The organism is Eudoraea algarum, from assembly GCF_050589645.1.
Lineage (GTDB): Bacteria > Bacteroidota > Bacteroidia > Flavobacteriales > Flavobacteriaceae > JBNGOQ01.
Map to the genome: position 1 here is coordinate 461,372 of NZ_JBNGOQ010000004.1, position 57,671 is coordinate 519,042.

At 45.5% G+C, this 57,671-nt stretch carries 39 protein-coding genes (2 of these 39 running past the window's edge); 15 read left to right on the plus strand and 24 right to left on the minus strand.

Features of this window, described 5'->3' with window-relative positions:
• A protein-coding gene (locus tag ACRD67_RS17260; RefSeq protein ID WP_430968473.1) for a metallophosphoesterase crosses the window boundary here: on the minus strand, positions 1-839 show its 5' portion. Its footprint begins 58 nt before the window's first position; 839 of the gene's 897 nt are visible here — the first part of the coding sequence; it begins with the start codon at positions 837-839; its stop codon lies beyond the left edge, outside the window.
• Positions 840-955: 116 nt separating this feature from the next.
• Between ACRD67_RS17260 and ACRD67_RS17265 the strand changes: the two genes are divergently transcribed.
• Positions 956-3,328: a GAF domain-containing protein gene (locus ACRD67_RS17265; protein WP_430968474.1), complete on the plus strand. Its 2,373-nt coding sequence runs from the start codon at positions 956-958 to the stop codon at positions 3,326-3,328.
• A 19-nt stretch (positions 3,329-3,347) separates the two neighbouring features.
• Here the strand turns inward: ACRD67_RS17265 and ACRD67_RS17270 are convergent, their stop codons facing one another.
• Positions 3,348-4,541 carry a Pycsar system effector family protein gene (locus ACRD67_RS17270; protein ID WP_430968475.1) on the minus strand — a complete coding sequence of 398 codons (1,194 nt, stop codon included), beginning with the start codon at positions 4,539-4,541 and terminating at the stop codon, positions 3,348-3,350.
• 57 nt (positions 4,542-4,598) lie between these two features.
• Between ACRD67_RS17270 and ACRD67_RS17275 the strand changes: the two genes are divergently transcribed.
• Entirely contained in the window at positions 4,599-8,288 is a 3,690-nt protein-coding gene (locus ACRD67_RS17275) for a metallophosphoesterase (RefSeq protein WP_430968476.1), read from the plus strand.
• On the opposite strand, the gene ACRD67_RS17280 is transcribed toward ACRD67_RS17275, so the two are convergent.
• The 5 genes from ACRD67_RS17280 to ACRD67_RS17300 are packed head-to-tail and all read right to left on the minus strand — an operon-like array spanning position 8,289 to position 18,029.
• Entirely contained in the window at positions 8,289-9,140 is an 852-nt protein-coding gene (locus ACRD67_RS17280; protein WP_430968477.1) for a hypothetical protein, read from the minus strand.
• Positions 9,133-10,056: a GyrI-like domain-containing protein gene (locus ACRD67_RS17285; protein ID WP_430968478.1), complete on the minus strand. Its 924-nt coding sequence runs from the start codon at positions 10,054-10,056 to the stop codon at positions 9,133-9,135. Before ACRD67_RS17285 ends, ACRD67_RS17280 begins: the two co-directional genes overlap by 8 nt.
• 4 nt (positions 10,057-10,060) lie before the next feature.
• Entirely contained in the window at positions 10,061-11,410 is a 1,350-nt protein-coding gene (locus tag ACRD67_RS17290; protein WP_430968479.1) for a vanadium-dependent haloperoxidase, read from the minus strand.
• Between the two features lie 18 nt (positions 11,411-11,428).
• Positions 11,429-14,710, minus strand: a complete 3,282-nt coding sequence (locus ACRD67_RS17295) for a VCBS repeat-containing protein (RefSeq protein ID WP_430968480.1) — start codon at positions 14,708-14,710, stop codon at positions 11,429-11,431.
• A gap of 7 nt (positions 14,711-14,717) precedes the next feature.
• Positions 14,718-18,029 carry a VCBS repeat-containing protein gene (locus tag ACRD67_RS17300; protein ID WP_430968481.1) on the minus strand — a complete coding sequence of 1,104 codons (3,312 nt, stop codon included), beginning with the start codon at positions 18,027-18,029 and terminating at the stop codon, positions 14,718-14,720.
• Between the two features lie 209 nt (positions 18,030-18,238).
• On the opposite strand from ACRD67_RS17300, the gene ACRD67_RS17305 reads away from it, so the two are divergent.
• The gene (locus ACRD67_RS17305) at positions 18,239-19,891 is read left to right on the plus strand and encodes a solute:sodium symporter family transporter (RefSeq protein WP_430968482.1); all 1,653 of its coding nucleotides are present in this window, start codon (positions 18,239-18,241) and stop codon (positions 19,889-19,891) included.
• 116 nt (positions 19,892-20,007) lie between these two features.
• On the opposite strand, the gene xylA is transcribed toward ACRD67_RS17305, so the two are convergent.
• The 7 genes from xylA to ACRD67_RS17340 form a co-directional block, all read right to left on the minus strand.
• Positions 20,008-21,333, minus strand: coding sequence for a xylose isomerase (xylA, locus tag ACRD67_RS17310; RefSeq protein WP_430968483.1), 1,326 nt, complete (start codon positions 21,331-21,333; stop codon positions 20,008-20,010).
• A 1-nt stretch (position 21,334) separates the two neighbouring features.
• The gene (locus tag ACRD67_RS17315) at positions 21,335-22,819 is read right to left on the minus strand and encodes a xylulokinase (protein WP_430968484.1); all 1,485 of its coding nucleotides are present in this window, start codon (positions 22,817-22,819) and stop codon (positions 21,335-21,337) included.
• 76 nt (positions 22,820-22,895) lie between these two features.
• The gene (locus ACRD67_RS17320) at positions 22,896-23,372 is read right to left on the minus strand and encodes a monoheme cytochrome C (protein WP_430968485.1); all 477 of its coding nucleotides are present in this window, start codon (positions 23,370-23,372) and stop codon (positions 22,896-22,898) included.
• Between the two features lies 1 nt (position 23,373).
• Positions 23,374-24,597, minus strand: a complete 1,224-nt coding sequence (locus ACRD67_RS17325) for a sulfite oxidase (protein WP_430968486.1) — start codon at positions 24,595-24,597, stop codon at positions 23,374-23,376.
• Between the two features lie 6 nt (positions 24,598-24,603).
• Positions 24,604-26,148: an SLC5 family protein gene (locus ACRD67_RS17330; protein ID WP_430968487.1), complete on the minus strand. Its 1,545-nt coding sequence runs from the start codon at positions 26,146-26,148 to the stop codon at positions 24,604-24,606.
• A gap of 159 nt (positions 26,149-26,307) precedes the next feature.
• Positions 26,308-27,465, minus strand: a complete 1,158-nt coding sequence (locus tag ACRD67_RS17335; protein ID WP_430968488.1) for an LLM class flavin-dependent oxidoreductase — start codon at positions 27,463-27,465, stop codon at positions 26,308-26,310.
• Positions 27,466-27,493: 28 nt separating this feature from the next.
• Positions 27,494-28,387: an aldo/keto reductase gene (locus tag ACRD67_RS17340; RefSeq protein ID WP_430968489.1), complete on the minus strand. Its 894-nt coding sequence runs from the start codon at positions 28,385-28,387 to the stop codon at positions 27,494-27,496.
• Positions 28,388-28,515: 128 nt separating this feature from the next.
• Between ACRD67_RS17340 and ACRD67_RS17345 the strand changes: the two genes are divergently transcribed.
• Positions 28,516-29,052, plus strand: a complete 537-nt coding sequence (locus tag ACRD67_RS17345; RefSeq protein WP_430968490.1) for an NADPH-dependent FMN reductase — start codon at positions 28,516-28,518, stop codon at positions 29,050-29,052.
• Positions 29,053-29,057: 5 nt separating this feature from the next.
• On the opposite strand, the gene ACRD67_RS17350 is transcribed toward ACRD67_RS17345, so the two are convergent.
• The 5 genes from ACRD67_RS17350 to ACRD67_RS17370 all read right to left on the minus strand — a co-directional run bounded on the left by ACRD67_RS17350 (position 29,058) and on the right by ACRD67_RS17370 (position 39,366).
• Complete coding sequence (locus ACRD67_RS17350; RefSeq protein WP_430968491.1) at positions 29,058-30,062, minus strand: LacI family DNA-binding transcriptional regulator; 1,005 nt, start codon at positions 30,060-30,062, stop codon at positions 29,058-29,060.
• A gap of 87 nt (positions 30,063-30,149) precedes the next feature.
• Positions 30,150-31,097 carry a YeiH family protein gene (locus tag ACRD67_RS17355; RefSeq protein ID WP_430968492.1) on the minus strand — a complete coding sequence of 316 codons (948 nt, stop codon included), beginning with the start codon at positions 31,095-31,097 and terminating at the stop codon, positions 30,150-30,152.
• An 89-nt stretch (positions 31,098-31,186) separates the two neighbouring features.
• Complete coding sequence (locus tag ACRD67_RS17360; protein ID WP_430968493.1) at positions 31,187-34,516, minus strand: VCBS repeat-containing protein; 3,330 nt, start codon at positions 34,514-34,516, stop codon at positions 31,187-31,189.
• A 294-nt stretch (positions 34,517-34,810) separates the two neighbouring features.
• Complete coding sequence (locus tag ACRD67_RS17365; protein ID WP_430968494.1) at positions 34,811-36,352, minus strand: RagB/SusD family nutrient uptake outer membrane protein; 1,542 nt, start codon at positions 36,350-36,352, stop codon at positions 34,811-34,813.
• Positions 36,353-36,369: 17 nt separating this feature from the next.
• Positions 36,370-39,366 carry a SusC/RagA family TonB-linked outer membrane protein gene (locus tag ACRD67_RS17370; RefSeq protein ID WP_430968495.1) on the minus strand — a complete coding sequence of 999 codons (2,997 nt, stop codon included), beginning with the start codon at positions 39,364-39,366 and terminating at the stop codon, positions 36,370-36,372.
• Positions 39,367-39,750: 384 nt separating this feature from the next.
• Here ACRD67_RS17370 and ACRD67_RS17375 point away from each other — a divergent pair, with 384 nt between their 5' ends.
• The 4 genes from ACRD67_RS17375 (at position 39,751) to ACRD67_RS17390 (ending at position 45,637) form a co-directional block, all read left to right on the plus strand.
• Complete coding sequence (locus ACRD67_RS17375) at positions 39,751-40,770, plus strand: LacI family DNA-binding transcriptional regulator (RefSeq protein WP_430968496.1); 1,020 nt, start codon at positions 39,751-39,753, stop codon at positions 40,768-40,770.
• A gap of 25 nt (positions 40,771-40,795) precedes the next feature.
• Positions 40,796-41,455, plus strand: coding sequence for a beta-phosphoglucomutase (gene pgmB / locus ACRD67_RS17380; protein ID WP_430968497.1), 660 nt, complete (start codon positions 40,796-40,798; stop codon positions 41,453-41,455).
• Positions 41,452-43,767 (plus strand): glycoside hydrolase family 65 protein, encoded by a 2,316-nt coding sequence (locus tag ACRD67_RS17385; protein WP_430968498.1) that lies wholly within the window; start codon positions 41,452-41,454, stop codon positions 43,765-43,767. The genes pgmB and ACRD67_RS17385 overlap by 4 nt, the downstream gene beginning before the upstream one ends.
• Positions 43,768-43,840: 73 nt before the next feature.
• A complete protein-coding gene (locus ACRD67_RS17390) occupies positions 43,841-45,637 on the plus strand; it encodes an alpha-amylase family protein (protein ID WP_430968499.1) in 1,797 nt (598 codons plus the stop codon).
• 80 nt (positions 45,638-45,717) lie between these two features.
• On the opposite strand, the gene ACRD67_RS17395 is transcribed toward ACRD67_RS17390, so the two are convergent.
• A complete protein-coding gene (locus ACRD67_RS17395; protein ID WP_430968500.1) occupies positions 45,718-46,146 on the minus strand; it encodes a hypothetical protein in 429 nt (142 codons plus the stop codon).
• A gap of 255 nt (positions 46,147-46,401) precedes the next feature.
• Here ACRD67_RS17395 and ACRD67_RS17400 point away from each other — a divergent pair, with 255 nt between their 5' ends.
• Complete coding sequence (locus ACRD67_RS17400) at positions 46,402-47,082, plus strand: glycerophosphodiester phosphodiesterase (protein ID WP_430968501.1); 681 nt, start codon at positions 46,402-46,404, stop codon at positions 47,080-47,082.
• A complete protein-coding gene (locus ACRD67_RS17405) occupies positions 47,082-48,368 on the plus strand; it encodes a BaiN/RdsA family NAD(P)/FAD-dependent oxidoreductase (protein ID WP_430968502.1) in 1,287 nt (428 codons plus the stop codon). Before ACRD67_RS17400 ends, ACRD67_RS17405 begins: the two co-directional genes overlap by 1 nt.
• Positions 48,369-48,393: 25 nt before the next feature.
• Here the strand turns inward: ACRD67_RS17405 and ACRD67_RS17410 are convergent, their stop codons facing one another.
• The 3 genes from ACRD67_RS17410 to ACRD67_RS17420 form a co-directional block, all read right to left on the minus strand.
• The gene (locus tag ACRD67_RS17410; protein ID WP_430968503.1) at positions 48,394-49,122 is read right to left on the minus strand and encodes an MIP/aquaporin family protein; all 729 of its coding nucleotides are present in this window, start codon (positions 49,120-49,122) and stop codon (positions 48,394-48,396) included.
• A gap of 6 nt (positions 49,123-49,128) precedes the next feature.
• A complete protein-coding gene (gene glpK / locus ACRD67_RS17415) occupies positions 49,129-50,628 on the minus strand; it encodes a glycerol kinase GlpK (protein ID WP_430968504.1) in 1,500 nt (499 codons plus the stop codon).
• A gap of 236 nt (positions 50,629-50,864) precedes the next feature.
• Positions 50,865-51,338 (minus strand): TspO/MBR family protein, encoded by a 474-nt coding sequence (locus tag ACRD67_RS17420; RefSeq protein WP_430968505.1) that lies wholly within the window; start codon positions 51,336-51,338, stop codon positions 50,865-50,867.
• 94 nt (positions 51,339-51,432) lie between these two features.
• On the opposite strand from ACRD67_RS17420, the gene ACRD67_RS17425 reads away from it, so the two are divergent.
• The 5 genes from ACRD67_RS17425 to ACRD67_RS17445 all read left to right on the plus strand — a co-directional run bounded on the left by ACRD67_RS17425 (position 51,433) and on the right by ACRD67_RS17445 (position 56,292).
• Entirely contained in the window at positions 51,433-52,515 is a 1,083-nt protein-coding gene (locus ACRD67_RS17425) for a diphosphomevalonate decarboxylase (RefSeq protein ID WP_430968681.1), read from the plus strand.
• Positions 52,516-52,587: 72 nt separating this feature from the next.
• Positions 52,588-53,526, plus strand: coding sequence for a mevalonate kinase family protein (locus ACRD67_RS17430; RefSeq protein WP_430968506.1), 939 nt, complete (start codon positions 52,588-52,590; stop codon positions 53,524-53,526).
• 10 nt (positions 53,527-53,536) lie between these two features.
• Positions 53,537-54,442 (plus strand): geranylgeranylglycerol-phosphate geranylgeranyltransferase, encoded by a 906-nt coding sequence (locus ACRD67_RS17435; protein ID WP_430968507.1) that lies wholly within the window; start codon positions 53,537-53,539, stop codon positions 54,440-54,442.
• Positions 54,442-55,392 carry a carbon-nitrogen hydrolase family protein gene (locus ACRD67_RS17440; RefSeq protein ID WP_430968508.1) on the plus strand — a complete coding sequence of 317 codons (951 nt, stop codon included), beginning with the start codon at positions 54,442-54,444 and terminating at the stop codon, positions 55,390-55,392. Before ACRD67_RS17435 ends, ACRD67_RS17440 begins: the two co-directional genes overlap by 1 nt.
• Positions 55,393-55,455: 63 nt before the next feature.
• Positions 55,456-56,292 (plus strand): pseudouridine synthase, encoded by an 837-nt coding sequence (locus ACRD67_RS17445; protein ID WP_430968509.1) that lies wholly within the window; start codon positions 55,456-55,458, stop codon positions 56,290-56,292.
• Positions 56,293-56,321: 29 nt separating this feature from the next.
• Here ACRD67_RS17445 and ACRD67_RS17450 read toward each other — a convergent pair whose 3' ends face one another.
• Positions 56,322-57,671: the 3' portion of a TonB-dependent receptor gene (locus tag ACRD67_RS17450; protein WP_430968510.1), read on the minus strand. Its footprint extends 1,272 nt past the window's final position; the window shows 1,350 of its 2,622 coding nt (coding positions 1,273-2,622); its start codon lies off the right edge, out of view; its stop codon occupies positions 56,322-56,324.

Below are 57,671 nucleotides of genomic sequence, written 5' to 3' on the forward strand. Positions count from 1 at the left end.
TGTAGGGTGCCGTCGTCCTTGGTGGCTATCTGCCATTTGATCAAGGATATTTCACCGTTCTCCATCTCAATTCCTGTAATACTTCTGGGATGTACACAGCTCCCATCATTGAAAAATGGGATGTCACCGGGTTCAGGAAAGCGGGGCCTATGGGTGTGCCCTATGACGGTTATCTTAAGTTTGTTCTGCAAAATCCATCGCTTCACCCTTTTTTCCACTTTGATCAATTCCTTATGGTTTTTGGCCGGACTTGTAGGGTCGGCAATACCCCATACCTGCAGGGGCTTCCAGAGGATCCTTACCAAAAACCGGTTAAAGCGCCAGCCGTGGTAGTTCATGAAATCGGCCTGATGCCCATGGGTCAAAAAAACTTCCTGCCGAGTTTCGCGATGTCTTAGCACCAAGGCCTCCTCATAGATCAGATCGGCCAACAAGTCCGTCTCACGTTCCTCTTTGGGATCAAAATAGGAATACAGGTGTTTTTTAACATAATCCGGCTTGCGATAGACCATGTCATGGTTTCCGTAGATCATATGCAAACGACCGGCCTTATGGTACTCTTTTAACAACATAAAGATATTTTTATGGGCCTCAAAGATGGGCTCAAAGGACAGGTTTTCCCAGAGTTCGTCCCCATCACCCAATTCGCAATAGGTAAAACCGGTCTTAAAATAGTGCTTTAGAGCGTGATAATAGATATTTCTATTGTTGGCAAAATCATCGGCAAAACTGTTGTCTCCCCTATGACAGTCGCTAAAAAAAATAAATTTAGAGCTATTGTCAAAAGGAATCACCTTGGCCTTTTGATACGCCTTTGTAAGCCTTGAACTGGAGGACATGGTAGAAATTTTCATACAATATCCAAAAAAAGAAGGGAATGCATAAGGTTTCCTTTAACAAAAATATCGGGTTTTCTTTTGTAAATTTGAACTTGGGAAACGGACTAATATAACGTATGGCCAAAGACTACCAAGGAGAATTGCCGCTAACAAGCCTCATAAGTTTCAATAAACTATTGGAGCATTACGATGCTATGGCCAAAAGCAAGGATGCGTTTTTGGCTTCAAAGGCAAAGCACATTTTGGAGGCCCAGGCCCCTTATCCGGAGCTCCGCGAGGGATTCTCCGATCTATCGCTGCTTGAAAAGCACAAGGACGTTATTAAGATTATACTTCAGGATACCTTTTCCGAGGTGTTGGGCGAAAATGAGATAAAGGTGGCTTCCCTACCCTATGAGAACATCATTTTCAATTCGTCCAAACGTTTCCAGAATATATTAAAAAATGCAGGAAAGGATTACAAACCCACCATCCGCAACCAGGAGGAGGGGGTAAATTATATTATGGCCAGTACGGTTATCCTGAGTTTCTATTACGGCTTCAAGCTAGATTTTAGACGACCTTATTTTTATGATATCCCTGATGCCAATGGCGTAATGCACTATTATCGCATTCTATACAATGCGGATTTCATGGAGCTTATTCCCACGGACAAAGCCAAGGAACTCACCCAAGCAGATGTGGACGAACTTTTGGAAAGTTCTGACAATTTGGATCTTTGGAAGGAAAAAATACCGCCCAACAGTTTTATATCCAAGGGATTTGTCATTTCCAATATGTTCGATGTCACCGCCGAACATTCCATATCGGAGATCAAATCGAGTTTGATAGAGAATAACAAAAGAGGCAGCGATAACTTTATGGACCATCTCCATGAAACCTTTAAGTCGCTCTTCAATCTGCCCAATATCCAGGTAGGCTTTGTTACCTATAACTCCAAGGAAAACCAATTTGAAAAGGTATACGGTAAGGGCGTGGAGAGTTTTATACTTCAGGGCAAGGATGTGGAAGGATGCAACGATGCCCTGTGCCAGGGTTCCTATAACGCGCTCCTCAAGGATAACAGTTATTTTGCCATATCCAATGTGGACAAATATTTTAAACTTTCGGAAGGTCAGGCACCCTATAGAAGTTTGAAGGAGCAGGGAATAAAAAGCGCCATCTTTGCCCCTATAGCGGATGATGGGGAGCTACTGGGCGTTTTGGAACTAGTGTCCACGACGACGAACGAACTGAACAGTGTCAACGCCACGAAATTGGAAGATGTAATGCCTTATATCGTTTCTGCCGTGTTGCGCTCCAAGGCGGAAGAGGAAAACCTTATTGACGCCATTATCCAAAACGAATGTACTTCGGTCCATTCTTCTGTATATTGGAAGTTTCAGGAGGAGGCCAAACGTTTTATCATTGACGATTTGGAAGGAAGACAGCCTTCCTTTAAGGAAATTGCGTTCAAGGATGTGCATCCGCTCTACGGACAGGTAGATATCAAGGATTCTTCGCAAGCACGGAATACAGCCATACAGCGCGATCTAATGATTCAGCTATCGGAAATCAACGATGTACTCACCGCTGCATGGAAAAAGGACAAATTACCTATCTATGAGGAGCTTATATTTAGGGTCAATAATCATATAGATGGTATAAAGGAAGTACTTTATACCAATAGCGAGCAGGCCATATTTGATTTTGTGCATGAAGAAATAAATCCAGTATTGGAGCACCTCAAAAAAGAGGATACCGAACTGGCTGTACTGGTCTCTGCTTATGAAGCAAATATAGATCCGGAAACGGAATCCTATTATGACCACCGCAGGAATTATGACGAAAGCGTTATGCAGATCAACCAGGAGTTGGTTTCGGTTATCGATTCCATGCAGGTGGAGGCGCAGGAGATGTTTCCCCACTTTTTTGAGCGTTTCAAGACCGATGGGGTGGAGCATAATATGTATATAGGGGATTCCATTTCCGGTGACCGGACCTATAATCCGTTGTACCTTAACAATCTTAGGTTATGGCAGTTGCAGGTAATGTGCGAAATGGAAAATACCTACTACAACCTGAAACCCAAATTGCCCGTACAATTGGATGTTGCTTCCCTAATGTTGGTATACAACACATCGCTGTCTATTCGATTTCGGATGGATGAAAAGCAGTTCGATGTGGACGGTACGTACAACGCCCGGTACGAAATCATTAAGAAACGTATTGACAAGTCTTTCATTAAAGGAACCAACGAACGGTTGACCCAAAAGGGAAAACTGGCCATTGTATACTCGCAAAAGAAAGATGAATTGGAATACCTTAGGTACATCACTTTCCTTAAGGCCAAGGGCTATTTTACCAACAATATTGAAATCGTGGAATTGGAAGGCTTGCAGGGCGTTACCGGATTAAAGGCGATCAGGGCCGAGATTCTGTACAAAAAAGGCAAGGAATCCGAGAAGACCTATACCTATCAGGACCTGATGGACGAACTAAAAGCCTAGGTTGATACCTCCAACGCATCTAGAAAGTCATACGCTCTGGCCCAAAGAACCTAAACGCAATCCCAAAGGCAATTACGGAAACGATCATTCCTATCATAAAGATGGTGTAGGTCCACCTTAAGATCTTATATTTTCGGTTTAGGACAAGCCCCAGAAAATAAAGGTCCTTGGTCAAGGACGAATACACGTACTCCTTATCCCGTATCAGCTCCTGTATGGCCCATTCGTAGTCGTTCAGGGTCATCTTATGGAAGTTCCCAAAAAATAATAAATTTACTTTCTTGTTGTTCACATCTTCCTTGGTGAACTTTCCACTGGTTACATTGGGACGGGTAGCCAAAACCGCGAGCACCATGGAAATCACACTAAAAATGATAAAGATGATGGTAGGATACAGCAAATATTTATTGGAAGGGTTGTCCAATTTAGGGATGAGGTTCGATAATGCCAGGGAAATAATGATTGCGTTCACCGATAACAGGATATTGGCCTTGGTATCTGCAATGTCACTGAGGGTAAGGTGATTTTTTAAGGTAACCCTAAACAGGGTCTGTATGCCCCTGTCCGGACTTTCGAATTTGTATTTCGCCTTTAAGGCCTCCTTTTTCGCGATTTCTTTTTCCGTTTTTTTATCCTTTATCAATTGTTTTAGGTTTTTGTCCTTTCCTTCTTGCCATTGTTCCTTGGCATAGTCGGTATAAAACTGATGCTCCTTCTTGAACATGGCAATATTGGCATTGCACCATTCTTCCGTGGTATAATCCGCTATCCCCAACAGGGAAAGTTCTTCCCTAAGAAAATCCGAGGTTTCCCAATAGCTTTTTTGGCCAAAGTGAGAGGCATCGGCATCCCTTATAATCTTTTCGGACAGTGTCTGGGGCTCGTAATAGCGTTTGGTGGCCATGATTAAGCCGCATACCTTCTCCTGTGAATCATGGGGATACTCCTGGGCGCCTAAAAATTCCTTGGCAATGGCACAGCTATTTTGTTCATGTTCCGTTGTACCCTTGGTATACCCTGTATCATGGAACCATGTCGCGAGAAGTAAGATCTCCTTTTCTTTATCCGCGAGTTCGTGCGAATTCAATAATTCTTTAGTACTTTTAACTACACGTTGGGTATGTTTTAAATTGTGGTACAGGTAATTGGAGTCTAGGGTATTGGTCAATAAATCCGTAACAAAGTGCTCCGCCTTTTCAATAATTTCCGACATCTCTTGCGTATTAGAAACACCCCAAAGTACGAAATTTTGAATTTTAAATCCCTTAGCATGAGGAAATATTACTCCCTATTCCTTTCACTCTTTCTTTTAACAGGTTGTGCCACCTATACCGCCAAGTATTCTGACCCTGCCACGTCCAACGATAGACCTACGGGCAAGGAAGTGGTGCACACATTTTATTTTATCGGCGATGCCGGGCTTTCGCCTTCTGGACAGCTGAATCCTGCACTTCGGATTTTTAAGGACAGGTTGGACAAGGCCGATAAAAATAGCACCGCGCTCTTTTTGGGCGATAATATTTACCCGGCGGGGATGCCAGACCCGAAAGATGATTTGGGATACAGTGTTGCCAAGAACCATTTGGACGCACAGATTAGTACGCTAGACAACTTTGCGGGAGGTACTGTTTTTATTCCCGGCAACCACGATTGGTATAACGATGGGCTCCAAGGCCTGGAGCGCCAACAAAAATATCTGGAGAAAGAACTCGATAGCAAGGATGTCTTTTTTCCCGAGGATGGATGCCCGCTCAAAAAAATCGATATCAGTGAGGACATAGTAGTCATAGCCATCGACACAGAGTGGTATATGACCAATTGGGACAGGCACCCTACCATGAACGATGAGTGCGAGATCAAGGACAGGGAGAAGTTCTTTCAGGAATTGGAAGGCTTGATCAAGAAAAATCTGGATAAGACTACGATCATTGCGATGCACCATCCAGTATTTACCTACGGTGTGCACGGGGGTCAGTTTGCCTTCAGGCAGTTGGGCATACCAGTGTTGGGTTCTGTGGTAAATCTGTTGCGTAAGACTACCGGTGCTTCTACCACAGATGTGTACAATAAACGGTATACCGAATTGAGAAAGCGGATCGTTACCCTGGCACAGTACTCCGAAAAGGTGGTGTTTGCTTCTGGACATGAACACACTTTACAGTATATCGTTGAGGAAAACACTCCACAGATCGTAAGCGGTTCGGGGGCTAAAAAAGGGGCAACCCGCCTGCTGAATGGGAGTCAGTTCTCTACGGGCAAAATGGGCTATGCCGCCATGGAGGTCTATACCGATGGTTCATCCCATGTTAGATATTATGGGGTCCAAGAAGACAGCAGGGAAGAATTTTTGTTTGGTACAGAGGTACTGCCTCCCGATCTGAAACAGGTGGCAAAACAGTATAGCAACACCTTTCCCTCCCAGGTAAAAGCTTCCATTTATACAAAGGAAGAGGTAGAGAAAACCAATTTTTTTAAATCGGTTTGGGGAGAGCGGTACCGAAGCGTTTATGCCACCGAAGTTTCTGCCCCAACCGTAGACTTGGATACCCTGTTTGGCGGCTTAAAGGTAGTAAGAAAAGGAGGGGGCCATCAATCAAGGTCCTTGCGTCTGGTAAACAAGGAGGGCAAGGAATACGTGATGCGGGCCCTGCGCAAAAGTGCAGAACTCTATTTACAGGCCATTGCCTTTAAAGATCAGTATATTAAAGGCGTTTTTGAAGGTTCCTCCGTCGAAAAATTGCTTTTGGATTTTTATACCGGCGCCCATCCCTACGCTCCTTTCACGGTAGTACCACTGTCCGACGCCGTTGGGGTGTACCATACCAATCCAAAGCTATATTACATTCCCAAGCAGGCCGCTTTGGTGGGTTTTGACGATGAATTTGGGGATGAACTCTATATGATCGAGGAACGAACGACGGACGGGCATGGTGACCTGGCCAGTTTTGGTTATGCCGACAAAATGGAAAGCACGGATGATCTGCTTAAAAACATTAGAAGGGATGAAAAATACACGGTAGACAAGACCGCTTATGTCAGGGCCCGACTGTTCGATATTATGATCGGGGACTGGGACCGGCACGTGGATCAATGGCGTTGGGCAGAATTTAAGGACAAGGAGACAGGAAAGATAACCTATAAACCAATACCACGGGATAGGGACCAGGTCTTTTCCATAATGGGAGACGGTTCGCTGATGAAATTGGCCACGAGGATTGTACCCTCGCTCGGGATATTCGAAGGGTTCAACGAGGAGATCAGAAGCGTTAAGGGCTTTACCGCCTCGCCCATGACCTTTGCCCTGGATATGGCGCTACTTCCGGAAACCGATTTTAAAATGTGGCAGGAACAAGTGACCTATATCCAAAAACAGATTACACCACAAGTAATAGACAGGGCCTTGGAAGAATTTCCTACGGAAGTACGAGATCCCGAGACCATGGCCCGGATCAAAAGGGTGTTGTTGGCCAGGAAGGGCAATTTGGCGGAGACGGCAAGCGCTTACTATGGGATTATCAATAAATTCTCGGTAGTGGCCGGTACGGATAAGGACGATCATTTTACGGTAAGCGGACTACCGGGCGGCAAGACCCGTGTGGTGGCGCATAGGATCAAGGACGGCAAGAAAGCCGACGTCTTCTTCGATAAGACCTATGATCGCGAGGTGACCAAGGAAATATGGATCTATGGCTTGGACGACGATGACTACTTTGAGGTTCGCAATGTAAAACAGGGCGTGAAACGGATAAGGATCGTAGGGGGGCAGAACAACGATATTTACGACGTAGCGGACAGCCGAGGGGTATACCTCTATGACAACCGTGCAAAGAAGAATACGTTCAAAAGCACCCAAGGCGCCAAAGTAAGGCTCACCAACGATTACGAGACTAATACGTACAGGCCTATCCTGATCAAGAACAGCAACAATATGGTTATCCCTACCGTTGGCTTCAACCCGGATGATGGTTTCAGAATAGGCCTTACGGATACCTACACCTTCAACGGCTTTAGACAAAATCCTTTTACCAGCCAGCATACCTTTAACGCTGCGTTCTATTTCGCCACCAGTGGTTTCGATTTTGGATATAAAGGAGAATTCGCCAATGTCTTTGGAAAGGCCAACCTGGAACTTTTGGGAAAATTTACGAGCCCAAACTTCAGTATCAACTTCTTTGGCTTTGGTAACGATACCCCAAATCTTGACGACGATTTGGAGCTCGATTTTAACCGGGTAAAGATCCAAACCATACGCGTGGCCCCATCATTGGTTTGGCGGGGCGATCTGGGGTCTAAGTTTAGGTTAGGTGTTTCCTTTGAGGATATCGAGGTAGAGGAGACCGAGGGTCGTTTTATAGAGACCTTTTTTACGTCCAGTAATCTGGACAACGAAAACAGTTTTGTAGGCGCCGATGCGGAGTACACCTATTCCAACGCGGACAACGATGCCTTTCCTACCGTAGGGATGGCCACCTCGCTCCATATGGGCTTCAAGAGCAGTACGGAAAACAGTGGGCAGAGTTACGGATTTATCATTCCTAGCCTCTCCTTTGATTATAAACTGATACCCAGCGGAAGATTGGTCCTTGCCACCAAGTGGAAGGCGCATTTTAACTTGGGGGACGACTTTGAGTTTTATCAAGCGGCCAGTATTGGTGGGTTCGATGGTCTTCGTGGTTTTAGGAATCAACGGTTTACCGGCAAGACGGCCTACTATCAGAATACGGACTTGAGATTGAGCTTGCGTAAACTACGGGCTGGGATACTTCCGCTGTCCATGGGTATTTATGGTGGGTTTGACTACGGTAGGGTCTGGTTTCCGAACGACAGTTCGGATGTCTGGCACACCTCGTATGGGGGCGGATTTTTCATGAATGTAGTTAATATAACTTCCGTAAATTTAGCCCTCTTCAGCAGCGATGATGGGCTGCGGTTTACCTTTGGGGTAGGTTTTGGATTCTAGTTATTTTAGGGAATAGGAGTAAAGATTCCGCCCGGTACCCGCCCTTTGCTCATCCGATAGGAGCAGGGTTTCATTGTTGAGAAAGCAAACGGATTCCAATTGGGTGGTGGCTTCCAAATCTATGGTTTTCATCTTACCCATATTAAAATCCTTTAGATCAAAACCGGTAAAGACCCATAGTTTGCCATAACCCAAAACGGCGATTTTTTTTCCGTCCGGTGAAATAGCCGCAGAAGTAACCTGGCAAATTTTCTGCTCGGCACAGGGAACAAACTTTCCAAGATAGGTGGCCTCATAATTTCCGGTACTGGCCGGAACCGAATAGATCAGGGCTTCCCCGGTAAAAGGCCTTGTCCTGTTTTTGGTGATGATGAACAAATGGTCCTTGTGGTAGAAAAAGGCTTCGGCATCAAAATACAGGCTGTCCTTTTTGGGCGGGAAACCGGTTTGCTCCGGATACCTAAATCTTATTTTCTCCCCGAGGATTTTCTTCCCCTTTTCAATTTCAGGATTCGGCACCTTATAAATGACAAGATCCGTACGCCGGTTGTCATTATTTCCAAAATCCCCAATATACACGTTTCCCTTATCGTCCTTGGCCAGATCTTCCCAATCCGTGTTTTTGGCGTTCTTGACCTCCAATTCCCTAAGAAGATTGCCCTCCAGATCTATCTGGTACATCTTGTCCGGATTGCCATTGTCCTCTATGACCCAAATCTTTGATTCTGTCAACATAACAATGCCTGAGTTTTCCTTTACTTTTTTCGGGAGCTTGGTCACGAAGGTAAGTTGTCCGTAGTTGGAACAACTCACAAGACAGCCAAATACGAACAAACACAACAATCTAGTCATCGGACTCCTTTAAGGGTAAATAGATTTCGGCTTTCCATTCCAATTCGTTCCCACCGGTCATGGGGTTATGATGGAACAGTTCCACCGGTGTTTCTTCAAGGGCAATATTATTTCGCTTGCCATATTCGTATAGTGCAAACCAGGCCCTGTCCGATATCATATAGTTCCCATTAAATATGGCCTTTATCCCTTTTTTACCGCCATACCTTTTAAACCTGATATCCTTATGTTGGGGCAGGGAATCCGTTTCGGCCACCGGAAACAGAAAGTTGAAAGCAATGGAATCGCGTTGTTTGTCCCAGTGGGTTACTTCCAAAGTGGGTTCGTCAAGGATTTTGATGTTATTTTCCGTGAGCCATCCAACGATTTCGGCATTCTTCGAAATCATAGTCCTGGCCTTTTCCGTCATGCTACTGCTGGCTTCCGCATATGCATAGAACCGTAGGGGAATACTATCCACCCCTACTATTTTAACCTTGTGCTTCCTCAAGTGGTCATCCAGGCCATTTTTAAAGTCCTTAATTTTAGAAAGGAACATGTTTTTTAGCGGTGGATCCGTATACAGATTTTTGATTCTTGTGGCCAAGCTGTTTTCCGTATCCGTAATTCGTACCCTAATGCTCGTAACAGAATCGTTGATCGCTTTAAAATCCCAATCCAGTTGTATTATGCTGTCAGCGACCTTTAGGTTTTGCCGAAAATGGGAAAACGGTTCCTTCTGAATACCCAGTATTTTGATTTTTCCATTTTTTTCCATGGTCAGTCCCCAATTGTTGACCTGATGGAACAGCGTGCCCGGGGCCGTTTTCTCATTAAAACGTATTTGGTAATCGTGGTCCTTGATAAAAAGGTACCAGACCAATGCTGCCAGACCCAGCAGTAAAAGGGAAAGGAAAATTTTCTTGATGCTGCCCATGGGATTAGTGGGTGACTTCGGGGGATTTGTTTTTCATCTGCAGTTTGCCAAGGACAAATTTCCCAAGATCTCGGCCCTGTTTTACCCCAATTTCTACCGCTGCCCGGTAGTGGATTCCGCCGTACATACGGCTAATGGCCGCTTCATCTGCCGCCTGGTTGAAGGAGGAAAAACTTCTAATTGGCAGGCCATAGGCCACTTCGGTATCGTCATCAAAGGCAAAATTGTCTCCAAAAATATCTGTCAAGGCCGTTGCCGCCGCACCGGAAACAACGCTATGGCCACTGGTGTACTCCGGGAAGGGAGGGGTCTGTAAAATGGGCTGCCAGTTTTCGTCCATATGCTGGTTGATGAGGGTTTCCGGACGAATCAAATTACTTCGGTATTTTTCATCCCAGCAACTGATAAAGGCATCGGCAATGGCAATGGACGTCTTGGTATAGGCAAATACCGTCCTGTCAAAATCACTTTTGGTTTTCCTGGCCGCTATTTTGGCTATGCCTATCCAGTGTGCTCCAGGGGTAATCTTCTTGGTGGCGAACATCAAGTGTCCCCGCGTGGTGGACACATATGGATTGCAATCCCAAAACTTTGCTATTTCTACCTCTTCGGAATCATCACCTTTTGAAGTGATTTCAACACTTATATCGTAAACCTCCTTTAATTCCTTATAAAAATCCGAGTCCTTTTCCATGGAAAATGGTGGTGGCGGTAAAGGTTTAAACTGTTCCGCCGAATCCAAGGTAAAGGAGCGAATTTTATTCCAGTGGGGCTCTATTCCGTCCATATAGGAAGGAGGGGTGGGTTGCCAACGGGATACGTCCTCGGTCAGTACCGTAAACTTGGGCATGGTCCGCGTCTGATTGTAATTGTCTTTCGAAAGCCATGCTTTGATATGATCGGCTACTTGGAGGCCATAGGACTTTGAGGCTTCAAATTGTGCCTCATTGACCTCTTTCCAACCTGCATATAGGCTGTCGCGCAGCGCAATCATCCAGTCTTCGGAAAAAATAAGTTCTTTGCTCACTTCCATATGTGCAATAAGCGCGGCCAATTGGGGGTGGATGTTTTTACCGCTTTCCATGGGCGGTATGGGTTCCAGTTCATGTACCTGTCCTGCTAGGGAAACATATGCGTCATTGGCCTGTGCTATAATTTCATAGGCCGCAATATTGGGATAGGCAAAAATTCTACTGGCTACGGGCGGGGAGAAAATATCGTGGATCATGATTTCCGTTACCTTGTCCACCGAACCATGAAAATCCTCTGCGCTTATCTCGATATCCTGTTCCTTGCCCGATTGGCAAGAAAAGACCAATGCGGCCACGATCAAAGGGATTATTGTCTTTTTCATCTCACTGCGGTTTATCGTTTATTGCGTTGTTAATTTATATATCTGTGCGGTGTCATTGTTGATGGTCACTACAAGATAGGGTTGCTTCTTCACGGTAATGAGGTCTAAGTGTCGTACCGATTTTTGAAAAAACTCCAGTCCTATCCGATGTCCCAAAATTACATCTTTTTCATTTTTAATCAAGGCCCCGGTAAAGCCATCAAATCTTCCGTGATAAGGTTTTACCCCAAAGTAATTGCCTCCGGCAAGCACCTCGGTCTTTCCATCTCCATCAAAATCGTAAGGCAGCAATGCAGTAATGGGAGCAATTTGTAGTGCATAGGAAAATGGAATAAATGTAAATTTTCCTCCCTCATTTTTTAAATACCCGGACTCCAGAAAATCCACCTCAAGGAGCTTGGCCTTGGATAGAAGATCTTTGTCGAATATCTCCGCAATGGTTTTTCCAGCAAAATCCTTATAGGTTGTAAATTTTTTGCGGAGACTCACCAATTGCCCAGCCAGTTCATCCAAGCCATCAATGGTATAGTACTTTCCTTTTTTCTCCTGTGCAATGATCGTTTCCGTAGTGCCGTTTTGGTCAAAATCCCCATAGTACATTTTCATAGGATGTTCTGGTGTGGCCTTAAATTTGGTATTGGAACCCCAATTTCCCAGGATATAGTCCATGTCCCCGTCCTGATCAATATCAAAGGGGGCCACACTTTGCCAGAGGCCGTTTAGGCGGTGGGGAAGCAGATTCATTTCGGTAAACGAACCGGCCTTGTTTTTGAAAAATTTGGGTGACATCCATTCGCCCACAACCAGGAGATCTTCAACGCCATCCCCATCAAAATCCGTCCAAAGGGCATCTGTGACCATGCCCGCTTTCCTAAGGGCATCATCTTCTGAAAGGCTAAAAAGGCCCTTGTCGTTTTTCAAGAGATAGGAGTTCGGGATGTTTCCAAAATCCGAGCTAACGGTATGCCCTCCCACAAAAAGATCCAAGTCCCCGTCTGCATCCACATCATGGGGTTCGACCACCGCACTATTCTCAAAATATTCCGGAAGTTGAGCGGCCTGTAGGCCCGTTTCTGCTTGAAGATAGTAACTGTCCAAAAGAGGTTTCGCCCTATGGCCAAAATTTCCTCCGGCAGAACCAGCAAAAAGATCATTGCGATTGTCCCCGTCAAAATCCTGGATGGTGGCACTTACGATTTCCTTGATCGAATCTTGGGCCAAGGACGGAAATTGGTGTTCCGTAAAAATGGAATCTTGTTGGAGGTATACCTTGGAAGGGTAGCGGGTGGATCCGCCAAAAAAGATATCTTCCTTGCCATCATGGTTTAAATCGCCCACCGCCATGGCAGGACCACGGTCCGAAATCCGGTAAGGGATGAGCTTTTGACGGTTAAAATCGAGATACCGATCCTCCTGGTGGGTGAAATCTACGCCCAAATTGTCCTTGGTCCTTTCGAATAAAATTTTATCTCCCGGCCTTTCGGACCCAAAATCGAAAGGTGCCGTATGCTCGGGTTTTACCGTGAGCGTCTGGTTGGCACTGATGTTCCTTAAGGTCTGGTAGCTTTGATCGGGCCATACAATCCGCAACGAATCTACTTGGGAGGTTTGTCCGTATCCAAAATGGATCACAGGTTCCGAGGAAGCCTGAAATCCCCTTACCGTATAGAGTTCCTTATACTGAAGTCTGCCCTTGTCATACGAAAATACCTTGGTCCCTATCCCAAAAGGGTTCCCTTTTTTGTAGTTGAATTTCAGCTTCAGATAATTGGATTTGTCATCGGTCCTGTTAACGTACAAACTGGCCGGACCGTTGATGTTATTGATCACCAGGTCCAAATCTCCATCATTGTCCAAATCTCCCCAGGCCGTTGCCCCGGATATGCTATTGTCCTCTCTTATCCAACTGGCCGATTTATCCAAGAACTGCAGCTTCCCGGCACCCTGGAAAATATAATTGTGAACTGCACCGGTAGGCATGAGCTCCAAGGCCTGCTGATCTACCAATTTGGTGTTGTTGATCTTTTTCTGAATTTGCTCATTCGAGACAAATTTGATAAAATCAAGATCGTTGGGCCGTCTTGGAATACCGTTGGAAACGAACAGATCCTGTTCCCCATCCTGATCATAATCCGCAAAAAGGGCACTCCAGCTCCAATCGGTTGCCGCGATACCACTAAGTAGGGCGGTTTCCATAAACTCGCCATTGGCACGGTTTACATGCAACATGTTACGGGTAAATTGGTAATGGTACCCGTACTGGTTTATCCTGAGGTTGAGCGTTTGCAAATTTTCGTCCCCTTCGGACGATTTCAGGGGAATTTCTTCCTCGGGCAACATATCCAAGGAAATGATATCCGAAAGACCATCATGGTTGATGTCTGCAACATCGTTCCCCATGGAAAAGCGTGTAGCATGACCAAAATATTGCTTTAAGCACTCCGTAAAGGTCCCGTCCCCATTATTGAGATAGTAGTAGTCATCCTCATGGAAGTCGTTGCCCACGTAGATATCGGCATGGCCATCTTGGTTGAAATCGGCTATGGAAATACCCAATCCGTATCCATTGATACCTCCATAAATGCCAGCTGCTTCGCTTACGTCGGTAAAGACCTTATCATCATTACGTAACAACTTATCGCCCGTTGGATAACTTCTTTTGTTCCTAAGATCTGCTTTCCCAAAAGATTCCTGGGTATGGACTGCGTGGTTCAAAAGGTAAAGATCCAGATCTCCATCATTGTCAAAGTCCAAAAAAGCGGCGGAACTGCTGTAGGTGTCAAAATCCAGTCCGTATTGGGCACTGCTTTCCGTGAAGGAAGCATCCCCATTGTTGATGTATAACTCGTTATGGCCATCAAAACCGTTCAGCCCTACTACGGCACAGACGTAGATGTCAAGAAGGCCATCCCCGTTTACGTCACCCATAATGGCCCCAGTGTTCCAGGTACTGTTTCCCTGGACCCCTGCAGATTCACTGATGTCCTCAAACTTAAGATTGCCTTTGTTAAGGTAGAGCTTGTTTTTCACTTGGTTTCCAGACAGAAAAATATCCGGAAGACCATCCCTGTCTATGTCTCCTATGGCTACCCCGCCCCCATTGTAAAAATAGAGGTAATCCAAGATATTGAGATCGTCAGACTCGGTAAGCAAATTGCTAAAATGTATCCCGGTTTCCTGTGGGCCCGGATTGGAGAACAGCTCTCCCTTCCGCTCCCCGCAGCTCCAAGCGAAGCCCGTGACGATGACGCAGAGGATGAGTTTTTTTGCCCGTAATGTGGATTTTGAATTTGATATCATTTCTGTGCTACTTCAAATCGAGTTGGGAAGTCGCCAAAAAAAGTGGGGTGGCATTGTTCCTTCCTATTATATAGTGTTCTTTGTCTTGAATGTTGATTTTTTGGATGCTTCTGACAGGCCCGGAAATATCCAATGATCGTTCATTGGCCCATTTAAATTCACCTTTTGGGGTAAAGCGTAAAAGTATGCCATGTGAGGCATCCATCCTACCCAACTGTGTGCTTATTTCATGGTTGTTCCCCAGGAGTAATATATCCTTATATCCGTCGCCATCAAAATCTTGTACGGCCATATCCTGAACCGTGGATGCCTGCGCCATTACAGGAAGGGGTTTTTTTAGGAAACTGCCGTCTCCCTGGTTTTCAAAGTAACAGCTTGCAAGTTCGTATACTTTCTTTTTGTAAGCCTCCTGCAGTTTTTTAGTGGAAAACAGATCTTCCAAACGTGCTGATGCAAAGCGCTTATAGGACAAAAATTCCTTGTTGAGAAAAGGCATTTGCTTTACCAGCTCATCCTTTGAGGCAAAGGGTGTTTCCCTGCCCTTGTAATAATAGGTGACTAGAGGTTCCGTGGAGCCATTGCCGTCAAAATCGAAACTGTAGAGCGTAATGGCCTCCTGGGCCGAAGCCCTAAATTTACTGTTAAGGCCCCAGTTTCCAGCCACAAGGTCCAGATCCCCGTCCTGGTCAAAATCTTCGGCAATCACCGAATTCCACCACCCGTGGGTTTCCTGTAGCCCAGCAGGGTCGCTGCGCTCCAGAGCGGAGCCATTGTTACTAAGAACCGTAATGGGCATCCAATACCCAACAGCGATAAGGTCTATAAAACCGTTTCCGTCCAGGTCTGTCCAAAGAAAGTCCTTAACGTTGCCCAAACTTTTGCAGTCCGGGCAAAATTGATCGGTAACCTCCTCGAAATTCCCCTTTCCATCATTTTTGAAGAGGTATTGCGCCGGGGATTTCCCAAATTGGTGCGGTACCTGATCGGAGGAGATGGCAATATCCATAGCACCGTCTTTGTCAAAGTCAATAGCTGCCACTTTTGAAGCATTGAGCCCTAGCGCTGTAAATTGGGTGGTATCTTTTTTAAAAACCCCATCAAAATTCAAATATAACCTGGGTCGAAGTCTTTCAGAGGTGCGGAATTCATTGCCGCCGCTTACCACCAATAAATCCATGCTGCCGTCCGAATTTGCGTCAAAGAACACCTGCGATACATCTTCGTTCATAGCATCTTGCTGAAATAGCGCTTCCTGGACTTTTTTAAAGGTTCCTGCACTTTCCTGGACAAAAAGGGCCGAAGCCTGCCCCTTGGGACCGCTGATGAAGAAATCGTCAAGGAGATCCCCGTTTACGTCGGCTACCGCAATTGATGGCCCTTCGTTGGTGTTGGCAAAGGGAACCAAGGGGTCTCTATTAAATTCTACGGTGGCTTGTTCGCTATGGGAGAAAACCACGAGACTATCCTGGGCGGCGATACCATCTTTTCTTGTCGCATTACTTTCCTCATAAAAGTTGCCCATGGCGTCTTGGTATCGAACCGTCAACTCCCCCGAGGGAACCCCGCTAAGGGTTTGATGTCTTCCACCGGGCCAAATGACTGTAAGCGAATCTACCACGGCAGTTTGTCCCAGACCTAAATGTACGGTCTTGGGGACCGCTGATAGGTAACCCCGGGAAACAAAATTTTCCTGGGTAATAATGGTATTTGCCGTGTATGCGATTACCTTGGCTCCAAGGCCAAATACGTTTTCCCGGTCCCCTTCGAAGTTTATTTTTAGGAAATGGTTTTGCTGCTTTTTATCGGAGGTGTTTTCCAGGACAAAAGCGGCCTGATCCACATTGTTGACCACAAGGTCTAAGTCCCCGTCGTTGTCCAAATCCGCATAGGTGCTGCCGTTGCTAAAGGAATCTTCCTTGTGGAACCATGTGGTGGTCATATCGGAGAACGTAAGGTCCCCTTGGTTTCTAAAGAAGTAGTTGGAGACTTTTTTTTCCGGGATTTCATCGATAAAGGCCATTTCCTCACTTGCCATTCCGCGGTTTATACGTTCCTGGATGTTGTCATTGGCGATAAAATTGATAAAATCCATATCGTTGGTCGCCCCCTTGATGCCATTGGTGATAAAAAGATCTTTGAAACCGTCGTTGTCATAGTCTGCCAACAGGGCGCCCCAAGACCATTCGGTTGCTGAAATGCCACTGAGATTTCCAATCTCACTGAAGTTAGCGTCCCCAAGGTTGAGGTGCAGCGTATTTTGCATGTATTGCGGAGCGTATCCGTTTTTCAGGTTGTACTCATAGGTGGGATAGGGATATTCCACTCCGGAGGCCTTGTAGGTTTCCAGGTCTTCGGGAAGCATATCCAGGGAAACCAGGTCCGTAAGCCCATCATTGTTGATATCGGCAATATCATTTCCCATGGAAAAATGTGTGGTATGCCCAAGTTTTGAAGCATCGGAGGAAATAATTTCCTTAAAAGTCCCGTCCTTTTGGTTAAGGTAGAGGTAATCGTTCTCAAAAAAATCGTTCCCTATGTAAATGTCGGGATAGCCATCATTGTTGAGGTCGCTTATTCCCAATCCTAGGCCATAGCCTATTTTTCCCTGAAAAATTCCCGCCTCCTCCGACACATTGGTAAACCGCCCATTTTCGTTCCTGTACAATTTGTCACCGGACCGTGCATCCACCTCCTGCCTTAAACTCCCTTTCCCGTAGTTGCCGCTAGGGTGTACGGAATGGTTCATGAGATACATGTCCAGATCCCCGTCCAGGTCATAGTCAAAAAAAGATGCCTGGGTCGAAAAACCGGAGAAGGCCAACCCATAGGAATCCGCCTCCTCCTTAAAAAAGGGAAGTCCCGCTGCATTGAGGCCTTGATTTACATAGAGTAGATTCTTCCCCTGTATTTCCCCGTAGCCCCCTACTTTGCATACATAGATATCCAAGAGACCGTCGTTGTTAATGTCCACATGGGTCACGCCAGTGGTCCAGTTTCCGGTATTTTTAATGTTTGCTGCCTGGGTAATGTCCTCAAATTCAAAACCACCTCGATTAAGGTATAACTTGTCCTCGCCTTGGTTGGAGGTAAAATAAAGGTCTGCCAGACCGTCATTGTTGAAATCTCCCGCAGCCACCCCAGCTCCATTATAGAAGTAGAGGTAGGTGAGAATATTGAATTGGGGGGTATCCCTAAGCTCGTTTTTGAAGTCAATATTGGTCTGGGAAGAAGGGCGTTTTCTAAACTGCTTTTCTTCTTGTTCGGTAGTGTCGCAAGCTAGTATGCTGATTGTTAAAAAAAAAACTAAAATCCTTTTCATCTACGGGCCAAAGAGAGGTGGCAAGATAAGTAAACTTGATAGAACATTGAAAGGGTAAATCGTTAATATTTTCAAGGGCCCCGCCGCGATTCCCCGCTAAAATAGGGGTATTTGGATTTGTCCGATTTTATCGATTATTTTTCCGATATTGAACGTTTAATGCATAAACCGGTATATTTAACGCTTACAATCAAACTAATTAAACAAAAATGTTAGGAATTCTCTCTTTTTTGGGCTTCACCGCTTTGGTGGGGGTCATCGCCTATTTGGCTACACGAAAAACCGATGAAAACTCCTCCGACGGTTATTTTTTGGGGGGAAGAAGCCTTACCGCAGGCGTAATAGCGGGATCCTTATTATTGACCAATCTATCCACGGAGCAAATTGTGGGCCTGAACGGAAATGCCTATTCCGAGGGGATATCGGTTATGGCTTGGGAAACCCTGGCGGCCATTGCCATGGTGGTCACCGCGGTTTTTCTTTTGCCCAGATATTTGAAGAGCGGCTTGACCACGGTGCCACAATTCCTTCAGGACCGTTATGATACTACCACCAAGACGATCACTTCGGCCTTGTTTCTTACGGGTTACGTGGTGGTGTTATTGCCCATAATATTGTATTCCGGTTCCCTGGCTATTAGTACCATGTTTGACGTACCTGGGTTGCTAGGGGTTTCCGACGGAGCCGCCTTAAAGATATGCGTCTGGGGTATTGGGATTATCGGTTCGATCTACGCCGTTTTTGGGGGGTTGAAGGCCGTGGCCGTGTCCGATAGCATCAATGCCATTGGCTTGTTACTCGGAGGAATCCTCATCCCCGTTTTCGGATTGATGGCAATCGGGGACGGAAGTCTTTTGGCCGGAATCGATACCTTATATGAAAGCAATCCCGAAAAGTTCAATTCCATTGGCGGGACCACTGCTTCGGTTCCTTTTCACACCATTTTTACTGGAATGATGCTGGTGCAGTTGTTCTATTGGGGGACGAATCAGCAGATTATTCAACGGGCCCTTGGCGCCAAAAATTTGAAGGAAGGACAAAAGGGATTGTTGTTGGGCTCCTTCATCAAAATTTTGGGGCCACTTATTGTGGTATTACCTGGGATTATAGCCTATCATATGTTCGAGGGAAATCTGGAGGTACCTGATCAGGCTTACCCAGCCTTGGTCAATGAGGTGTTACCAGATTATTTGATAGGTTTCTTTGCGGCCGTATTGTTTGGGGCTATCCTAAGTTCTTTTAACAGTGTTCTCAATAGTTCGGTCACCTTGTTCGGTATTGATATCTACAAACAGCACATGAATCCGGAAGCACCGGAAAGGACCGTGGTAAAATATGGAAAAATGTTCGGGATCGTGCTGGCCCTTGCCGCGATGTTCATAGCCCCCCTTATCGCAAACGCAGGTAGCTTGTTCGAGTATCTACAGGAAGTCAACGGCATCTATAGTATTCCCATATTGACCATCATTGTTGTAGGATATCTCACCAAAAAGGTGCCGGCCATAGCGGCCAAGATCGGCATCGTCTCCGGTTCGATCCTCTACATTATTAGCCAGTTCGGTTTGCAACCCTATTTTGTTGGAAGCGCTATGGAAAAAGCCGAAGCCGCCGGAATTACGGATGAGGCGGCACTAGCCCTTATCGAAGCGAAGGCGTACCCACATTTTTTGGATGTTATGGCCATTCTGTTTGTGATGAATATCCTTATCATGTTGGGCATCGGTCTAATAAAACCAAGGGAAATACCCTACGAACAACAGTATACGGAGCAAGTAGATATCTCGCCCTACAAATATGTGAAACAGGTAGGCATAGGAATCTGCGTTATCGTGATAGGCATCTATATCTATTTTGCACAGTAGCGATACTTCATTCATAGTATAAGGTGTGCAAAATGCCTTGTGGTCCGTTCGAACGCCGGCCTGCCTAGGGTACGGCGCTCGATGTAACGGTTTACCTTTTTATCCCGAACCGTAGGTCAAATGTATTGATTGATGATATTCTCGAACAATTCCTGCTTTCCGCTCTGTAGGCTTAACTCCCCATTTTCAAGGGCAATGTCGTAAAGAGCGCTTAAACTGAGTTTTCCCTGTTCAAAGTCTTTTCCCTTTCCGGAATCAAAGGAACTATATCGTTTTGCAATCAGTTCATCGTACGCAGACGAGGTGATGATCCGGTCTGCGATCAACAAGGCCCGTGCAAAAATATCTGCCCCGCCGATATGGGCGTGGAACACATCGTCCATATCCGTGGAATTCCTTCTGATCTTTGCGTCAAAATTGATGCCCCCACCACGCAGCCCTCCGGCCTTTAGAAAAATGAGCATGGCCTCGGTTACTTCGTTGATGTTGTTGGGAAATTGGTCGGTATCCCATCCGTTTTGGTAATCGCCCCGGTTGGCATCTACACTCCCGAGCATGCCGTGGGCGGCTGCAACGGCCATTTCATGTTGCATGGTATGGCTTGCCAGGGTGGCATGGTTCACTTCCAGATTAAGCTTAAAATCGTCCTGTAGTCCATATTGGTGCAGGAAGCCGATTACGGTGGCGGCATCAAAATCATATTGGTGTTTCATGGGCTCCATAGGCTTGGGCTCTATAAAAAAGGTTCCCTTGAATCCCTGGCTTCGGGCATAATCGCGAGCCAATCCCAGAAAGCGCCCCATATGGTCCAATTCCCTTTTCATATCGGTGTTTAGCAAGGACATATAGCCTTCACGTCCGCCCCAAAACACATAGTTTTCGCCCTCAAGGGCAATGGTGGCATCCATGGCCAGTTTTATCTGCCCACCAGCTCGGGCCAGCACATTAAAATCTGGATTTGTGGCCGCTCCGTTCATATACCTGGGATTTGAAAAACAGTTTGCGGTTCCCCACAACAGTTTTACCCCCGAGGCTGCTTTTTTCTCCGCAATAAAATCCACTATGGCCGATAGTCGTTTTTCGGATTCGCCTAAGGTGGTGCCTTCACGTATCAGGTCGAAATCGTGAAAGCAGAAATAATCGAAGCCCATTTTTGTAATGAATTCAAAAGCGGCATCGGCCTTTTCCTTCGCGGCATCCATAGCATCAGTGGGCTGGTCCCAGGGAAAATTCTGGGTACCCGGGCCAAAAGGGTCGGCCCCTACACCACAGAAGGTATGCCAATAGGCCACGGCAAACTTAAGATGTTCGCGCATGGTCTTTCCTGCTACGACGCGTTCGGAATCGTAGTATTTAAAGGCCAAGGGGTTGTCCGAATCCTTCCCCTCATATTTAATTTCCCCGATTCCCTTATAATATTCCTTATTTCCTATGAGTGCCATTTTAGCTGTTTTTTAGTATTGATTCCAATTCGTTTTTCCATTTCCGATAGGCCGTATGGTACTCCGCTGCATCGTTTAGCGGTGTAAAACTCCTTACGTAATCGTGCTGTGCAAGCTGTTCGCCGAAGCTTTTATAATCCCCTGCATGGAGTGTGCAGGCCCGGGCCGCTCCAATAGCACCGGTAGTATTATAAATCTCTATGTCATGCCCTATAAGTGTGGCTATGGTGGAGGAGAAGATATCCGACCTAAAAAGATTATCGTTTCCCGCACGGATTACACGGGGTTCAATACCGTCAGATTTTAGGATTTCCGCACCATAGACAAATGAAAAGGCAATACCTTCCAGGGCCGCCCTACAGAGATGTGCCTTGTTATGGTTGTTTAGGTTAAGATGGCCAATGCGCGTACCCAGGTTCCTGTTGTTGAGCATGCGTTCGGCCCCATTTCCAAATGGATGCAAGGTTACCCCATCTGAACCCACCGGCACTGAAGCGGCGAGCGTATTCATCTGATCATAACCGGAAACCTTCAAATTGTTCATGAGCCATCGGTATTGAATACCCGCACCATTGATACAGAGCAGTTTTCCAATGCGGGGGTTTTGGGCACTGTAATTCACATGGGCAAAATTATTCACTCGTTCGCTCTCCTTTACCGATAGGTTGTCCGTTACGGCATACATTACCCCTGATGTGCCCCCGGTGGCTGCAATTTCACCCGGTTGAAATATATTTAAGGACAGGGCGTTGTTGGGTTGGTCCCCAGCTCGGTATAGGATCGGGGTGCCAACGGCGAGTCCGGAGGCCATGGCCCCTTTTTTGGAAACCTGGGCCTGTACCGAAAAGGTCTTCACCAAGGGGGGCAACAACTTCCTGTGCAAGCCATAGTGTTCCAACAACCAACCTGCCGTGTCCTTGGTGCTAAAATCCCAGAAGATACCTTCCGAGAGCCCCGGTATAGTAGTAGCTATGTCGCCGCTGAGTTTATAGGCGATATAATCGCCAGGCAGCATGCACCTATGAATTTTATCGAATATTTCGGGCTCGTTTTCCTTTACCCACTTCAGTTTTGAGGCAGTGAAGTTGGCCGGGGAATTCAAAAGTTGCGCGGTACACTTTTCCGCACCCATTTCTTCAAAGGCCTTTTCTCCTATTTCCACGGCTCTGCTATCGCACCAAATAATGGAATCCCTAAGCGGTTTCCCTATGTTATCCACAAGTACCAGCCCGTGCATTTGATATGAAATCCCGATACCATGTATATCTTGGGATGCTATATTGTACCGTGATAGTAGGCTTTGGGTACCCCTGCAGACATGGATCCACCAATCCTCGGGGTCTTGCTCTGCCCAACCGTTTTTCACGGCCCTGATTTCCATCTCTTTTTTGGGCTCGGCCACCACGGCAACGGCCTTTCCAGAGTGTATCTCCACCAGGGCGGTCTTTACGGAAGAACTGCCAATATCATAACCAATAAAGTACATAGTAAGACCTTAAGAAAATAGATGAGTTAAGATATTGTTTTTATAGGTTAGCCGCAAAAAAACCGAAGGGTGAAATTCACGGAAGCTGCAGTTCGTACCATTCAATTTCCCTTAAGTTTTCCCTTCTTCCTTTTTCCTCTGGAGCGTAGTAGGAGGCCAGATAGCTCACAATGATTTCCTCATTGTCGCCCAGATCCCATAAATTCTGGGTTTCCTGCATCCAGCGTATGGTGGACACCCAACCCTCTCGGGTCATTCTGTTTTGGGTTACCAGGGCGGCAGAGTGGCAATTGGTACAGTTCTGGATGACCTGCACCAAGCCCTTGCCTTCCACAAAGCCCGTACTTAAGTGAATGCCATTCACAATCTCACCTTCCAGTTTGCTGGGTTCCTCTGTGACCAGTTGGTCACTGGGGCCGTCAAAAACAGATAGGGAAGGATCGATCAATAGGTATATAAAACCAGCAGCCAGCAGGCCCAGACCACAAAAAAAGAGAATGAGGTAGCGGTAAACTGTTCTTACCTGTTTTCTAAACGTCTCTTCCTGGGACATGTTACACGACTTTAACAGCTATACGGTGACAGGCATTGTTAAGATAGCCCTTTGGATTCCAACCTGGCAAGAGCATGGGTTGGCCGAGCCCGGCGGAATCTGTTGCCCGTGCCCAAATCTCATAGTATCCCTTTTTGGGGAAATCACTGATTTTGGCAGAAAAATGCTGCCATGCCAGTCGGTTTCGAGGGGCTTCAACAGTACAGGCCGTCCAGCTGGCCCCAAAGTCCAAGGAATATTCCATCGTGGATACCGAGAGCTCTCCGGCCCAAGCATGTCCACGAATGGGGAGTGTATCGCCCTTTTTGATGATCGCTCCGGTTTTTGGAAAGGTAATCAACGATTTCACCGGCATGGACTCAATGATGCACATGTCCCCATCCGCAACTTTTTCCCCGGGCGCCACAGGTTCGCAGGGGACCCTATACGATGTCCCGGTCATTTTGGCACCGTCATGTACCTTGTTCCGGACACTGATCCGGTTGATCCATTTGCCGGAAGCAGAAGCCGGCCAACCGCCTGCGATGAGGCGTAAGGGATAGCCGTGCACAAGAGGTATGTCCTTTCCGTTCATCTGAAAGGCCAGAAGGGTTTCTTCCTGTAGCGCCTTGGTTATGGGAACGCCGCGGGAAATAGCTTCTTTTTCCGGGTTGAGGCTGAGGTGCCTGTCCGTGGCATGGTATCCGATGTAGACCGCATCGGCCTTAATTCCGACATCCTGTAATACATCGCGCAATCGCACCCCGGTCCATTCCGCACAGGAAACGGCGCCTACCGTCCATTGATTTCCCTTTGCAGGGGGATTAAATTCGCTGCGCCCATTGCCCCCACATTCCAGGGTGAGTTGATAGGTATATTGTTTAAATTTTGATTTTAACTCCTGGAGTGCGTAGGACTTCTGTTGCTGAACGGACTCCCCGTCAAAGGTCAGTTTCCAGTTTTGTACATCGATGTTCTCGGGCACCAAGCCATTGTTCCTAATGAACATATATTTGTTGGGCGTCACTTTATCGTCCAATAGATGTGCCGTAGCCTCTATGTTCCATGGTTTGGTGTTGAGTACGGACATGCCGGTGTCCTTGCTGAACAATTTGAACGGATCTGGATCTTGCTGGGCCAATAGGCGATACCCGGATGGAAGGGTGTTTGCATAAACAATGTCCGCACCTATCAGGGCGCTCAATGTGCCAAGGGTACCTTTTGTAATGAAATTTCTTCTATCCATTGGCCGTCAATGAAAGATAATATGTAGAGCGATCAAAGAAAGCAACATGCCTATTCCTGCCTTGCCAAGCATGGGGGAAGCGGGTTCGGGGCGCAGTTTGTCCTTTATAAAACCGCTTCTGGATCCCAGCCATACCAGTGTAAACCCAATAAGGATAACCCACATGGCCCTGACCAGATAATTCATGTCCGGGAAGGCATAGATAAAGAAAAATTGTAGGGGAACGGTGGCCAAAAATCCAAAGAGGGCCACGCGGTGTTTTGGTGCTATTAGGAAGGCCGCTGCACTGATGAGCACTACGATACCACAATTTACAAAATAGCGTAGTTCATTTAATGTATGGGTAAAGGCCGCACCGGTATCCTCAAATTTTATGATGAGAAGCACGATGCCAATGATGACCCCGGAAATGAACGATATTAAAATGGCCTTCTTTCCAGATTTTACAATTTGCCGGTCGGAAGCCGATTTGTTCACGTATACTTTATAAATATCTATGGACCAGAGCGTGGCCAAGGAGTTAAAAGTGGAATCCACGGTACTCATCAGGGAAGCGAAAAGGGCACATAGAATAAGTCCTTTTAGACCCACTGGCAAATAGGTATTAACTAAATACGGGAAGGCAGAATCGGGATCGGCCAGCCCGCCATCCCCAAGGATACCCACAAGGGCAATACCCGGTAGTATGATAATAGCTGCCATAAAGTACTTCATCAATCCCCCTACCATCAAACCGATCTGTACATCCTTAAGGCTTTTGGCCGCCAGGGAACGCTGCACTACCGATTGGTTGGCGCACCAATAGTTGATATTTAGCAGAAACGCCCCAAAAACGTGGATCCAGGGCAATTTGGGGTGATCCGCAGGCAAGTGTAGGTGCATAAGATCTTCTGTCTTTACATAAAACTGTGACCAACCTCCGAGATGGTGAACGGCTATGAACAATACTACAATTCCGCCCGATAGCAAAATGGCAAACTGGATCACATCGGTACGGACCACCGCCGCCAATCCTCCGAAATACGTATACGTGGCAGAAAATAGGCCCAAAAACACGATCAGGATGGCAATGCGTATGAGGCGATCTTCATGGATGAAGGACAAATAGTCCCCAAAAACAAGGTCTACGGAATAGGCACCCCAGAACAAAGCCGCTCCTAGGGTAATTGTGGAAAACAACAGAATGTTGGAGGCCGAATACAATAGGGCGACCGTGTTGCCCAGTCTCGTTTTTATGAATTGGGTGATCGTAATGATTCGTTCCCTAAGATACATGGGGACAAAAATGAAAGCTGCCAGGAGGAGCCCTTGAATGGCATTGATTTCAAAATTGGCCTGTGCCAGTCCATAGAGATAGGCAGATCCCATAAAACCTAGAAATTGATACCCTTGGACGTTGGTGGCGATAGTGGAAAAGGCAATGGAGGGCCATCGTAAATTCCGTGAGCTTAAAAAATATTCTTCGGTGGTTGCATCTTTTGAGGTCTTTCCGGTAATGGCGGTTACGAATACGATAACAAAGTACGCGCAAACAATTAACAAATCGATCATGAAGTATCTTATTAAAATTAGTTCATTGCTCCTTCTAACGACCTCCTAGAATAGGCAACGCACAAAATACCGTATAAAATCGTCATTACTTGGTTATTTGGTAGCTCGGTTGGTCATTATTATCCCTAATATAGGGTTTTGTTCATTAAAAAACAGGCTTTAAACCCGGATTCCCGCTGCCAAGGGTGTTAAAGGTTCTTCATCGGTAACCTTTCCTTGTGCAATGGGCATTGAAAAGGTTTTAAGCCTGGGTAAAACCAGCTTTGCGAAACGCTCGCATTCCTCTTTGTGCGGATAGCCCGAAAATATGAACGCACGTATCCCCATGTCCATATAACGGTTCAACTTTTCGACGATTTGATCCGGATTGCCAACCAGCGCGGCACCGCAACCGGAACGTCCTTTTCCGATGCCCGTCCACATATGATCCTCTACATAACCGTCATCTTCAGAAATTTCACGCATCACCGCTTGTCTGCTAACACCGTACGATTTTGCGTCCAACGCGCGTTCCCTCATTTCTTTTCCCTGTTCAACACCCAATTTGGAAATGATACTATCCGCATAGGCCCTGGCTTCTTCCTCGGTTTCCCGGACAACAACGTGTACGCGTAGGCCAAAATCTACCTTACGTCCATACGAGGCGGCCTTGGCGCTCATGTTTTGCATCAAAGTCCTTAGGTTTCCCTCGGTTTCGGGCCACATCAAATAGACGTCACAGTGTTCGGCGCACAAATCCACTGCAGGAGGGGAGTAACCGCCAAAATACAGCAGGGGTCCATTCTTCTGGTAGGATTTACCAGGTAGGGAAGGCAGTTTAAAGTTGTAAAACTGACCTTTATGGTCTATCTCGTCCTGTGTCCAGGTTTGTTTCAAAATTTCTATGACCTCCCTTGATCGTTGATATCGGTCGGCCGAAGAAAGATCTTCTCCCGGGAGGTTGGAGGATATAATATTAACGGTGAACCGGCCTTTAAGGATATGATCAATGGTTGCCAAGGTCCTCGCCAACATGGGCGGGTGCACTTCACCGCAACGCACGGCCGCCAATAGATTGATCTGTTTGGTCATGGGCGCTACCGCAGCGGCAAATGGTAAGGTATCCTGCCCTACCTGATAGGAAGAAGGACAGAGAATGTTCCTAAATCCGTTCCTATCTGCCGTTAAAAGAACGCCCGAAGCGTTTTCAAAGGTACTTTTATAGTCCGGATCACGTTCACCCAGATAACGGTCATCCCCGTTGCAGATGGGGGCAAACCAGGAGACTTCCGCACCCTCTAAATGGGGAGATCTGATTTCTATTTTGTCTGTATCCATAGTATGTAAAATTTATCGTATAAATGCATTATGCTACTTCTGTTCCAATGGCCGCTTCCCATAACATATACCATTCTTCTTTGGTAATGCTAACGTCAAGTGCCTTATGCGCAGCTTTTATCCGTTCCAATTTTGATGTTCCCAGTACGGGAACAATACCTGCCGGATGCTTGCGCAACCAAGCGTAAAGCAATTGATCTGGCATCAGTTCATATTTTTTGGATAGTTTGCCCAAAACCCGCTGTATGGAACTTAAGCGGGCATCATCCGAATCTTGAAAGAGCGCCCCTCCGCCCAAGGGTGACCAGGCCGAAGGAATGCATCCCGATTTGAGACATTGGTCCAAGGTGCCATCCTCGAAGGCGTTACGCTGCAGAAGTGATATTTCTACCTGATTGGTCACTAAGGGGGTCACTGAATTTAATAGATCAAATTGCGATACCGAAAAGTTAGAGACGCCAAAGGCGAGCACTTTCCCTTCTTCTTTTAGGTCCGAAAAGGCCTCTGCGATTTCGTGCGGATCCAATAGGTAATCCGGGCGGTGCAAGAGCAATACATCCAGACGGTCGGTATGAAGGTTTTTAAGCGATCGTTCAACGGATGCCTTTATGTGGGCCTTGGAGAGGTTGTACGACTTAAGTTGGTGTTCGGGCCTATTTTTGGCCATCATCTGAATACCACATTTGGTAGTAATTCGCATTTTATCGCGCAGGTCGGGCCTGGTCTTTAAGACCTTCCCAAAATCCTCTTCGGTGGTGTAGTCTCCGTAAATGTCCGCGTGGTCAAAATCAATTAGGTCCAGGTCCAAACAACCTTCAATAAAGGCTTCATATGCTGCGGTGGACAGTTTACTGCCCCAGGAACCCAATCTCATGGTGCCAATGATATAGGGCGATATGTTCTCTTTGGAAAGCTTCACCATTATGGATGGATGTTAGTGATAATGTTCAAATGTAAACAAAAATTGAAGAAATGTAAACGTTTACATTTAAAATTTCACTAATTTTATCCTGTTTTTTGACCTATTTGTCAACATTGATCCAAAATTAAATGATTACGATAGTTTCAGGGTCCAATAGAAAGGATAACAAGACCGTACATTTTGCAAGGTACGTTCATGGGCAACTGCTTAAGGAAGCGGGAACCACGGTGCATTTTTTGGACCTGTCCGGTTTGGAGGGTAACCTTATTACGGAAACCATGTACAAAGACCAACCCCAAACCATACAGCATATTCAGGACCATTACTTTATTCCTTCCACCAAGTTTTGGTTCTTTATTCCGGAATACAATGGAAGTTACCCCGGAATCTTGAAACTCATTCTGGATGCCATTTCCGTGAGGGAGTATGACAAGAGTTTTGTGGATAAGAGGGCATGCATTACCGGAATTGCTTCTGGGCGCGCGGGCAATCTGAGGGGAATGGATCATTTGGCCGAAGTGCTGAACCATCTAGGCATGCACGTGCATCCGAACAAAAATCCCATTTCTTCCATTTATAAACTCCTGGATGCTGAAAACAGCCTCGTGGACAAGGATGCTGAAGCGAGCCTTCAGAAACAGATGCGGCAGTTTTTGAATTTTTAAAAGGGTTATCCCTCTTGAGTTGACTCCCGTAGGACGAGCTGGGGTGACAAAACCTCCTGGGTAAACACGATGTGGTTGCGCTTTAGGTTTTTCATGAGCATCTCGGCGGCCAAGAGGCCCATTTCATTGCACTTTTGATCCACCGTACTGATTTTGGGATCAACCAATCCGCTAAAATCCGTATTACCAAATCCCATCAACTTAATTTGGGAAGGGATGTCCACTTTGAGTGGTTTTAGAACGTTCATGAGATAAAGGCATCCCTCATCCCCATAGGTAAAGAACCCATCAACCTCTGGGTGCCTTAGCAACAGATTCTTTATGGCTACGGTATCCCGGATCATGTCCCATGTCAACTCCAAAATGGTATCCTTGGTTATCGGTAGATGATGTTCTTTTAGTGCCTTTAGGAATCCTTCTTTTCGTTGTTTGAAAATAGAAAGATGTTGGTCTCCCGCAATATGGATCAAGTTACGACAACCTTGGTCAAGAAGATGCTGAGTGGCCATATGGGCACCCATGAAGTCATTGAGCACTACGGAGTTTATCGGGTCCAATTCAGGTACGCGGTCAAAGAACACCATCGGGATTTCCTTTTTCATAACACTTTGTATATAGGAAAAATCAGTGGTCTCCTTGGCCAAGGACATAAGGATGCCATCGGCCTTAAGTTGCACAAATGATTCCAGGGCCTTGGCTTCGTCCTCAGTGGAATCATGGGACTGCGCAATGATGATGTTATACCCAAAGTGCCGTAGTTGAAGTTCTATCCCATTAATAATACTGCTAAAAAAAGGATTGTTCACTTCAGGTACAATGACTCCTATGATTTTACTCTTTCCACTGCGGAGTGCTGCGGCCATCATATTGGGCTGGTAGTCCATTTCCCGTGCGGCCTTAAAGACCTTTTCCCTTGTTTTTGGGGAGACCAGGGGGCTGTTGTTGAACACCCTGGACACCGTAGCCAAGGAGAGGCCTGTCTTTTTTGCTATGTCCTTTATTCCTGCCATTTCAGTTCATTTTGAGAAGTGGGTGCACGGTACTTTTTGTTGTTTTATTAAATACGTAAAGGTTTCTGCCCACCAACTTCTCTAGGTCTAGGTGTAATTTACAATGTACATCAGGGAAAGTAGGGCCAAAACCAGCCAGGTAAGGACCCCAACGATCAAAATATTGAATCCAAGTTTTTTAAGCTGGCCAATATTTATTTGCAACCCGATCAGGAACAGGGTAAAAATTAATAATTTTCTGGAAAACCAAACAATTTTGTCGGCGATAAAATCCAATTGGGGCAGATAGGAGGTCAATAGCATGGCTGCTAAAAAGGCCAAGATAAACCAAGGGAACGCAGATTTGTCCTGGGTTTGTGTTCCGTTGGACTGTGATCCAAAGGATATGATCAGCACCAGCGGGATAATCCATAGGGTCCGGACCAATTTAGTGGTTGTGGCGATAGACAGCGATTCCTCCCCGAACAGTTCACTTGCGCCTACAACGGAACTGGTATCGTGTATGGCAATGGCGCACCAAAGTCCAAATTGGGATTGACTAAGGTCAAAAAAGTGCCCTATGGTGGGAAATATGAACAAGGCAATGGCATTCAATAAAAAGACGATGGCCAAAGCAATGGAGGTCTGATGGGAATTGGCTTTTATGCTTGGGCTTACCGCTGCAATGGCACTACCACCGCAAATAGCGGTACCCGAAGCCACAAGAATGGTGGTTATTTTTTCGGACTTCAACAACTTGGCCAGGCTAAACGCGATAATAAACGTAAACACAATAGCAACCAAGCTTACAAAAAAACTATTGGTCCCCATGACCAACGCTTCCTGAATATGAATGCCAAAGCCGAGGCCCACTACCGATATCTGGAGTAGGGATTTTTGAAACCCGATGTTTCGCTGTACCAAATCCTTGTTCACGAATTGTAGGACCCCAGCGACAACACCTATAAGCAAAGCAATTGCTGGGGAGATGTATCCCAGCAAGGTGCCTAACAGAACTAAGGCAGCTATGGTATATGAAAGTATCCTTGAGCGCATGGTAAGGTAGCGCAAACATACAAAGAATAAATGTAAACGTTTACATTATGATGTAAAAAGATAGCTTTCGAGACCTTAGGCATCCAAATTTAATCGGTATACCCAAAAACCTGGGGGGTATCATTGTTGCGACCTACGATAAGGTATTCCTTTCCTTTATTGTCCTTGAAGGGAAGGAGATGCTTTATTTCACCTTCCACAAAGAAGCCCGAATCCTCATAGGGCTGCCAGTTGAATTCGCCATTTTTTGTTCCTAGAAGAACACTTCCATAACTGGCATCCAATCTGCTGTACTGGGGTTTAAACTCAAAGTTATTGCCCCCCAGCAGAAGGTCTATTTGTCCATCCTTGTTGATATCGGTGCAGCGTATGTCACAAACACAGGAAAATTGCACCTCCTTGGGAAGTGTTTTGATTTCAAAGGTTCCCCCACCCATGTTCAGGGCTATAACACTCTCCGAGGTATTTACCTCTTTGATTATGGAATTCTGCAAGACCTCTGGCCGCAAAAGCTCGTCTATGCTCTTTGAGGCATAATCGGAAAATTTCAGGTTTTGTTTTTTTAGGGAGACCAATTGTGCGGTAAGTTCCCGTTTTAGCGCTACGGGCACGTCGCGATCATCAATGCGTCTGGTGACAATTTGTTCTATGGTTCCGTTATTATCGAAATCATTAATGTATACTTTGGCCGGGGCTTCTTTGGAGGCCCTATAATGTGTGTTGTTTCCTTGGTTTCCCAAGATAAGATCAAGATCACCGTCCTTGTCCAGGTCTTCGGCACTCACCGTATTCCACCACCCTGTAAGACTATCCAGGGTGCTGGGCGAGGGGCGTAGTCGGCGGCCAGAATTGTTGAGGATGATGGGAGCTGTCCAGTCGCCTACCAGTACCAGATCTTTTTTGGTGTCCCCATCCATATCTGCCCACTTGGCATCGGTAATCATCCCAGCATTTTTTAGCTGAAAGGCCTTGTTTTCGGTAACATCGGAAAAGCCACCGGCACCATCGTTTTCCAATAACAAATGTTCCGGATTTACCCCATAAATCCCAGGAACGCTTCTACTGCCTATAAAAAGATCGACATCACCGTCCTGATCAAAGTCGTGGGGTGCAATGACCGAGACATTGTGCCCAGTGGCCGCAACGGGGTTTTTGCTTTTGGAAAAATTGCCTTTCCCATCATTTAGGTACAATCTGTTGGTATAGCTGGCCGGCTGGTTGGGTTGGTTGCCCCCTGAGCCTACGATGAGATCCATATCCCCATCTTGGTCCGCGTCAAAAAAGGCTGCAGCCGTATCCTCGAACTGTCGGTCTTCCCGAAACGCATCGGGTAGCCGGGCCGTGGTCAAGGTTCCGTTTCCCTGATGAAGATATAGGCTGGCTTGCTGCCCCTTGGCCCCTCCGATAAAAACATCCTCATGGCCATCCCCATTAATGTCGGCCACTGCCATGGCCGGTCCTTCCTGAGAGAGTTTTTTGGAGATAAGTCCTTCGTAATCAAAGTCCACGTGCCCGTCCTCCACATGAGCGGTCAATCGGGCCGGGATTTCTTTGAGTAGGGTGGTTTTGTTTTTTGCCTTAGGATGATACTGACTTGTTGCATCGCTTTGTTTTAGGATGTGTAGGGTATTTACAGCTACTTTTTGCACTAGCTGTGTTTTGGCATCGGGCCAAACCACCCGTAACGAATCTATGGTTTTGTTTTTTCCAAGGCCCAAGGTCATAACATAATCCACGGATGACTGAAAGCCTCTCGATGGTATAAGCTCTTGTCGCATTATCTGATCCTTTACATAAACCTCCACCACACTTCCCACGGCATAGGAATTGGGCGCATCGCCCTCTAACTTAATTTTAATGTAGCTATGCCCCAGGCGTTCCGAGTTGTTTTTGTAAACGAACAACGGCTGATTTACATTGTTGATGATGAGGTCCAGATCGCCGTCATTGTCCAGATCCCCATAGGCCCCGCCATTGGAGAAGCTGGGGGTGTCCAAGCCCCACTCCGCACTGGCATTGGAAAAGGTAAGGTCTCGGTTGTTCCTAAAGGCGTAATTGGGAATGGGGGTCGAGGGCATTTCATTGATGACCGCTTCCTTTTGCTGCTTGTCACCGTAAATGGCAGTTTGCTGCCGTGTAATGTCTTCAAAGAAGTCGATAAAATCCTGATTGGTGAGGTCGTGATAAATTCCGTTGCACACGTAAATATCGCGATAGCCATCATTATCCATATCGAACAAAAGGGCTCCCCAGCTCCAATCCGTGCCGGACACACCGCTGTAATTCGCTATTTCTGAAAAGGAATTTCCCAGATTCAACTGCAGCGTATTCTGCATATATTGGTGATGGTAGTCGTTCCGCAATTTACGTTGGTAGATATCGTAGGTCTCAAAGTTGGTCGTGTTTTTCAGGCGTTGGTCTCCCTCGGGCAGCATATCCGTCACGAAAATATCCGATTTTCCGTCGTTGTTAATGTCGGCCATATCCGCACCCATGGAGAAAAGACTAAGATGCGAGGTCCAGTCCTTTATCGCTTCTGTGAAGGTGCCGTCCTGCTCATTGATGTAGAGGTAATCGTGTTCAAAGAAGTCGTTGGACACGTAGATGTCTGGCCAACTGTCATTATTGACATCCCCTACGGTAACCCCTAGTCCAAAACCAATTAAACTTCCAAAAATATTGGCTTCTTCGCTTACATCGGTGTACACCCCATTGTCATTTCTCAGGAGCCTATCGCCTCCTGGCTTTAGAAAATCGGTCACGTTCCATTTTTCTGCACGCAGATCTCTCTTGTTTTCATAGCCCAAACTGCCCACCGGGATAAAACTATTGTTGAGCATATATACGTCCAGATCACCGTCTTTGTCATAATCGAAAAATGCGGCATGTGTGGTGTATCCGCTATCGGCCAGCTTGTAATCATCGGCCTTTTCGGTAAAACTAAGATCCCCGTTGTTGATGAAAAGTTCATTTTTTTGATCGTCCCCTTCTATGTGGCCTGCATTGCATACGTAAATATCCAGAAGTCCGTCAGCATTGATATCTACCAAGACCACTCCCGTGGACCAAGCTTTGTTCCCTGCAACACCCGCCTTGTCCGTGATATCCTCAAAGCGAAAGTTCCCTTTGTTGAGGTAGAGTCTGTTTTTTTTGCGATTTGCGGTCAAATAGATATCCGGAAGACCGTCGTTGTTGACATCGCCAATGGCAACACCGCCACCATTGTAGAAGTTCCGATAGAGGAAAATATTAAAATCTTCTTCGTTTTCTATTTCATTAATAAAATCGATACCGGTGTTTTCCTTGTCCAACTGCGAGAACAGGGGTTGGGTATTCTGCGAAGCAGAGGTTGCTTTTTCACGGTCTGTACAGGAAGCCAGTACAAAGACCAAAATGTATAGGTAATTAATTCGTTTCAACGTATGCTGTTTTTGACCAAGTTGTTCGGCCGTTATGTACGGGCCAAGAAAATCTTATTTAAACCTTAAATTGAAAATCCACGGTTGGGATGCTTCTTCGCAACTCCCCGGCACCAGTTTGTATAGTGGTAGAATATCGCTCTTTTATTGAAAGCGTCTAAGCTACCGAATTGTAGATAAATATCATAATCCTTATACAAGATTAACAGCCTTAGGGGCTGTTTTTTTGGCGGAACAAAAAAGAGAGGGCAATTGCCCCCTCTCTTTCTTACTTAAACTTAAAATTAGCTCGTATTAGTAGCCAGGATTCTGAACCAAATTAGGGTTGGTCGCCAAGGCCGTGGAAGGAATCGGGAACAATACCCTAAAATCTTCCTGAACGGTTTTTAACTCCCAGGTGTTCGCGAAAGTGCCAAAACGAATCTGTACGGCCCTTTGTCCAAAGATGTTACTCTCTGTATTCAGTTCCTTACGGATCTCACTTCTCATTTCATCCAAAGTGATGGCGCCCAAAGGAGCAACACCAGCTCTTACCCTGATGGCATTAACATCAGCAACCGCAGTATTGGGCGAACCTGTACCACCTCTTAAAGTGGCCTCGGCACGCATAAGCAGCGCTTCAGCAAAGCGGAAGAAAACAAAGTTGTTACTTGGATCAGGGAATCCATCACCACCTCTTTGGGGGTATTTCACGCAACGGATACCGGTACGCTCGTTGTTTACCTCCAAACTCTGCAATAACTCATCTTCATAAACCAAAGCATTACCTTGTCGATCATTCATAGCAGCACCTGTACCATCTAACTGCTGCCCTCTGATGTATCCTGTAGAAAGACCGTTGAAATCAGGTCCGGCAAGACCTACTCGTGCATCCACAGCAGGATCGTCGGTACCGTGCAATCTAAAGGTTTCGGTAAGTGTTACAAAACCGTTCCATCCTGTCTGGTTGGGATGGATCATGTTGAACATACGTTGACCAGTACTGGTATCCAAAGCCATGATGACCTCGGTATTTCCTGTAGTCAAGTCAAAGATATCGAAGTAGAAAGCACTGGCATCCAAAGCAAAACCAAGACCTTCGATGGCATTTACATCTGCAATAACCGCATCCATGGCTCCCGCTGCAGGAGAACCTAGGAAGGAACCTGAGTTAAGGTTTACCTTGGCCCTGATAAATCGGGCCGAAGCTTCACCAATGGTGAAAAGATCGCCGTCAGGTCCGTCAGTATGCAGGTTACCACTATTGATTGCTGAAGTCAAATCACCTATAATAAGGTCATAGGCCTCCTGTGGGCTTAGAACGGTTGGATCTACATCCACCCCATCATTTACCCCCCTAAAAGGAACCTGACCGAACCAGTTAAGAACCATGGCCACATTGATGGCCCTTATTACTTGGGCCTGGGCAGTTTCACTTGCGTTAGCTCCCGAAGCCGCGTCCAACAACTGGGTAGCGGATAAAATTTGAGAGTTACGGTTATTCCATGAGTTTAATACGTACAATTGCTCAGGATTCCACGTATGATTGTGAAGTTCCCTCCATACGCCATTATCACTCCAGTCAACACCCCTGGTCAAGACCGCGATGTTTTCTGCTGCAACCTCCATAAGCGCATACTCATTGTTTTGACCATTGAGGTTTTCAATGTTGTTGTAAAGCGCCTCCAAGGAGTTGGCTGTACTCGCCACCCCTCCGAAAGAACCTTCCGAGGATTCAATGGACACCGAATCCGTAAAGGTAGGCTCCAAGTCCGTACAGGCCTGCCCAAATACAAGAGCAGAAACTGCTGCCATGCATTGGACAAATCGATTTTTAAAAATTTCTTTTCTCATCATTACTAATTTTTTTTATATTAAAAACTTGCGTTAAAGCCTAATGAAATAGTAGTTGGTCTTGGGAAGGCAGTAAGATCTATACCCAAAGAAGGTACATTTCCAATAGCCCTGTTTACCGAAACTTCTGGATCTTGGCCACTGTAATCGGTGATCACGAACAGGTTCTGCGCATTTGCAAAGAAACGCAGGCTGCTGAAGATACTGTTTTCGGAAAGATCAAAATTATACCCTAAAGTAACGTTTTGCAATCTTACGAAAGAACCATCTTCCAAGAAACGAGTGGATACTTCCGCTGGGTTGAAAGGATTTTCAACGCCAATAAAGGGAAGTACATCATCAGTTACGTTCCTGCCTTGTGATAGGTTACCAATGGTAAAGAATGCATTACGGTTATTGCTGTATACCGACTGTCCAAACTGTCCGTTAAAGAACAAGCTTAAGTCCCAATTGTTAAGTTTAAAGTTGGTCGTAAAACCTGCTGTAATATCCGGAAGGGCACTTTCGCCTACAAACACCTGAGAACCATTGTTTCCAAAAATATTGTTCCCAAGATCGTCAAGTCCTTGCCATTCCCTAACAAAGAAACTAAACAAGGGTTGTCCCTCGACAATTTGCTGCGCAAAGGCTCCGGTTAGACCAGGACCATTAATAGCACCTGTGTTGATTGGAGGCCCATCATAGTTATCCACATTGTTGTCGTTGTAACCAAAGTTTAGGTTGAAATCCCATTTGAAGGTATCGGTCTCTACGGGAATAACGTTCAAATTCAATTCAAAACCTTTGTTTACAATATCTCCGTCGATGTTCTGGAAGAAAAAGGGTTGCACTGCTGGCTGCGCACTTTGAATCTGCAAGATGAAATCCGTAGTGGTCCTATTGTAATATTCAACGGAACCGTTGATTTTGCTATCCAGGAAACCAAAGTCGATACCAACGTTCAATTGCTCGTTTTCCTCCCATTTCAAATCAGGATTATCAAAAGCAACGATAAGCGTACCTCCAGGGTTGAACACCCCATTGTTATCAATACCGCCAGTAGCTGGTGGTGGATCAATACCACCTACATTAAATCTTTCGCGCTGCGTAAACTGGTTGGATCCCAAACCTTCCTGGTTACCGGTTACACCGTAAGCAACCCTTAAACGGAAGTTGTCAAAGAAATCTGTGAACCAATCTTCCTCGGAAAGCGCCCAAGAGGCACCTACAGCACCGAAGGTACCGTATTGGTTGTTACCACCAAAACGGGAAGAACCGTCGATCCGTACCGTACCAGAGAAGTTGTATTTTCCTTTGATGGAATAATTTCCTCTTAAGAAAAAGGACTGTAATTCGTCTACCGTCAAACCGGTTTGGCCTGAGAAAACCTGTGCGGAAGCAAGGTTGTTTACCATTTGGATTAGATCCGTAGTCCTAAAATCGGCCGCGGCGATAGAGATGTTTTCCGTGACGAACTCTTGGAACGAATGTCCCAAAGTAACGTCCAATACATTATCGCCAAAACTCTTGTTGTAACTGAAATAGGACTCCCAAGTCGTATTGGTCAAATCAACTTCAAATAAGGTGGCCCGTCCTACGCCCAAGGTCTGTGCCGAGTTGAACAAGGAAGAAGTAGCTGAATTTGCTGAAGAGGTAGACTTGTCCAAACCAATGGAGGTCTTGAACCTTAAATTGTCCGTGAACTTATATTCCACGCCCAAATTAATAAGCGCCCTAAGTGTGCTCGATTTGTTCCTGGTAAGCGCCAATACCGCATTCGGGTTACGCGTCTCAAAGGTAGGCTGATTGAACGTGCCATCCCCATTAAAAATGGGTTGGGTAGGGTTAAAGGCCCATGTTGTGGCCAATAAATCCCCCCGTGCATTCGGGTTATCCGCAATTGGAGGTCTTTGGGCCTCAATATTGGAAATGGTCGCCTGGGTCTCAAATTTTAGTTTATCATCAAAAAACCGTTGCGTAGCATTAATCCTGGCCGTTAACCTTTCAAATGTACTGTCCTCGACTTCACCTTCCTGATCCTGATAACCAAAAGACAATCTAAAGACACCACTTTCATTACCACCACCATAAGATAAATTATAATTGGAAGTAAAGGAAGTTCTATAAATCTCATCTTGCCAGTCATTTCTTGAACCAAAATCCTGACCGGTAGCTCCTAAATCTGCTTGTGCCTGTAAAAATTGATCTACGTCCAACAAATCCAATTGGTTGGGAACGTAACCTACTGAAAAGGTGGAAGAAAACTCAAGAACTGATTTTCCAGACCTTCCACTTTTCGTGGTAATAAGCACCACCCCGTTTGCACCTCGGGATCCATAAATGGCCGTGGCGGAAGCATCTTTCAAAATATCAATACTTGCAATATCGTTTGGATTCAAAAAGCTTAATGGGTCAAGAGCAGCGGAAGTACCAATGTCCGTGTTTCCACCTCCGGCCACACCGGAACTGTTGCCACCACTTAAGGGAACACCGTCAACCACATAAAGCGGGTTGTTGTTGGCTCTTACGGAAGCCGTACCACGTATCCTAACGTTGACGGCCGCGCCGGGCTCACCACTGGTCGCAGAAATCTGTACCCCTGCAGTCTTACCCTGTATTAACTGCTGTGGGTTTACGATAACTCCTTTGTTAAATTCGTCGGCCTTAACACTTTCAACTGCACCTGTGGTGGTTCTTCTGGTAGCTGTACCATAACCTACCACGACCACTTCGTCCAACTCGCTTGCATCTTCCTGCAAGGTAATGTTGATAGTGGTTTGTCCACCCACCGCGATTTCTTGGGTTCTAAAACCGATGTAGCTAAAAACCAAAGTTGCGTCACTGCCCACATTACTTAAGGTATAATTACCGTCAAAATCTGTTTGTGTACCATTGGTAGTTCCTTTTACAACAACACTGGCCCCGGGCAGCGGACCGTTTGCATCAGAAACTGTACCTGATACCTCTTGAGCCTTTACTAGACCGAAGCACAAAAATACCCCGATAAGCATAAAGCTTTTTAGTAGCGTAATCTTCATAAAAAATTAATTTAAGTTTAGTTAATTTTAATTCAAGGTTTAAACATATGTAAAAAAATTGTTAATTCGCTCCCATACCATATATATTAAACCACGAAACCGTTTTCGTGTTAATAACTTTTAAAAAATACAAGACTCGCAATGTATTACCCGATTAGTTGAGTTATCTTTATAATATGCCATTAAAATTGTGGGATATGACAACTTTTTGGACAAATATAGGGTTTTTTTATTTTATACTATTTTGATACATGATGATATAAATTTGTCAATTCCTGTTTTGCACAGCATTTTGTTGTTAAAAAAAACCAAAATAGTGACTAGTGTCTTATTAATACTTAAATTTCCGTTTTTCAAAACCGCTTAAACTAACCGATTAAAGAGTTGAAAAGAAAAATTACACTTAAACATATAGCGCGCGAGCTCGAGGTATCCATTTCGACCGTTTCCAAGGCCCTAAAAAACAGTGAAGAAATAAGTAGAGATACCAAAGAGAAAATACAAGCGTTTGCCAAGCTCTACAATTACAAGCCCAATAACATTGCCATAAGTCTCAAAAACAAGCGCACCAAAAATATTGGGGTCATCATTCCGGATATCGTACATTATTTTTTTACCACGGTAATCAGAGGTATAGAGAAGTATTCCAATGCCAAGGGATACAATGTTATTGTATGCGTTTCCGATGAATCTTTTGACAAGGAAGTCATCAATATGGAACTATTGGCCAACGGCAGTATAGATGGGTTCATTATGGCACTTTCCGCGGAGACCCAATTGAAAAATGATTACAACCATTTGAAGGAAGTTACGGAACAAGGAATCCCTTTGGTCCTGTTTGATCGGGTTACCGATGAGGTGCAGTGCGATAAAGTGATAATCAATGATCGGGAAGGGGCCTATTTTGCGGTAAACAAACTGGCCAAGAACGGTAGGAAGCATATAGCACTGATTACTACAGAGAACTATTTCAGTGTGAGCAGGGCCAGGGCGGCCGGATACAGACAAGCGCTTAGGGATAATGGCCTTGAGGTAAACGAAAACTTGGTCTTGGAACTCCCGAATATGAACGTTGATGAGGAGGCCGTTAATGACTTTTTGGATGGCCAGAAAATCGATGCCGTGTTGTGCGTAAATGAAATTTTTGCAGTACACAGCATGAAACTGGCCAAAAGGAAGGGTTTTAAAATACCTGAGGATATTTCTTTTATTGGGTTTACCGATGGAATTCTGTCAAAATATGCCAGCCCAAGCCTAACCGCAGTAGCACAGCATGGTCAAAAAATGGGAGAAATTGCGGCCCAAATGCTCATAGAAAAAGTGGAAGCCGACACGGACGAAGAAAATTTCAGGACAGAAATCCTCGAAGCCACGCTCATGGAGCGTGAATCTACCATAAATTAAAAATTACACTAACAAACCATAGCACATGAATGAATCCGGATTCATATTCGATTTGGATGGTGTCATCGTGGACACCGCTAAATATCACTACTTGGCCTGGAAAAAATTGGCCGATCAATTGGGCTTCGAATTCACGGAAGAACAGAACGAACGCTTCAAAGGGGTAAGCCGTAGAAGATGTTTGGAGATTTTATTGGAACTGGGAGAAATCACCGTCTCCCAACAGCAATTTGATGCCTGGTTGATAGAGAAGAACGAGGACTACTTAACGTATATCGAAAAGATGGATGAATCGGAAATCCTTCCCGATGTACCCAAGATACTACATTTCTTAAAGGAGAAAAATATCCCTATGGCCCTAGGGTCGGCGAGCAAAAATGCAAGACCTATTTTGGAAAAGGTAAAGTTATTGCCTTATTTTGATGCAATCGTTGATGGAAAACAGGTTACCAAAGCAAAACCGGACCCCGAAGTTTTTTTGATTGCTTCCCAAATGCTCAAGGTGGCCCCAGGAAACTGTGTGGTATTTGAAGATGCTGTAGCAGGAATAGAAGCGGCCAATAGAGCCGGGATGACCAGCATTGGGATAGGGGAACAGGATGTTTTATCCCAGGCAAAGTACAACTTCAAGGATTTTACCGAGATCGATTTGGAATTTATTGAACAACTAATCAGAACAAAATGAATCAGGATTATATTAAACCGAATGAATGGTCCATTATTGAGGAAGGATTTGATAAGGAGCAGGTAAAATCCTCCGAAAGCTTATTCAGTATAGGCAACGGAGCCATGGGCCAAAGGGCCAATTTTGAAGAACAGTATTCGGGCCCTACTTTCCAAGGTAGTTATATTGCCGGGGTATATTACCCGGACAAAACCCGTGTAGGTTGGTGGAAGAACGGCTACCCGGAATATTTTGCCAAGGTCTTGAACGCCCCCAATTGGATAGGGATAGATGTGTTCGTAAACGATTTGGCATTGGACCTTAACACCTGCAAAAAGGTAGCCCATTTTAAGAGAGAACTCAACATGAAGGAAGGTTGGTACCAGCGAAGCTTTGTAGCAACTCTGGCCAATGATGTGGAAATTGGAGTCAAGATAACCAGATTTCTTAGTCTTGATATCGATGAGGTAGGGGCCATTAAATATGAAGTTACTCCTATGGGTTCAGGGGTAGACATTAAATTTAATCCCTACCTGGACAGCGGGATTACCAATGAGGATACCAATTGGGACGACAAGTTCTGGAATACCACCAATGTGGTGGCAGAGGGACAACAGGCCTTTATTGAGGCCCATACCATGAAGACCAATTTTGCCACCTGCACTTTTATGGAATCCTTCCTAACCTATGATGGTGAGCCGGTTGGTACCCAAGCTTCGGCAAGTTCCACCGATATGAGGGTGAGGTTGAGCTACCAACACCATGCAGCTAAGGGAGAAACCTTGGTGCTCTACAAGTTTGGCGGATACACGGTTTCCACAAATCATCAGCCCGACAAGCTGATCCATGCTGCGAAGGAAGTGTTGCAAAAAGCCACCAATATTGGCTTCGAAGCCCTTTTGGATAAACAGAGGGAAGCTTGGGCAAGTATTTGGGAAATGAGCGATATCACCATTGAAGGCGATGTGAAGGCGCAACAAGGGATTCGTTTTAACATTCTTCAATTGAACCATACCTATCTAGGGCGGGATTCCCGATTGAACATTGGACCAAAAGGGTTCACCGGAGAAAAATACGGGGGTAGCACCTATTGGGACACTGAGGCTTATTGTATCCCCTTTTACATGGCGACGAAAGACCAACAAGTGGCTAGAAACCTCCTAAAGTATAGGTACAATCATTTGGAGAAGGCCATAGAGAATGCAAAAAAATTAGGCTTCAGCAATGGCGCGGCCTTATATCCCATGGTAACCATGAACGGTGAGGAATGCCATAACGAATGGGAAATTACTTTTGAGGAAATACATCGTAACGGTGCCATAGCCTTTGCCATTTACAATTACTATAGGTATACAGGAGACTATACCTATATCCCTGAAATGGGCTTGGAGGTGCTGATCGGAATTGCCCGCTTCTGGCACCAAAGAGCCACCTTTTCCAAACCCAAGAACAAGTATGTGATCTTGGGCGTCACCGGACCCAACGAGTACGAAAATAACGTGAACAACAATTGGTATACCAATTATCTGGCCAAGTGGTGCATGGAGTATACCATGGAACAACTGCAAAAAGTGAAGGATGGCTATCCGGAGGATTACAGCCGAATAATTGGCCTTACCCAATTGACCGATCAAGAAACTGACCAGTGGATCGAAACAGCCTCCAATATGTATTTTCCGTATTCTGAAGAGCACGATATTTTCTTACAACAAGACGGTTTTTTGGACAAAGAACTCATTACCGTGGCAGATCTGGACAGAACGCAGCGTCCCATAAATCAAAAATGGAGCTGGGACAGGATCTTGCGCTCGCCCTATATTAAGCAGGCCGATACACTGCAAGGATTTTATCTCTTTGAGGACCACTTTAGCACGGAGGAACTGGAACGACACTTTGATTTTTATGAACCCTTTACGGTTCATGAGTCTTCCCTGTCGCCTTGCGTGCACAGTATCCAAGCGGCAAAACTGGGCCGTATGGAGCAGGCGTACAAATTTTATCTTCGCACCTCCCGATTGGATTTGGACGATTATAACAAAGAGGTGGAAGAAGGCTTGCATATTACTTCCATGGCCGGTACCTGGATGAGTATCGTTGAAGGTTTCGGAGGTATGCGTATCCGGGAGGACAAATTGTCCTTTGCCCCGAAAATCCCAGCTCAGTGGAAGGCTTATTCCTTTAAGATCAACTTTAGGAATAGGATCCTCAAGGTGACGGTCACCAATGAACAAACAAGTTTTGAATTGGAGGGAAAGGAAGAAATGTCCATTCGTGTCAATGGCAAGCGGGTAGCAATAGATCCTGCTAAGACAACGACCATAACCCATGTGTAGGTCCAAATGGTATGGTTTACTGGTTGTTTTATTTTTAATCGGGTGTAAATCGGAAAAAAAAGCAGGTGCATCAATGGAAGGGACCGAAAAAAGTGCTAAAAAACAGGTGGTCTATCAAGTTTTTACCAGACTCTTTGGAAACACCAATACGAGTAACAAACCCTGGGGCACGATAGAAGAGAACGGCGTTGGGAAATTTGGCGATTTTAGCAGCAAGGCATTGGAGGAAATCAAAGCACTAGGGGTGACGCATATTTGGTATACCGGGGTGCCCCATCACGCCGTGATAACGGATTATAGCGCTTATGGTATTTCGAACGACGATCCTGATATTGTTAAGGGACGCGCAGGATCACCTTATGCGGTAAAAGATTATTACAACGTAAATCCCGACCTGGCGGAAAATCCGGCAAATCGATTGGAGGAATTTAAAGCACTGATTGATCGTACCCACCGGGCAGGTCTAAAATTGTTGATTGATATTGTTCCGAACCACGTGGCAAGAAATTACGAGGGCAAGTCCAGTCCAGAGGGAATATTGCCCTTTGGTGCGGAGGATAACCGGTCCGTGGAATACAAACGCGACAACAATTTCTACTATGTGCCCAACGAAGCTTTTCGTGTACCCCAATGGCAGCATGGCTATGCGCCCTTGGGGGGGGAGGCCCGCAAGGATGCAGATGGAAAATTTGAGGAAAATCCGGCGAAATGGACCGGGAACGGTTCGCGCCTGGCCCAGCCCCATTTCAATGATTGGTACGAAACGGTGCGGATAAACTACGGTGTGCGCCCCGATGGGTCGTTGGATTTTGATGAACTGCCGGAAAGTTTTAGGGATAAGGACCATAAAGCACATTATGAATTTTGGCAATCCAAGAGCGTACCCGATTCCTGGGTGAAGTTTAAGGATATTGCGCTCTACTGGTTAGATATGGGAGTGGATGGCTTTCGTTTTGATATGGCCGAAATGGTACCCGTGGAATTCTGGAGCTATATGAACTCCAACATCAAAATGAAGAACCCGGATGCCTTTTTGTTGGCCGAAGTATATCAACCTCACCTGTACAGGGACTATATACAAAAGGGAAAAATGGACTACCTCTACGATAAAGTGGAACTCTATGACTCTATAAAACACATTATGCAAGGGCATGGTTGGACAGATCATTTGCCCATAGTACAGCAGGGTTTGGCCGATATTGAACACCATATGCTCCATTTCTTGGAAAACCACGATGAACAACGTATTGCCAGCCTCGAATTTGCAGGAGATGCTGAAAGGGGCAGACCGGCAATGGTGGTTTCTGCTACAATTAGCACGGCTCCCACTATGATCTATTTTGGACAGGAGGTAGGGGAACCGGGGGCAGAGGACGCTGGTTTTGGAAAACCCAGCCGTACTTCGATTTTCGATTATACCGGGGTACCACACCATCAACGCTGGATGAACGATAAAAATTTTGACGGGGGACAGCTTTCCGAAAAGGAAAAAAAACTTAGGGATTTCTATAAACGGCTGTTGAACTTCACGATAAACAGCGCTGCCTTGATGGGAGAATATCAGGACATCCATTATTACAATCGGGAACATACGGAAAACTACAACCACAGAGTGCTCTCCTATGTACGATGGTCCCCGAATGAAAAATTGGTGGTCGTTTCCAATTTTGATGCCCGTGAAGCGTATGCATTCGAACTTAAAATCCCAAATGAAGTCCTCACAAAATGGGGTTTGGGAGACGGCTCTTACGAACTATCCGATCAACTCTATAATACAAGAAAGGTACAACTTACCGTGGAGGGGGGAATTGGAAGGATGCATGTGGAAATGGCAGCCTTGGAATCCGTTATCTTCAAACTTGTGCAGTAAGATTTTATGATTTAAAATGAATGAGCAAATCCTAAAGGGATAGGATATCCGGACAAGACTCGCCCATTCAATACCTAGGTTTAGGCTGACTTCTCCTTAGCAGCTGTTGCTTTATATACCAAAGCAATAACCACTCCTATAATGCCATAGAAAACAATTTCTATAACACCGTTTACCAATTGCCCCGTCATATCAAAAATGTCCGAGGTGGCGTACCAAAGAAGTCCAAGACCAAGTCCGGCAAAGACGCCGATCCAGGCGCCAAATTGAAAACCTTCCTTGGCACTGTGATGGCCCCTTGCCCACTTTCCATAAAGGGTGCTGAGTGCGAAAACGGCGATGAGATTGCTAATGGCAATCATCAACATATCCGGTTGGTCCTTCATAACATTGTTTATGGTATGCCCTTCGAAAAAATCGGCGGTAGCAACTCCCCAAATGGCATAGCCAAGCAAAAACATGACGACAAAACCGGCCAAGGTGGCCAGCAAATTAGATTTTGAAAACATAGTTTTGTAATTAATTGGTTACTATAAAAGCAAATATATTAAAGAATTTTTACAAATATCACAAAAATATGCACCAAATAATGTAAATATAACAAATATAGCTCATGGAACGCTTTGTTCACCTTTTTCCAAGGAAACTGATAAATCTCGAAATCATATTGTATTTTTAGCAGTATGGTTTTACGAATGAAAAATTGGCTTATTCTTGTTGTTGTAGGTGTTCAAATTGCATGTACCGATCAAAATTCAGTTCCGATGGTAATAGGACATAGAGGGGCCATGGGCCACGAGACGGAAAATACATTGGCTTCTGTCCAGAAAGCGCTCGATTTGGAAGTGGACATGATGGAAATAGACGTATTCAAAATCAAGAGTGGAGAAATTGTGGTCTTCCATGACAGCACGGTTGACAGATTGACTGATGGCCATGGTCTTGTAGAGTCTTATACCCTTGCGGAGCTAAAACAGCTAACCCTTATCGGGGATCATAAAATCCCGACCCTTTCGGAGGTATTGGAGCTGATCAATAAAAGCGTTCTCTTGAATATAGAGCTCAAGGGCGATGATACGGCTGTAGGAGTGCAACGGATCATGGAGAAATTTATTAACCGAAACGGATGGACCATGGAACACTTTATCATTTCCAGTTTTAACTGGGAGGAACTGCGCAAAATGAGGCAAATCAACCCAGAGGTTGTCCTTGCCATTCTGATAGAAGGAGAGGATCCCGCCAAGGCCATTCCCATTGCCCGGGAATTGTCGGCCGAGGCCATTAACCCCGATATTGACCAATTGGACCATGTCAGCGCCGATAAGATCAAGGCGTCGGGGTTCAAAATATATACCTGGACGGTGAATGCCGAAGAAGATATTCAAAAGGCAAAACAACTCGCTGTAGATGGTATCATAACCAACTACCCGGAACGTATTAACTAATGCTCGATGTTATTATTATAGGAGGTGGGGCGGCCGGTTTTTATGCCGCCGTGCATCTGGCGGAAATGGCACCTCAAAAAAAAATTGCCATTTTGGAAAGGGGAAAGGAAGTACTGGGCAAGGTAAAGGTTTCCGGTGGTGGCAGGTGCAATGTTACTTATGCTGAATTTGATCCCGCTGCCTTTGTAAAGAACTATCCCAGAGGGGAAAAGGAATTGTTGGGGCCTTTTTATACCCATGGAAGTGCAGATACGGTGGCTTTTTTTGAGGAAAAGAACGTTCCCTTAAAAATAGAGGAGGATGGTAGAATGTTTCCAACGAGCAACGCCTCCCAGACCATTATCGATTTTTTTGTGGGCGAGGCGGAAAAAAAGGGCGTGCAACTGTTTAGAAACAGTTCCGTCACGGACCTCAGACCTCTGGCGCCAAGCAAAGAAAATCCAACAGGTGCCTGGGAAGTGCATTCCATTAGAAAAACATACACTGCCAAAAAAGTACTGCTGGCAACGGGGAGCAATCCCAAGATATGGGGCCTGCTCCAAAAAATGGGACATACCATAGAACCCCCAGTCCCTTCCCTATTCACCTTTAATATTGATGATGACAGAATTCGTGGCATACAGGGAGTGAGCACCTATGCAGAAGTTGAAGTGCTGCCCAAGCGAATCTTTGATTCAAAAATTACCGTGGAACTTAAAAGCAAGGCGGAGCAGCTGTTCAAGTTGATCGCCGAGGGCCCTTTGTTGATTACACACTGGGGTATGAGCGGTCCGGCAGTATTAAAACTATCGGCTTGGGGGGCGAAGACCTTGCACGAACGGAAATATAGATTTAAGATCAAGGTAAATTGGCTACCAGACTACCACGAAACAGCGGTACTGGAACTCTTGAAGCAAATTAAGGAGGTAGAGGCAAAAAAGACGGTACTTAGGACCAACGCCGTAGATGTTCCCAGACGCTTGTGGAGCCGTTTGCTCCAAGCGTCGGGCATACCGGACCAAATGAAATGGGCAGAGATCTCCAAACGGCATTTGCAAAGTTTGGCCGATCAGCTCACAGCTTCCATTTTCACGGTAGAGGGAAAAAGCACCTTTAAGGAGGAATTCGTTACTGCTGGCGGGGTGGATCTAAAAGAAATCGATTTCAAGACTTTTGAAAGTAAACTATTTCCCCATCTTTATTTTGCGGGCGAGATAATGAACGTGGACGCCATAACGGGAGGATTCAATTTTCAAAATGCCTGGACCGGGGCCTATATTGCTGCCAAGTCCATGGCAAAAGGATAGCCATCCAAAGAATTAATCCAATGGCCTAGGATAGCGCCAACATAAGTATGGCAGCTGCTATCGCACCAATGATCGGTCCCAATACAGGAATCCAGGAATAGCCCCAATCGTTTATGCTTTTCTTGCTTATCGGTAAAAGTGCATGCATTATTCGGGGGCCTAAATCCCTTGCCGGGTTTATGGCATAGCCTGTGGTGCCTCCCAGGGACAGGCCAATTCCCCAAACCAAAAAAGCTACCGGGAGTGCGCCCAAAGAGCCCAAACCAACTATGGATCCCGAATCCGTTATACTGGCATTGGTAAAATAAAGTACGGTAAACACCAATACAAAGGTGCCAACAACTTCACTGAACAGGTTTAAGATTGGATTTCGAATGGCGGGAGCGGTACAAAAAACGGCACGTTTGGTGTCTCCCTCCTCCGTGGCTTTGAAATGATCCCTATGCATCAACCAAACAACTGTAGCTCCGATCATGGCTCCAATGAACTGCGCCAATACAAAGGAAGGTACGCTTGCCCAATCAAACTTTCCTGCAAGAGCAAGACCAATACTCACCGCAGGATTAAGATGGGCACCGCTATAAGGAGCAGCTACAACGACTCCTATGTAAACCGCAAGTCCCCAACCTGTGCAAATCACTATCCAACCGCTGTTGTTGCCCTTGGTACCTTTTAAAATTACGTTGGCAACTACCCCGTTGCCCAAAAGGATCAATAACATGGTCCCTATAATCTCGGCGATAAATGGTGTCATCTTAAATCAAATGTTTTCTTTGGTCCAGTATTGGAGGGCGTCAACGGCCTTGTACCAACCTTTGATTCCATCATCTATTGCTTTTCTTTCGGCCGTAGGTTTAAAATGTATATCCGTCTGCCATATTTGTTGAATTTCCTCCATACTATTCCAGTAACCGACTGCCAATCCCGCCAAATAGGCCGCTCCCATAACAGTAGTTTCAATGACTTCGGGCCTAACCGTCACGGTATTGAGCACATCGGATTGAAACTGCATCAACATATTATTGACGGTGGCGCCCCCATCTACTCGAAGTTCTTTGATAGAAATTCCCGAATCGGCCTCCATGGCCGATAAAATATCCATGGTTTGATAGGCGATGGATTCCAATGCGGCCCTAGCAATATGGGCATCCGTGCTACCTCGGGTCAATCCAAAAATGGTCCCCTGTGCCTTTTGATTCCAATGCGGTGCGCCCAATCCCGCAAAGGCCGGTACAAAATACACCCCCTCCGAACTATCTACCGAACCGGCCAGCTTTTCCACGTCCGGGGAACTATCAATAATCTTTAAGCTATCACGCAACCATTGCACCACGGCCCCTGCAACAAAAATACTGCCCTCCAGGGCGTAGTGGGTCTTTCCATCTATTTTCCAGGCCACTGTGGTCAACAGGTTGTTTTTTGATATAAGCGGCTTCTCCCCAATATTCATGAGCATAAAACAGCCCGTGCCATAGGTGTTTTTTACCATTCCAGGCTTGGTGCACATCTGTCCAAAAAGGGCCGCCTGCTGATCACCTGCTATCCCGGCAATGGGAATTTTGCTGGCAAAAATCGTGCCTTTGGTGTGCCCATACACCTCACTGGATTGCTTCACCTCGGGTAGCATGCTTTTAGGAATGGAAAAGAGTTCCAAGAGCTCATCGTCCCAGGCCATGGTGTTTATATTGAAAAGCAGTGTTCTGCATGCATTGGTGACGTCCGTAACATGTAGCTCACCATGGGTAAAATTCCAAATAAGCCAAGAATCAATGGTTCCCATGGCAAGTTCCCCGGCCTCGGCCCGTTGTCTTGCTCCATCTACATTGTCCAATATCCATTTAGCCTTAGTGCCGGAAAAATACGCATCGATTACAAGTCCGGTCTTCTCCCGAATCAATTCCGCCTTTCCTTGTTGCTTCAGTTCTTCGCAAAAATCCGCCGTTCTTTTATCCTGCCATACTATGGCGTTATAAACGGGTTCTCCAGTAGTTCGGTCCCATACGACCACGGTTTCGCGCTGGTTGGTTATACCGATTGCCGCAATATCTGTTCCACTCAATCCTTTTTTGGTGGTCGCTTCGGTGGCCATTGCAGCTTGTGTAGACCAAATTTCAGTGGCATCATGTTCCACCCATCCAGGTTTTGGGAAATGTTGGGTAAACTCTTTTTGTGCGGTTGAGACAATGGCACCTTTTTTATCAAAGACAACGGCTCTGCAACTGGTAGTGCCCTGGTCTAAGGCAAGAATGTGTTTTTCCATAATAGAACTGGTAAACTAAAGGTTAATTTTGATGGGTTTAAGGTAGCAAATAAATTTATGTGAAATTATTTTATCTGTTGGCCTATTACACAATTTGATTCTTTTTTGTTAAATAGGTCCGTTCATACACTGGCATGGGTTTATAACATGATTCCATGACCAAAACAGCTATGATATATTGATTTGCGTCAAAAATCCCCTTTCTACTTTTAGGCAACAGTTATGATAAGCAGAAACTAGTTCATTTCCCAGATGCGGTAATTCAACATCGTGGCAAAACAGACCCATAGAAAATAAGGAATGAGCAAATAAGCGGCCGTTTTGCTGACCACTTTGAACCATTTTATGGTAAGCAAAATCAGAAGGAGCAGTATCAGAATTACGAGAAGCGCCCAGAATGGATTTTTGAAACCAAAAAAGACAATGCTCCAGAGGGCGTTGAACAATAGTTGAAAGCCAAAATGATACAAGGCGGTCTTTACCCAAATGTGATGGAACCCCTTGGCCCATACAATACCGGCTGCAATCCCCATCATGATATATAACACCGTCCACACAGGGGCAAAAATCCAGTTGGGCGGATTAAAGCTAGGTTTGTTAAGGGTCATGTACCAATCGTTGACGGAACTCTGCGTTGCAAATCCGGACAGAAACCCGATTAGCAGACAGATGCCTACGGCGATACCAATATTGACGACTTTCTTGCTCAACTTTTTTGACTAAGTCAACTAAAATAGTAATTAATTTGTTTTGGCACTACTGCAAAGGGCCTTAAAAACTATCTTTGTGGAAATTGCAGCCTTCATGACGGAAACAGACTTTGTTCCATCTGCCTACCTCGAAGAAAAAGAAGCTGGGAGTACAGTTTGGAAAGCCCCGAGTAACATCGCTTTGGTAAAATATTGGGGAAAAAAGGAAAACCAAATTCCGGCCAATCCTTCCGTAAGCTTTACACTGCAGGCCAGCTGTACGGAAACCAGGTTGGAGTATACGAAATTAGAAAAGGAGTCTCCCGACTTTTCTTTTGACCTGTTATTTGAGGGGGCTCCCAAGGAAAGTTTCAAACCTAAAATAAGCACCTTTCTGTCCCGGGTAGAGAACTACCTTCCCTTTTTAAGAAAATACCATTTTACCATAGAGACGTCCAACTCCTTTCCCCATAGTAGCGGTATCGCATCCTCTGCTAGTGGAATGGCAGCCCTGGCACTTTGCCTTATGGATATGGAAAAGGAATTGGATCCCAAAATGGAGATGGATTTCTTTTATAGAAAGGCCTCTTTTTTGGCCCGATTGGGATCGGGAAGCGCATGTAGGAGCATCAAAGGTGGTATTGTACAATGGGGTCGGCATAAAGACATTGAAAACAGTTCCGATCTCTATGGAATTCCATACCCCTACTCTGTGCACCCGGTTTTTGAACAGTATCACGATACCATTTTATTAGTGCACGAAGGGGAAAAACAAGTAAGCAGTACCCTTGGACACGACCTGATGCACAACCACCCTTTCGCAAAGCAGCGATTTGAACAAGCAGGGAAAAACCTAAAGGCACTGCAGCCTGTTTTCATCGATGGGAATTTGGTGGAATTTATCAGCTTGGTAGAGAGCGAGGCCTTGAGCCTGCATGCGATGATGATGAGTAGCATGCCCTATTTTATGTTGATGAAACCCAATACCTTGGAGATCATTAATAAAATATGGGAATATCGGAATGCATCAAAGACCCATGTCTGTTTCACCCTCGATGCCGGAGCCAACGTGCATGTGCTCTATCCGGAAAACGAAAAAGACCAAGTTTTGCAATTTATTAAGGATGAGTTGGTTGCATATTGTCAAAACGGGCAGTATATTTGCGATAGAATTGGTTTTGGAGCCAAAAAACTGTAATTTGGAATGTATTGACCAATATAGGATCTTGTCAATACACAGTTTTTTCATAGCCAAATCAGATACAAAACGATGAAAGGACCCTTATTTTATTCTAAAATCCTGCTCTTTGGGGAGTACGGCATTATCAAGGATTCCAAAGGACTTTCCATTCCATATAATTTTTTTAAAGGGGCGTTGAAAACGGATGGGGAAACCTCCGAGGATGTGCTACGGTCCAATATGGCCTTAAAGAATTTTGTGGCTTATCTGGAAAAAATACAGCAAGAAGAACCGGCATTGGTGCGCTTCGATTTCGACACCTTAAAAAGGGATGTTGCCTCCGGAATGTATTTCGACAGTTCTATCCCCCAAGGGTACGGTATAGGAAGTAGTGGTGCTTTGGTTGCAGCCATTTATGATAAGTACGCCTTGGAAAAGATTACTGTTCTAGAGAATCTTACACGGGAGAAACTGTTAAGCTTAAAGGCCATATTCGGAAAAATGGAATCCTTTTTTCACGGAAAATCCTCGGGTCTGGACCCCTTGAACAGTTATTTGAGCCTGCCCATCCTTATCAATTCCAAGGACAACATTGAATCTACAAGCATTCCTTCCCAGAATTTGGAAGGTAAAGGGGCTGTGTTCCTTTTGGACAGTGGGATCACTGGGGAAACGGCTCCCATGGTCCAGATTTTCATGGACAATATGAAACAGGAAGGTTTCCGGAGTATGATAAAGAATCAGTTTATTAAACACACCGACGCCTGTGTAGAGGATTTTATCAACGGCAACGTTAAATCCCTCTTTCGCAATCTTAAACAATTGTCCCATGTGGTCTTGGACAATTTTAAGCCCATGATTCCCTCCGAGTTTCACAAGTTGTGGAAACAGGGAATTGACACCAATGATTATTATCTGAAGCTATGTGGTTCAGGCGGTGGCGGGTACATTTTGGGATTCACCGAAGATATTGACAAGGCAAAAAACGCACTCAAAGGCTACAATTTAGAAGTGGTATATAACTTCTAACCGTTCCATAATGCTTAGCAGAAAAGACAAGCTGGTACTATTAAAGTTCCTGAGCCTGTTTTCTATTGTTAGGGGGTATAATATCCTAATGATCGCCCTGGCCCAGTACTTGGCATCGATCTACATCCTTTCTCCCGACCGCCCCTTGCGCAAAGTAGTTTTTGACCTTAATCTATTGGCCATTGTGATTGCTTCGGGGCTCGTGATCGCCGGGGGCTATATCATCAACAATTTCTACGATGCGGAGAAAGATCTGATCAACAAGCCCAGAAAGAGTATGTTGGACAGGTTGGTAAGCCAGCGCACCAAACTCACCACCTATTTCATTCTTAATTTTTTGTCCGTCCTTTTTGCCAGTTATGTATCCTTTAGGGCGGTCATGTTCTTTTCGGCCTATATTTTTGGTATTTGGTTCTATTCCCATAAACTGAAACGTATACCTTTTGTGGGAAATTTTGTTTCGGCAACCCTGGCGATTGCCCCTTTCTTTGCCGTATTTGTGTACTACAAAAATTTTGAAACGGTCATTTTCGTACATGCCATCTTCCTTTTCTTATTGATTTTAGCCCGTGAAATGATCAAAGATCTGGAAAACATTGCAGGAGACATGGCTCAAAACTACAAGACGGTTCCCATCCTGTACGGGGCTACCCTGTCCAAGACACTGGTCAGTATTTTGGTGCTGCTTACCTTGGCTCCTGCCTTGCTATTGATCTATAATTTTGATGTGGGTTATATGCACATCTATTTTATTGGATGTATTTTTTTATTGATCTTGTTTATGATTTTGTTATGGATATCCAAGGCGAAAAAGCACTATGTTTGGCTTCATAATATTTTAAAGTTGATTATTGTTGTCGGGGTCTTCAGTATCTTACTGATCGATATAGATCTCGTCCTAAATAGAATTTTATAATGCAAAATGAACTTAAGGTGGCCATGGCCCAGATTGCTCCGGTCTGGTTGGATAAGGAGGCAACCCTACAAAAAATTGAAAATACCTTGGAGGAAGCAGCGACACAGCAGGCGGATCTGGTCGTTTTTGGAGAGGCCCTTTTACCGGGATATCCTTTTTGGCTGGCCTTGACCGATGGGGCTTCTTGGGATCTAAAGGTGAACAAGGAAATCCATGCCCACTATGCCCACAATTCCATACAGATCGAAGCAGGGGAGCTGGAAAGAATCCTTCAACTCGCCAAGACCCATAAAATGGCAATTTATCTGGGTCTCATGGAACGGGCCAAAAACAGAGGGGGCCATAGCCTATACTGCTCCTTGGTATATATCAATGAGAAGGGCGAAATAAAATCGGTCCACCGAAAATTACAGCCTACCTACGATGAGCGCCTAACATGGGCACCCGGAGACGGCCATGGTTTGCAGGTACACTCCTTAAAGGAATTTACGGTAGGCGGACTCAATTGCTGGGAAAATTGGATGCCCTTGCCCCGGACCGCGCTATACGGGCAGGGGGAAAATCTCCACGTGGCGGTTTGGCCAGGAAATGACCACAATACCAGGGATATAACGCGCTTCATTGCCCGGGAATCCAGAAGTTTCGTGGTTTCGGTTTCTTCCCTGATGCGTGTGGAGGATTTCCCTGAAAACACCCCCCATCTGGACAAGATCCTTAAGAAAGCACCCAAAACGCTGGCCAACGGGGGCTCCTGCATCGCAGGGCCAAACGGAGAGTGGATCGTGGAGCCCGTACTGCACCAAGAGGGATTGATATTCCAGAGTCTCAACCTGGACCGGGTATATGAGGAACGACAGAATTTTGACCCCGTTGGACACTATTCCCGGCCAGATGTTACCAAACTATCCGTAAATAGGGAGCGACAGTCCACGGTGAACTTCGACACCTAATATTTATGGGCCGATCTGCATGGGCGGAAATCCATTTCCCTACCTTTGCGCAAATTATTGGAGATGGGCAAATCAGACTACAACAAGGATAAAAAACGGTCAACCGGTTCGGGCGGAAATTATAGGAAGAGAATATCTTCCAAGGGCAAGCCCCAGGAATCTACGACTGCCAGGCCCGCATCGGACCCCAACCTGATAAGGCTTAATAGGTATTTGGCCAATTCAGGGGTTTGTTCGCGGCGCGATGCCGATATCTATATCGCAGCGGGAAATGTTACGGTGAATGGAAAGCCTGTAACCGAAATGGGGTATAAGGTAAAGTTAACCGATACGGTGAAGTTCGATGGCCGGGTGCTGAACCCGGAAAAAAAGGCCTATGTACTTCTCAACAAACCCAAGGACTTTGCTACGACCACCAGTGATGAAAGGGGGAAGCGAAGTGCCAATCAGCTAATTTTAAAAGCTTCAAAGGCCAAGTTGTCCCCTGTGGGCAAATTGGACAAGAACACCACCGGTCTGTTGTTATTTACCAACGATGGGGAATTTGCAAAAAGCCTAACACACGCCAAAAATGGGCTTAGAAAGATTTACCACGTGGAATTGAACAAGAATTTAAAGAGTGAAGACCTCAAAAAAATCCAGGACACGCTTACTTTGGACGATGGTCCGGTGAAGGTCCAGGAGATAAGTTACATAGAAAATACTCCCAAGAAGGAGGTCGGCATAGAAATCAGAAGCCAAAAGAACCGTATTGTACGCCGTATTTTTGACCATTTGGGATACGAGGTGATACGTTTGGACCGTGTAGTCTATGGGCCACTTACCAAAAAAGACCTGCCTCGTGGTCACTGGCGGTACCTTACCAAGCAGGAGCTCATTAACTTGGGGATGGAAAAATAACGACATCGAAATATTTCACCCAGCAGTTGTTAAAAATACAATCTGAAGGTAGCGTTTGGCGTAAAACCAAGGGACAATTGCTCTATTTGATTGAGTTCGTCCAATCCTGTATTTGGGTCTTGATCTACCCTGTAGAATATGGATATGGGAACTTGCCTCGAATAAACATTTTGCAAAGAGACACCAAAAGTAGCCTTGGTCCTACCCGATGTGGAGATGCCAAATTTGTAGATCAATGAAGCATCCAAACGATGATAATTTGGTAGGCGCTCACTGTTTACCGGACCAAAATCTATATCGCCAGTGATGGTGCTGAAACTATCTACCGGCGTAAACGGAAGCCCGGTGCGATAATTCCACCCCACGGAAAACTGCCAGTTTCCAGTTTCATAAGTGTTTGCTATCCTGAAATTGTGGGTAACGTCGTTATTCCCCGGAAAGGGATTGCTCTGTAGCTCCTCAAAACGGTATTCCACATCATTAAAGGTATACCCCAACCAAATGCGGTAGCTCCCTATTTTTTTTCGTAGCAATACATCCAAGCCCACAATATCGCTCTCACCTTGGGACAGCTCTTCCGCGGCATTCGTGAACCCGTTGGTAAAGGAGGTAAGCCCTTTGATTTTCTTAAAATATCCATCTATGTCCAAGGTCCAATCATCCACGTTGAGTAAAAAGCCACCGGAAAACTGGCTGCTTTCCAAAACAGGGATATCGTTTCCGTCAGAAAGGGTCCAGATGTTGTTCTCTAACCGCAGTTGTGTGTCCTCGAACTCGATAAGCTGACTGATGGGTTGATACCTTCTTTCGGCAGTAACTTTGAGCCTGAGCTTATCGGTAATCGGATACTCCACGTTTAGGCGGGGTTCCAGAAAAAAATCGTCCACCAACGAATAATGCGATGCCCTTGCCCCCAAGCTAACAAAGCCTTTGTTGGCCGGTTGATACCAGTATTCCGCATAGACCGTATTGGCCTGATTTACGTTTTGCCGAATTTCATTGAAATCCCTGGTTTCACTGGGTAAGGGAATTTCATCGTCATCCCCGGGCTCAATATCTGCATCGCCCGCCTCGTCACGGAACAATTGAAAGAAGACATCGGAATTGGAATATTGGTAGCCCAACATAATGTTTTGATGCGGTAAAAAGTCGTACGAGATATTTAAATCCATCCCATAGTCCTCCACCGTGTTCTTTCTCAGGTTTTCCTCTTCAACGAGCAGGTCCTCGGATACCGTGTTGTTGTAATCACTGTCAAAGTGCGAATAGTAAGCCTTTAGGGAATGTTGAAATTTTCCCCACCTGGTGCCTTGCCAAGAAAAACTGGCACCTTGGTTCTCAATGATCAAAAGGTCTTGGGTCAGGTCTTCATCGTCACT

Coding starts and splice junctions, on each gene's coding strand:
- ACRD67_RS17265 (WP_430968474.1), top strand. CDS start 956: ATGGCCAAAGACTACCAAGGAGAATTGCCGCTAACAAGCCTCATAAGT.
- ACRD67_RS17270 (WP_430968475.1), bottom strand. CDS start 4,541: ATGTCGGAAATTATTGAAAAGGCGGAGCACTTTGTTACGGATTTATTG.
- ACRD67_RS17275 (WP_430968476.1), top strand. CDS start 4,599: ATGAGGAAATATTACTCCCTATTCCTTTCACTCTTTCTTTTAACAGGT.
- ACRD67_RS17280 (WP_430968477.1), bottom strand. CDS start 9,140: ATGACTAGATTGTTGTGTTTGTTCGTATTTGGCTGTCTTGTGAGTTGT.
- ACRD67_RS17285 (WP_430968478.1), bottom strand. CDS start 10,056: ATGGGCAGCATCAAGAAAATTTTCCTTTCCCTTTTACTGCTGGGTCTG.
- ACRD67_RS17290 (WP_430968479.1), bottom strand. CDS start 11,410: ATGAAAAAGACAATAATCCCTTTGATCGTGGCCGCATTGGTCTTTTCT.
- ACRD67_RS17295 (WP_430968480.1), bottom strand. CDS start 14,710: ATGATATCAAATTCAAAATCCACATTACGGGCAAAAAAACTCATCCTC.
- ACRD67_RS17300 (WP_430968481.1), bottom strand. CDS start 18,029: ATGAAAAGGATTTTAGTTTTTTTTTTAACAATCAGCATACTAGCTTGC.
- ACRD67_RS17305 (WP_430968482.1), top strand. CDS start 18,239: ATGTTAGGAATTCTCTCTTTTTTGGGCTTCACCGCTTTGGTGGGGGTC.
- xylA (WP_430968483.1), bottom strand. CDS start 21,333: ATGGCACTCATAGGAAATAAGGAATATTATAAGGGAATCGGGGAAATT.
- ACRD67_RS17315 (WP_430968484.1), bottom strand. CDS start 22,819: ATGTACTTTATTGGTTATGATATTGGCAGTTCTTCCGTAAAGACCGCC.
- ACRD67_RS17320 (WP_430968485.1), bottom strand. CDS start 23,372: ATGTCCCAGGAAGAGACGTTTAGAAAACAGGTAAGAACAGTTTACCGC.
- ACRD67_RS17325 (WP_430968486.1), bottom strand. CDS start 24,597: ATGGATAGAAGAAATTTCATTACAAAAGGTACCCTTGGCACATTGAGC.
- ACRD67_RS17330 (WP_430968487.1), bottom strand. CDS start 26,148: ATGATCGATTTGTTAATTGTTTGCGCGTACTTTGTTATCGTATTCGTA.
- ACRD67_RS17335 (WP_430968488.1), bottom strand. CDS start 27,465: ATGGATACAGACAAAATAGAAATCAGATCTCCCCATTTAGAGGGTGCG.
- ACRD67_RS17340 (WP_430968489.1), bottom strand. CDS start 28,387: ATGGTGAAGCTTTCCAAAGAGAACATATCGCCCTATATCATTGGCACC.
- ACRD67_RS17345 (WP_430968490.1), top strand. CDS start 28,516: ATGATTACGATAGTTTCAGGGTCCAATAGAAAGGATAACAAGACCGTA.
- ACRD67_RS17350 (WP_430968491.1), bottom strand. CDS start 30,062: ATGGCAGGAATAAAGGACATAGCAAAAAAGACAGGCCTCTCCTTGGCT.
- ACRD67_RS17355 (WP_430968492.1), bottom strand. CDS start 31,097: ATGCGCTCAAGGATACTTTCATATACCATAGCTGCCTTAGTTCTGTTA.
- ACRD67_RS17365 (WP_430968494.1), bottom strand. CDS start 36,352: ATGATGAGAAAAGAAATTTTTAAAAATCGATTTGTCCAATGCATGGCA.
- ACRD67_RS17370 (WP_430968495.1), bottom strand. CDS start 39,366: ATGAAGATTACGCTACTAAAAAGCTTTATGCTTATCGGGGTATTTTTG.
- pgmB (WP_430968497.1), top strand. CDS start 40,796: ATGAATGAATCCGGATTCATATTCGATTTGGATGGTGTCATCGTGGAC.
- ACRD67_RS17385 (WP_430968498.1), top strand. CDS start 41,452: ATGAATCAGGATTATATTAAACCGAATGAATGGTCCATTATTGAGGAA.
- ACRD67_RS17390 (WP_430968499.1), top strand. CDS start 43,841: ATGGAAGGGACCGAAAAAAGTGCTAAAAAACAGGTGGTCTATCAAGTT.
- ACRD67_RS17395 (WP_430968500.1), bottom strand. CDS start 46,146: ATGTTTTCAAAATCTAATTTGCTGGCCACCTTGGCCGGTTTTGTCGTC.
- ACRD67_RS17400 (WP_430968501.1), top strand. CDS start 46,402: ATGGTAATAGGACATAGAGGGGCCATGGGCCACGAGACGGAAAATACA.
- ACRD67_RS17405 (WP_430968502.1), top strand. CDS start 47,082: ATGCTCGATGTTATTATTATAGGAGGTGGGGCGGCCGGTTTTTATGCC.
- ACRD67_RS17410 (WP_430968503.1), bottom strand. CDS start 49,122: ATGACACCATTTATCGCCGAGATTATAGGGACCATGTTATTGATCCTT.
- glpK (WP_430968504.1), bottom strand. CDS start 50,628: ATGGAAAAACACATTCTTGCCTTAGACCAGGGCACTACCAGTTGCAGA.
- ACRD67_RS17425 (WP_430968681.1), top strand. CDS start 51,433: ATGACGGAAACAGACTTTGTTCCATCTGCCTACCTCGAAGAAAAAGAA.
- ACRD67_RS17430 (WP_430968506.1), top strand. CDS start 52,588: ATGAAAGGACCCTTATTTTATTCTAAAATCCTGCTCTTTGGGGAGTAC.
- ACRD67_RS17435 (WP_430968507.1), top strand. CDS start 53,537: ATGCTTAGCAGAAAAGACAAGCTGGTACTATTAAAGTTCCTGAGCCTG.
- ACRD67_RS17440 (WP_430968508.1), top strand. CDS start 54,442: ATGCAAAATGAACTTAAGGTGGCCATGGCCCAGATTGCTCCGGTCTGG.
- ACRD67_RS17445 (WP_430968509.1), top strand. CDS start 55,456: ATGGGCAAATCAGACTACAACAAGGATAAAAAACGGTCAACCGGTTCG.